The 57,671-nt window shown below is 39.5% G+C and carries 51 protein-coding genes, 1 other RNA gene and 4 pseudogenes (1 of these 56 running past the window's edge); 6 read left to right on the top strand and 50 right to left on the bottom strand.

Translation table 11 applies throughout. The features are described 5' to 3' along the window. From ACSU6B_RS22290 to ACSU6B_RS22225, 14 genes are all read right to left on the bottom strand, one after another. A protein-coding gene (locus ACSU6B_RS22290; RefSeq protein WP_410888479.1) for a sodium:solute symporter family transporter crosses the window boundary here: on the bottom strand, nt 1–819 show its 5' portion. Its footprint begins 648 nt before the window's first position; only the first 819 of its 1,467 coding nucleotides appear in the window; the start codon lies at nt 817–819; its stop codon lies beyond the left edge, outside the window. A gap of 28 nt (nt 820–847) precedes the next feature. Next, the gene (locus ACSU6B_RS22285) at nt 848–1,249 is read right to left on the bottom strand and encodes a hypothetical protein (protein WP_410888478.1); all 402 of its coding nucleotides are present in this window, start codon (nt 1,247–1,249) and stop codon (nt 848–850) included. Next, complete coding sequence (locus ACSU6B_RS22280) at nt 1,239–2,846, bottom strand: ATP-dependent acyl-CoA ligase (RefSeq protein WP_410888477.1); 1,608 nt, start codon at nt 2,844–2,846, stop codon at nt 1,239–1,241. Before ACSU6B_RS22280 ends, ACSU6B_RS22285 begins: the two co-directional genes overlap by 11 nt. A gap of 46 nt (nt 2,847–2,892) precedes the next feature. Beyond that, a complete protein-coding gene (locus ACSU6B_RS22275) occupies nt 2,893–3,678 on the bottom strand; it encodes an enoyl-CoA hydratase/isomerase family protein (RefSeq protein ID WP_410888476.1) in 786 nt (261 codons plus the stop codon). Between the two features lie 93 nt (nt 3,679–3,771). Beyond that, complete coding sequence (locus tag ACSU6B_RS22270) at nt 3,772–5,442, bottom strand: AMP-binding protein (protein WP_410888475.1); 1,671 nt, start codon at nt 5,440–5,442, stop codon at nt 3,772–3,774. A 350-nt stretch (nt 5,443–5,792) separates the two neighbouring features. Then, complete coding sequence (locus tag ACSU6B_RS22265; RefSeq protein ID WP_410888474.1) at nt 5,793–6,344, bottom strand: enoyl-CoA hydratase/isomerase family protein; 552 nt, start codon at nt 6,342–6,344, stop codon at nt 5,793–5,795. Nucleotides 6,345–6,464: 120 nt separating this feature from the next. Further along, nucleotides 6,465–6,743, bottom strand: a complete 279-nt coding sequence (locus ACSU6B_RS22260; protein ID WP_410888473.1) for an AMP-binding protein — start codon at nt 6,741–6,743, stop codon at nt 6,465–6,467. 51 nt (nt 6,744–6,794) lie between these two features. Then, the gene (locus tag ACSU6B_RS22255) at nt 6,795–7,604 is read right to left on the bottom strand and encodes an SDR family oxidoreductase (protein WP_410888472.1); all 810 of its coding nucleotides are present in this window, start codon (nt 7,602–7,604) and stop codon (nt 6,795–6,797) included. 24 nt (nt 7,605–7,628) lie between these two features. Next, nucleotides 7,629–9,194 (bottom strand): acyl-CoA carboxylase subunit beta, encoded by a 1,566-nt coding sequence (locus ACSU6B_RS22250; protein WP_410888471.1) that lies wholly within the window; start codon nt 9,192–9,194, stop codon nt 7,629–7,631. A 13-nt stretch (nt 9,195–9,207) separates the two neighbouring features. Beyond that, a complete protein-coding gene (locus tag ACSU6B_RS22245; protein ID WP_410888470.1) occupies nt 9,208–10,572 on the bottom strand; it encodes an acyclic terpene utilization AtuA family protein in 1,365 nt (454 codons plus the stop codon). Nucleotides 10,573–10,626: 54 nt separating this feature from the next. Beyond that, a complete protein-coding gene (locus ACSU6B_RS22240; protein ID WP_410888469.1) occupies nt 10,627–11,409 on the bottom strand; it encodes an enoyl-CoA hydratase/isomerase family protein in 783 nt (260 codons plus the stop codon). A gap of 9 nt (nt 11,410–11,418) precedes the next feature. Continuing rightward, nucleotides 11,419–11,790, bottom strand: a complete 372-nt coding sequence (locus ACSU6B_RS22235) for an AtuA-related protein (protein ID WP_410888468.1) — start codon at nt 11,788–11,790, stop codon at nt 11,419–11,421. Nucleotides 11,791–11,811: 21 nt separating this feature from the next. After that, entirely contained in the window at nt 11,812–12,024 is a 213-nt protein-coding gene (locus ACSU6B_RS22230) for an acetyl-CoA carboxylase biotin carboxyl carrier protein subunit (protein ID WP_410888467.1), read from the bottom strand. A gap of 20 nt (nt 12,025–12,044) precedes the next feature. After that, nucleotides 12,045–13,397 carry an acetyl-CoA carboxylase biotin carboxylase subunit gene (locus ACSU6B_RS22225; RefSeq protein ID WP_410888466.1) on the bottom strand — a complete coding sequence of 451 codons (1,353 nt, stop codon included), beginning with the start codon at nt 13,395–13,397 and terminating at the stop codon, nt 12,045–12,047. Between the two features lie 329 nt (nt 13,398–13,726). Here ACSU6B_RS22225 and ACSU6B_RS22220 point away from each other — a divergent pair, with 329 nt between their 5' ends. Then, nucleotides 13,727–15,865, top strand: a complete 2,139-nt coding sequence (locus ACSU6B_RS22220; protein WP_410888465.1) for a sigma 54-interacting transcriptional regulator — start codon at nt 13,727–13,729, stop codon at nt 15,863–15,865. A gap of 40 nt (nt 15,866–15,905) precedes the next feature. On the opposite strand, the gene ACSU6B_RS22215 is transcribed toward ACSU6B_RS22220, so the two are convergent. The 3 genes from ACSU6B_RS22215 to ACSU6B_RS22205 form a co-directional block, all read right to left on the bottom strand. Beyond that, nucleotides 15,906–17,501, bottom strand: coding sequence for a long-chain-fatty-acid--CoA ligase (locus ACSU6B_RS22215; protein WP_410888464.1), 1,596 nt, complete (start codon nt 17,499–17,501; stop codon nt 15,906–15,908). 60 nt (nt 17,502–17,561) lie between these two features. Continuing rightward, nucleotides 17,562–18,707, bottom strand: coding sequence for an acyl-CoA dehydrogenase family protein (locus ACSU6B_RS22210; protein WP_410888463.1), 1,146 nt, complete (start codon nt 18,705–18,707; stop codon nt 17,562–17,564). A gap of 493 nt (nt 18,708–19,200) precedes the next feature. Next, nucleotides 19,201–19,416, bottom strand: coding sequence for a DNA-binding protein (locus ACSU6B_RS22205; RefSeq protein WP_410888462.1), 216 nt, complete (start codon nt 19,414–19,416; stop codon nt 19,201–19,203). 502 nt (nt 19,417–19,918) lie between these two features. Here ACSU6B_RS22205 and ACSU6B_RS22200 point away from each other — a divergent pair. Then, on the top strand, nt 19,919–20,290 hold the full coding sequence (locus ACSU6B_RS22200; protein ID WP_215007338.1) for a VOC family protein: 372 nt from the start codon (nt 19,919–19,921) through the stop codon (nt 20,288–20,290). 295 nt (nt 20,291–20,585) lie between these two features. Here ACSU6B_RS22200 and ACSU6B_RS22195 read toward each other — a convergent pair. The 3 genes and pseudogenes from ACSU6B_RS22195 to ACSU6B_RS22185 form a co-directional block, all read right to left on the bottom strand. Beyond that, nucleotides 20,586–20,699 (bottom strand): annotated as a pseudogene (locus ACSU6B_RS22195) (transcriptional regulator); the annotation flags it as partial. A gap of 155 nt (nt 20,700–20,854) precedes the next feature. Next, entirely contained in the window at nt 20,855–20,989 is a 135-nt protein-coding gene (locus ACSU6B_RS22190; RefSeq protein WP_410888461.1) for a BA3454 family stress response protein, read from the bottom strand. A 25-nt stretch (nt 20,990–21,014) separates the two neighbouring features. Next, a pseudogene (locus tag ACSU6B_RS22185) lies at nt 21,015–21,227 on the bottom strand (glutaredoxin domain-containing protein); the annotation flags it as partial. A 108-nt stretch (nt 21,228–21,335) separates the two neighbouring features. On the opposite strand from ACSU6B_RS22185, the gene rnpB reads away from it, so the two are divergent. Then, nucleotides 21,336–21,721, top strand: an RNA gene (gene rnpB / locus ACSU6B_RS22180) — RNase P RNA component class B. 349 nt (nt 21,722–22,070) lie between these two features. Here rnpB and ACSU6B_RS22175 read toward each other — a convergent pair. From ACSU6B_RS22175 to ACSU6B_RS22115, 13 genes are all read right to left on the bottom strand, one after another. Then, entirely contained in the window at nt 22,071–22,817 is a 747-nt protein-coding gene (locus ACSU6B_RS22175; protein WP_410888460.1) for a 2-keto-4-pentenoate hydratase, read from the bottom strand. A 41-nt stretch (nt 22,818–22,858) separates the two neighbouring features. After that, nucleotides 22,859–23,704 carry an FAD synthetase family protein gene (locus tag ACSU6B_RS22170; RefSeq protein WP_410888459.1) on the bottom strand — a complete coding sequence of 282 codons (846 nt, stop codon included), beginning with the start codon at nt 23,702–23,704 and terminating at the stop codon, nt 22,859–22,861. Between the two features lie 35 nt (nt 23,705–23,739). After that, nucleotides 23,740–24,204 (bottom strand): flavin reductase family protein, encoded by a 465-nt coding sequence (locus ACSU6B_RS22165; RefSeq protein WP_410888458.1) that lies wholly within the window; start codon nt 24,202–24,204, stop codon nt 23,740–23,742. 108 nt (nt 24,205–24,312) lie between these two features. Then, the gene (locus ACSU6B_RS22160) at nt 24,313–25,131 is read right to left on the bottom strand and encodes an alpha/beta fold hydrolase (RefSeq protein WP_410888457.1); all 819 of its coding nucleotides are present in this window, start codon (nt 25,129–25,131) and stop codon (nt 24,313–24,315) included. A gap of 126 nt (nt 25,132–25,257) precedes the next feature. After that, complete coding sequence (locus ACSU6B_RS22155; protein ID WP_410888456.1) at nt 25,258–26,235, bottom strand: catechol 2,3-dioxygenase; 978 nt, start codon at nt 26,233–26,235, stop codon at nt 25,258–25,260. Between the two features lie 24 nt (nt 26,236–26,259). Beyond that, a complete protein-coding gene (locus ACSU6B_RS22150) occupies nt 26,260–27,462 on the bottom strand; it encodes an acyl-CoA dehydrogenase family protein (RefSeq protein WP_410888455.1) in 1,203 nt (400 codons plus the stop codon). A 321-nt stretch (nt 27,463–27,783) separates the two neighbouring features. Then, nucleotides 27,784–29,616, bottom strand: a complete 1,833-nt coding sequence (locus ACSU6B_RS22145; protein WP_410888454.1) for a helix-turn-helix domain-containing protein — start codon at nt 29,614–29,616, stop codon at nt 27,784–27,786. A 574-nt stretch (nt 29,617–30,190) separates the two neighbouring features. After that, on the bottom strand, nt 30,191–31,741 hold the full coding sequence (gene argH, locus ACSU6B_RS22140; RefSeq protein WP_410888453.1) for an argininosuccinate lyase: 1,551 nt from the start codon (nt 31,739–31,741) through the stop codon (nt 30,191–30,193). 351 nt (nt 31,742–32,092) lie between these two features. Next, a complete protein-coding gene (locus ACSU6B_RS22135) occupies nt 32,093–32,284 on the bottom strand; it encodes a Fur-regulated basic protein FbpA (protein ID WP_308162046.1) in 192 nt (63 codons plus the stop codon). A 459-nt stretch (nt 32,285–32,743) separates the two neighbouring features. Then, nucleotides 32,744–33,721, bottom strand: coding sequence for an aldo/keto reductase (locus tag ACSU6B_RS22130; RefSeq protein WP_410888452.1), 978 nt, complete (start codon nt 33,719–33,721; stop codon nt 32,744–32,746). Nucleotides 33,722–33,820: 99 nt separating this feature from the next. After that, entirely contained in the window at nt 33,821–34,567 is a 747-nt protein-coding gene (locus ACSU6B_RS22125; RefSeq protein ID WP_410888451.1) for an SDR family oxidoreductase, read from the bottom strand. Nucleotides 34,568–34,839: 272 nt separating this feature from the next. Further along, on the bottom strand, nt 34,840–36,012 hold the full coding sequence (locus ACSU6B_RS22120; protein WP_410888450.1) for an MFS transporter: 1,173 nt from the start codon (nt 36,010–36,012) through the stop codon (nt 34,840–34,842). Between the two features lie 57 nt (nt 36,013–36,069). After that, a complete protein-coding gene (locus ACSU6B_RS22115) occupies nt 36,070–36,828 on the bottom strand; it encodes a carboxymuconolactone decarboxylase family protein (RefSeq protein WP_410888449.1) in 759 nt (252 codons plus the stop codon). Nucleotides 36,829–37,044: 216 nt separating this feature from the next. Between ACSU6B_RS22115 and ACSU6B_RS22110 the strand changes: the two genes are divergently transcribed. Then, nucleotides 37,045–37,593: a TetR/AcrR family transcriptional regulator gene (locus ACSU6B_RS22110; protein WP_410888448.1), complete on the top strand. Its 549-nt coding sequence runs from the start codon at nt 37,045–37,047 to the stop codon at nt 37,591–37,593. Between the two features lie 281 nt (nt 37,594–37,874). On the opposite strand, the gene ACSU6B_RS22105 is transcribed toward ACSU6B_RS22110, so the two are convergent. From ACSU6B_RS22105 to ACSU6B_RS22050, 12 genes and pseudogenes are all read right to left on the bottom strand, one after another. Next, on the bottom strand, nt 37,875–38,447 hold the full coding sequence (locus ACSU6B_RS22105; RefSeq protein WP_410888447.1) for a sugar O-acetyltransferase: 573 nt from the start codon (nt 38,445–38,447) through the stop codon (nt 37,875–37,877). A gap of 322 nt (nt 38,448–38,769) precedes the next feature. Next, nucleotides 38,770–38,949, bottom strand: coding sequence for a hypothetical protein (locus ACSU6B_RS22100; RefSeq protein ID WP_410888446.1), 180 nt, complete (start codon nt 38,947–38,949; stop codon nt 38,770–38,772). Between the two features lie 68 nt (nt 38,950–39,017). Then, nucleotides 39,018–40,079, bottom strand: a complete 1,062-nt coding sequence (locus ACSU6B_RS22095) for an NAD(P)-dependent alcohol dehydrogenase (RefSeq protein WP_410888445.1) — start codon at nt 40,077–40,079, stop codon at nt 39,018–39,020. A 256-nt stretch (nt 40,080–40,335) separates the two neighbouring features. Next, complete coding sequence (locus ACSU6B_RS22090; protein ID WP_410888444.1) at nt 40,336–41,043, bottom strand: SDR family oxidoreductase; 708 nt, start codon at nt 41,041–41,043, stop codon at nt 40,336–40,338. Between the two features lie 63 nt (nt 41,044–41,106). Then, nucleotides 41,107–42,276 (bottom strand): annotated as a pseudogene (locus ACSU6B_RS22085) (MFS transporter). Between the two features lie 24 nt (nt 42,277–42,300). After that, on the bottom strand, nt 42,301–42,876 hold the full coding sequence (locus ACSU6B_RS22080) for a cyclophilin-like fold protein (RefSeq protein ID WP_410888443.1): 576 nt from the start codon (nt 42,874–42,876) through the stop codon (nt 42,301–42,303). Between the two features lie 131 nt (nt 42,877–43,007). Then, nucleotides 43,008–43,709 (bottom strand): DUF4405 domain-containing protein, encoded by a 702-nt coding sequence (locus ACSU6B_RS22075; protein ID WP_410888442.1) that lies wholly within the window; start codon nt 43,707–43,709, stop codon nt 43,008–43,010. An 85-nt stretch (nt 43,710–43,794) separates the two neighbouring features. Next, a complete protein-coding gene (locus tag ACSU6B_RS22070) occupies nt 43,795–44,535 on the bottom strand; it encodes a cytochrome P460 family protein (protein WP_410888441.1) in 741 nt (246 codons plus the stop codon). Between the two features lie 222 nt (nt 44,536–44,757). Continuing rightward, nucleotides 44,758–45,342 (bottom strand): annotated as a pseudogene (locus ACSU6B_RS22065) (SDR family NAD(P)-dependent oxidoreductase); the annotation flags it as partial. A 627-nt stretch (nt 45,343–45,969) separates the two neighbouring features. Beyond that, the gene (locus ACSU6B_RS22060; protein WP_410888440.1) at nt 45,970–47,139 is read right to left on the bottom strand and encodes an MFS transporter; all 1,170 of its coding nucleotides are present in this window, start codon (nt 47,137–47,139) and stop codon (nt 45,970–45,972) included. Nucleotides 47,140–47,297: 158 nt separating this feature from the next. Continuing rightward, a complete protein-coding gene (locus ACSU6B_RS22055) occupies nt 47,298–48,044 on the bottom strand; it encodes an SDR family oxidoreductase (protein ID WP_410888439.1) in 747 nt (248 codons plus the stop codon). A gap of 182 nt (nt 48,045–48,226) precedes the next feature. Beyond that, entirely contained in the window at nt 48,227–49,312 is a 1,086-nt protein-coding gene (locus ACSU6B_RS22050; protein WP_410888438.1) for an alpha/beta hydrolase, read from the bottom strand. A 193-nt stretch (nt 49,313–49,505) separates the two neighbouring features. Between ACSU6B_RS22050 and ACSU6B_RS22045 the strand changes: the two genes are divergently transcribed. Further along, a complete protein-coding gene (locus tag ACSU6B_RS22045; RefSeq protein ID WP_410888437.1) occupies nt 49,506–50,408 on the top strand; it encodes a LysR family transcriptional regulator in 903 nt (300 codons plus the stop codon). A gap of 155 nt (nt 50,409–50,563) precedes the next feature. Here the strand turns inward: ACSU6B_RS22045 and ACSU6B_RS22040 are convergent, their stop codons facing one another. Next, the gene (locus tag ACSU6B_RS22040; RefSeq protein ID WP_410888436.1) at nt 50,564–51,604 is read right to left on the bottom strand and encodes an NAD(P)-dependent alcohol dehydrogenase; all 1,041 of its coding nucleotides are present in this window, start codon (nt 51,602–51,604) and stop codon (nt 50,564–50,566) included. A 382-nt stretch (nt 51,605–51,986) separates the two neighbouring features. Here ACSU6B_RS22040 and ACSU6B_RS22035 point away from each other — a divergent pair, with 382 nt between their 5' ends. Beyond that, complete coding sequence (locus ACSU6B_RS22035; protein ID WP_410888489.1) at nt 51,987–52,403, top strand: MerR family transcriptional regulator; 417 nt, start codon at nt 51,987–51,989, stop codon at nt 52,401–52,403. A gap of 395 nt (nt 52,404–52,798) precedes the next feature. Here the strand turns inward: ACSU6B_RS22035 and ACSU6B_RS22030 are convergent, their stop codons facing one another. The 4 genes from ACSU6B_RS22030 to ACSU6B_RS22015 form a co-directional block, all read right to left on the bottom strand. Next, nucleotides 52,799–53,593, bottom strand: a complete 795-nt coding sequence (locus tag ACSU6B_RS22030) for an XdhC family protein (RefSeq protein ID WP_410888435.1) — start codon at nt 53,591–53,593, stop codon at nt 52,799–52,801. 217 nt (nt 53,594–53,810) lie between these two features. Then, nucleotides 53,811–54,683: an FAD binding domain-containing protein gene (locus ACSU6B_RS22025; RefSeq protein WP_410888434.1), complete on the bottom strand. Its 873-nt coding sequence runs from the start codon at nt 54,681–54,683 to the stop codon at nt 53,811–53,813. Next, nucleotides 54,677–55,153 (bottom strand): (2Fe-2S)-binding protein, encoded by a 477-nt coding sequence (locus ACSU6B_RS22020; protein WP_308162634.1) that lies wholly within the window; start codon nt 55,151–55,153, stop codon nt 54,677–54,679. The genes ACSU6B_RS22025 and ACSU6B_RS22020 overlap by 7 nt, the downstream gene beginning before the upstream one ends. Then, nucleotides 55,137–57,302: a xanthine dehydrogenase family protein molybdopterin-binding subunit gene (locus ACSU6B_RS22015; protein ID WP_410888433.1), complete on the bottom strand. Its 2,166-nt coding sequence runs from the start codon at nt 57,300–57,302 to the stop codon at nt 55,137–55,139. The genes ACSU6B_RS22020 and ACSU6B_RS22015 overlap by 17 nt, the downstream gene beginning before the upstream one ends. Nucleotides 57,303–57,671 lie beyond the last annotated feature (369 nt).

Raw genomic sequence — 57,671 nt, 5'->3', positions numbered from 1 at the left:
AATACTGGCTGTAAAGGCACCCCACTTCAAATCCTTGCTATCCTTAAGAAGTAAAAACTTCGTTAGAAAGTGTGGTTGTGCTGCAGCACCCAAGCTAATCATAAAGAACCAGCAAAATACGGTTAATACCGGGAATGCGCCAAATGGTGAAGCCAAGGCAGGATTGGAGTCCATTAAGGTTTGAGTCATTTCAGTAACACCACCGCCTACATCGATGGCAATGAAAAAAACGATGATGGAAACAACAATCATGATGACCCCTTGAAAAAGATCGGTATAGACTGCTGCAAGGATCCCTCCACCCACACAATAAAAAGCCATGATGGCCAAACCGATGATAGCACCTGTCATGGTAGATACTCCAAAAATCGAATGCAAGATAATACCCATCGCTTGAACTTGTGTGCCAAGATAGCCCATGATTCCTAAAAGCATGGCAACGGAAATCCAGCCCCGTGCTGCCTTACTTTGGTATCTAATTTCAATAATATCCCCAATCGAATACACTTCACCAAGTCTGCTCAATTTAAACAATCTTTTTCCGATTAAAAACCACGCCAAGGCAAATCCTAATGGAGCTGAGACCATTAGTCCGGATGCAAAGCCCAACCCACCACTAAACGTCAGACCAGTTCCACCCACCATCCCAAAGCCGCTTTGGATGGATGAAAAGGCTGCGATTGCCATGACAAACATCCCCATATCCCTGCCCGCCACAAAAAAGTCGCTGCTTGTCTTCGTTTTCTTTGTTGCCCAATAGCCAATCAATACACAGACAAACAAATAAATAACGGCAATAACAATAATAATTGGATTCATGTCCATTTCCTCCTTCGCGTTTTTTAGGTTACATATCTAAGGTATTGGTCTCACTGACAGAGTGCTTTTCCTCAGGTTTATCAAATGTCCAGGCGAAAATGAGAGAAAACAGAGCGCATAAAACCCAGATTCCTAGATAATAGATGGCGTTGCTGATGGAAAATCCAAAAAGTAATCTCTCTCCTCCCGCAGGTGATTGTAGTGTTGCATGGTCTAACCATATTTGAAAAACTAAAAATAGGACGGTTACAACCGCGGGAATCCATATCAGCTTTTTATTTACTTTAATCTTTTTTGCGATACCACTAAATAATAGTAATCCAATCATGAACATGTAGGGATAGATGATGTAACGAAATGAGCCGGCCAGCATTCCTATAATCATCAACACTAGTAAAATAGTAAAAGCGTAAACAGACCTATTTGACATTTTCCTCTACCTCCACGAGTATTCTCTTTAGGTAAACATAGGCTCTTTTTGTTCTGTCGTACGTTTTTTCTTGGAAAAAATTTTTAAGAACAGATTTTTGAACTTTTTGACTGGCAGTCTTAGGAAATTTTGAGACAAACTCTATATACCGTGGTACTTTAAAATAAGCCAACCGTTCCGAACACCAATTCACTATTTCTTCCTCGCTAACCGTTTCGTTGGGGTTTAAAATAATACAAACCCTTACCTCTTGTTCGCGGAGGGGATCAGGAAAAGGTACAGCAGCAGCATCGACTACTTGGGGATGCGCTCGTACACAATCCTCAATTTCCATTGAAGATATATTTTCTCCGCTTCTTCTGATAATGTCCTTTTTTCGATCGACAAAATAGAAGAATCCCTCCTCATCCTGTCTGGCAATATCTCCGGTGTGAAACCATCCGTTTCGCCAAGCTTCTTTCGTAGCCGCTTCATTTTTGTAGTAATATTTCATCATGGAGGATCCTTCTGGGCGGAGTTCTTCCTTTAATACTAGCTCTCCAGCTGTTCCAATCGGAACTTCCTGGTCAAACTCATCCACTATTTTAGCTTGGATCCCAGGTAAAACTTTCCCCATACTTCCTGTGCCCAGCTTTCGTTCTCCCCTAATCGGTGTAGCCATATTCAAACCGGTTTCTGTCATCCCAAATACCTCTATGGTTTGGAGACCAAATCTATTTTCAAATGCTTCATGAAATTTATAGGAAATGCCCGCCCCTAGACATAGGCGAGCTTTGTGTCCATTTTCCAACGGGCTGTGTGGAAGGGAACTCAATATGGCTGGCATTACTCCTAAATAGTGGAATTGTGTTGCTTCGTAACGGACTACATCTTCCCACCAAGTACCAGGGTGAAAACGATCCAATAAAATGACACTTGCTCCTATTGTTAAAGCACCCATCGTTGTTAATATTTGCGGATTCATGTGGAAAAATGGTAATGGAGTTAAAAATCGATCTTCTGAAGTAAATTCCTGATGCTCTAACCAAAGCTTTGCGTTAAGGATATAATAACTATTCGGGACCACACATCCTTTTGGGTTACCGGTTGTACCTGACGTATATAAAATGGCGGCATCATCATCTGGTGATAGTTCAACCTGGTCTATATGTGAATCTTCCATTTGAATTAATTTGTAAAAGGAAAGGACATTAGTTGAAGGACCCTGGTCTATCACCATCACGTTTTCTACTAATTCACAATTTCCTCGAATGTTCAGAATCATTTCTAATGATTTTGAATCGGTTATGACCATTTTTGAATCTGAATTATTAATGACAAATGTTGTTTCTTTTTCTTTAAAAAAAGTATTAATGGGAACCATTACTGCTCCTAACTTACTTAGCCCAATCCATACAAAGAAAAACTCTGTACAATTTGGTAGAAATAAAGCCACTTTGTCCCCTTTTGAGATACCCAATTTCTTAAATGCATTGGCTGCCTTACCAGATATCTTATCTAATTCGGAAAATGAAACTTCTTCATTCATAAAATATAAAAATGTCTTATCGCCAAAAAACTGAGCAGCTCGCTCCACAACTTCCCTTATATTTTGCACTGCCTTCCAGCCTCCCGAATTTTCTATTTGGAATAGGTGGTTTCCCTTACTCTCCCTTGAATCGAGGAGCCCTTTTTTCGCCAAATGCCCTCAATCCCTCTTTTGCATCCCAGCTTCGCAATGCATCCTGGGCAAATTCCCATTCCACTTTAAATGCATCTTCCAGGGACAAATTTTGCAAATTGACCACAGCTTTTTTGGTTGATTGAACAGCGATTGGACCATTTTGGATGATTAGATCGGCATATCTGTCAACTTCAGTCATTAACTCCTCTGAAGGAACCACTTTATTGATTAAACCTGCCTTTTCCGCTTCTTCAGCAGTTAACTGTCGGCCAGTTAATAAGATTTCCATTGCCCGGCAGTAGGGTATTTGCCTGACCAGCCTTGCAAGTGAACCTCCAGCGGCCATAATCGACCATCTTGGTTCGGGCAGCCCGAACACGGCATGATTAGCCGCAATCCTTATGTCGGTTGCCTGCAGCAATTCTGTACCGCCAGCTAAACAATAACCATTGATGGCTGCAATAATTGGCTTTGCGATCGGATTAAATTTCATCATGGCATGATTAATACTGGACTCTAGCTGTTCATCCCTTCGCTCTCCAAGTAATCTTGGAATCGTCATTTTTAAATCAGCTCCGGAGCAAAAGGCTTTATCACCTGATCCAATAATAATCACAACAAATACCTCAGGGTCGTTTTCTGCCTCTTGGAATAAATCCCCTAATTGCTTCCACCCATCCGGGGTTAGGGCATTATGTGCCTCTGGGCGATTGATGGTGATAATCGCTTTTTTTCCTCTTTTTTCAAAAGTTAGCTCTTTACTCATGATTCCTCCTTGAGGGGTCTTAATCCCACTTAATTCCGAAGATTCCGACTAATTCAGGCAGTCCCTATTCGAAAAGAAACTGTCTGATATTCCTTACGTTCGATTAGTAATGTTCACACCGCTGTATTGCTCTCGCAGACGATATTTAAGAATTTTTCCGCCCACGGTTTCAGGCAAACGATGGGTGAAAATAATTTTTTTCGGTGTCTCGAATCCACCCAGCCTTTCACGGCAAAAATAAATCAATTCCTCTTCCTGTGCACTTACTCCGCTCTTTAGGACGACTACTCCTGTTACCATTTCCCCCCATTTCTCATGAGGTATGGCTATAACCGCGGTCTTTTCAACAGAAGGATGAAGCTTTAATACGGCTTCCACTCTGATACTTGAGACGTTTTCACCTCCAGATTTGATGATATCTTTATATCGGTCCACCATGATCGATAAGCCATTTTCATCATACATGCAGCTGTCTCCTGAATGGAACCATCCATCTTTAAAGGCATTACGTGTCGCTTCTTCATCCTTGTAATATCCCGACATCATAGCAGGTGAGCGGTAAACAGCTTCTCCAGGTATGCCGGGCTCATTAATCACATTCCCACTTTCATTCATAATGATAGAGGCCAAAAGAGGATTAGGAACACCAACATAATTGACGGCTGGAGCCGTCTTTTCGTGTATCTCCGGCCATTTATCAGGCCAAAAGCGAAAACAGGAGATAGCCTCGGTTTGACCGAAGATCTCAAATGTCACCAAATCACGACCGCAAAGTTCCTTTAGCTTTTCCGTATAATCAGGGCTTAAAGCGGACCATCCGTAGACGATGACTTTTAAACTTCCAGGAGCATATTGGTCTTTTTCCTTCATAAATATGTCGGTAAGCGCTGTCAAAAATGCCGGGGATCCTGCCCAAAGAGCCGTTACCTTTTCATTTGTAATGGTTTCAGCCAAAGAAGGAAGATTAAGCGTCCTTCCGATTATTAATGTTCCCCCAGAAAGAAAGGGAGAAAAAGCGAACACCTGGTCTGCCACATGGAATACAAGAGGCAGAAAGCTGCAGAGCCGTAAGTCATTTTCAAACTGATGCCCCCTCGTCAGGGACAAAGCGAAACTATAGGCAGCCATATAGGTATTTGTATGGGAAACCATGACGCATTTTGGCATGGTGGTGGTACCTGAAGTGAACAGCATTTCCCAAATATCATCACCATGAATTTCCACATCAGGTTCATCTGTCGGCTGCCCTGCGATAAATTCCTCAAAGGATTGGCTGCCGGGGATTACGTCTCCGCCTATTGGGATAGTAATATCAAGATGAATGTTATGACTTCTGAAAACCGGACCTATTTTTTGCCAATGTTCCGCGTCAGCGATAAACAGTTTGGGTTCAACGAGATTAATTAAGTAGGAAATGACATCGGAAGCAATCATCGTATTCATTGGTACGGCTACCAGCCCCGCCTTTGCCACGGCAATTTTGGTCAAGAATGCTTCTACCGAGTTATCACAAAATAATAACACTTTATCTCCCTTGTTTAAGCCCTTTTGCAAAAGAGCATTGGCAAATTGATTCGCCTTGTTGTCTGCTTGCAGATACGTAAGTCTGGCGTTGTCTGGATGTGAGTATGCACCCTCACACCCGACCAAAGCCTCTTTATCCGGAAAACTATACCTTAACCGTTCCAGCATATCTCCTACGCTAACTCGTTCCCATCTGTTTACTCTTCGTCTGTTATAAAGCGAAGTAACATCAAGCTTCATCCTCTTCACTCCCTCAAAAGTGGGTATTGCTTAAAAAGTCAGTCATTTTTTATATGATGATTAAAATGACTTCGAACTAAATTCAATGTTCCTTAGACCTTACTGGTACTCTATTTATATAGGAAGAGTTATCTTTAAAAAAAACTTCCAATCGACTCTCTGAATTCATGGCTTTTGAACCTTTCCGTTTGAAGGATGGTCTCCTGATTCAATATTTGATCTAACGAGGAGTTACTATTTTTAATAAGATGCTTAATATGTTTTAAGACAGGCTGAGCAATATTTTTATATTGACTTGCATATTCAATCGTTTGCAGTTTAAGGTCGTCACTATCAACAACTTGATGGATTTAACCTATCCTTAAAGCCTCTTCGCTAAGAATAGGCCTCCCTGTGTATAGCAGTTCTAAACTTCTGGCTTCCCCTATCAGTTTAGGTAATAGATAATGGGCACCCATATCTGGAATTAAACCAATTCGGGAAAAATTAAATTGGATTTGGGTATTTTTAGCAGCTATTCTTATGTCACAGGCCAGTGCAATGGAAGCTCCTCCTCCTGCAACAGCTTCATGTAGACAGGCGATCGTTGGAATTGGCAATTCATTCAAAATTTTTGATAGGCGAAGAAATTTAGAGATATAGGTTTCAATAATACTATTTTCTTTTTCATAGATCCCTAAAAATTCCTTTAAGTCCCCTCCACTGCAAAAAGCACGTCCTGCTCCGGAAATAATTATGGCATTATACTTATCGGATAAGTTTCCTCTTAGTTCACTTGTTAAATTAAATAGTTCATTTAACATTAACGTATTTAAAGCATTTAGTTGTTTTGGCCGGGATAGAGTAACCTCTAATAATCTATTTTTAGGCTCAGTAATTATAAGGGTCTCATAATTTTTCAAACTTTCACCTTCTCTCAAAAGATACTCATTTCATAAATTATTTGAAAGTAACTAATAGATAGAAAACTGCCACAAAATTCAATTTTCTATTTAATTAGGGTTTGTTTATTTGAGTATCTTTCATGGGGATAACCGACTGTTTAACGGGACAACTATAGCGCCTGTTTCATAGATTCCAAAATTTATTTCCCAGAATTCCAAACAGTTTTTAGTCAGGACTACAACTCTATCCCCTTTACGAACCCCCATTTCATATAGACCATTTGCAAATTTCATGGATCGTTCTTTCAATTCTTTGTTGGTTAAACTTTCACCTTCGAAAACAATTGCCTTCTTATCAAGATCTAAGCCTTCTCTTTTAATTAAGTAAGAAACATTTAAATGGTCAGTGAACCCCATGTCATTACCCCCAACCAATTTTTTACTTTCAATGGAGACCACTATGATTTATCAGTATGGAAAAAACGTAATCCCATGCCCCAATGAATTTCCGCCGTCAATAATGATATTTTCACCCGTAATATATCCACTTGCTTTACTAGATAAGTAGGTTGCCATCCAGCCAAGCTCTTCAAGATTTCCAACACGTCTTAACGGAACTGCCTTAATCGTATTTTCGATAAAATGAGGGTCAGCCGCCGCCATTTCTTCCTGCATGCCAGCCGTAATGAATAATCCTGCGCCAATCGAATTGATCCGGATGTTGTACCGCGCCCACTCCAATGCCAGGTTTTTCATTAAACCATAAACTCCATTCCGAGCGGCAACCGAATGAGCAATGCCCGGGGCGCCCCGGTGGAGGAAGGAAATGAGAATATTTGTGATCGCTCCCCCTGTCCCCTGTTTGATCATTTGTTTCCCCACCGCCTGAGTGATATAAAAGGTACCATTCAAATTGGTTCGAATGACGGCATCCCAGCCGTTTTTCGTGAGTTCTTCAGCCCTTTTCGGGAATTGGCCGCCAGCATTGTTAATTAAGATATCGACTTTTCCAAAGCGAGCGACTGTTTCCGCCACCAGGTTTTCGACTTGATCCACTTCTCGAATATCGGTAGGAACGGATAACACTTCAAATCCCTTGGAAACAAATTCTTCTTCCGTTTGCTTTAATACATGTTCCCTGCGTCCGGCAAGAACCAGCTTTGCTCCCGCCTTCCCTAACTGGTGAGCAATTTCTTTCCCGATACCGGTTCCTCCTCCGGAAACAATGGCTACTTTGTCCTTCAGCAGGGTTTTCGAAAAAATCTCTAAATCTTCCATTTCCTCACCTCCACTATTTTCCAATCAAACCGGATGGACGGGACACTTTTTCTCTCCAAAGGTAATGTCTTTTGATTCATAATAATCAAAATGGACGATTGCCTCGTCACGAAGCGCATGATATGGAATGACCTCATCTATAATGAGTTCCGAGCCAAGCGCGTAAATATTAATATCCTCTGAGTACTCTTCTCTTAATCTCTGAATAAAGGCAGGACGTTCTTCCTCTGGCAGCGACTGAATTTTATTGTAATAGACGGCATTGATAGCAGCTTCCGGCCCCATGATGGCAATGGATGCTGACGGCAGAGCGATTACTTTTTCCGGATCATAAGCCGGTCCGCACATGGCATATAAGCCTGCCCCGTAACACTTTCTTACAATCACAGTTAGCTTAGGTACGGTAGCTTCCGAAACGGCAGTAATAAACTTGGCGCCATGGCGGATAATTCCCTTTCTTTCCACCGAGGTGCCGACCATATACCCTGGAACATCCGCCAAAAATAGAAGCGGGATATTAAAGGCATTACATAGAGTCACAAATCTGGCCCCTTTGTCTGCAGTATCCACAAATAAGGTTCCGCCTTTGACCTTTGGCTGATTGGCCACAATCCCAACAACCCTGCCCCCAATGCGGGAAAAGCCGACAATAAGCTCTGGAGCAAACAGCTTTTTGATCTCAAACCAGCTGCCTTCATCAATGACACGATCGATTAATTCATACATATCATAGGGACGGTTCATATCTTCCGGAATGATATCTTTAATCGCCCTGCCAACCTTAGGAGAAACGGCTTCCACCATCTCCGGGTTTTGTTTATAATTTTGGGGCATATAAGAAAGATATCGTTTGATGATGTCAATGGCATCTTCGTCATCTTTTGCCAAGACATCCCCGAGGCCGCTTGTGGAGCAATGCATTCTGGCCCCACCCATTTCTTCCATTGTTGTTTTTTCCCCAATCACCATTTCGACCATTCGGGTAGAGCCTAAATAGGCACTTGCCTGTTTATCGACCATGATCACTAAATCAGAGAATGCCGGGATATAAGCAGAACCGGCTGGGGAAGGACCGAAATTAATACATATCTGCGGAACCATCCCTGACATTTTCACCTGATTATAGAAAATTTTGCCGCTTTGGCGGCGCCCTGGGAAAATATCAATTTGATCCGTAATTCGGCCCCCAGCAGAATCAAGCATATAGATCATTGGGATTTTTAATTTCATGGCCAATTCTTGGATCCGAATCATTTTTTCTACTGATTTTGCCCCCCACGACCCGGCTTTTACGGTTGGATCGGCCGCTAAAAAGGCCACTTTGCACCCGTTGATTTTTCCGATTCCCGTCACCATTGCGTCTGCAGCCAAATCTGGCTTTAGTGCTTCTGCTAATAAGCCTTCTTCACGAAAGGAACCTAGATCTAAAAGAAGAGCCAACCGTTCACGCACCAATAACTTGTTTTGTTCCTTGACCCGGTTCCGATATTTTTCAGGACCACCGTGTTTGATTCGCTCTTTTTCCGCTTCGATCTTGTCTTCTTTTTCCTGGTTGGTCAGCCTAAACGTCTCAATATAGGTCTTTTGCATTTGAATTCCTCCTTTATACCGTGACAATCTCTACGGTTACATCTTTTTCAATCACATCCCGGTCAATCAGGCAGGAGTACATTCCTAATAACTGCCGTGGTTTTCCTCCCTTACCAAGACCACCACCCCCAAATGGCGGTCCGTTGACTGCCAGGGGTGACAACAATTTTCCAAACTTTAACACATCTGTTTTTTCTTTTGTCCGAATCGCAAAGTATAAATAAATTTCATTCAATAAATCAGAATCCACCTCATGGGCAAGTGGCCCGTGCAGCGAATTATAGCCCATGTAACTTGAATGAATTTCCTCCGTTTTAATTCCAAGCCGCTTCATTTGCTTACGTAGGATTTCCTCCGCTTTTTTTGCTTTTTCCAATGCATGCGGCCATGAATACCCCATCATCCCGTCACCTGCCCAGCCATTTTCGTAACCCATTAACACTTTTAAGGTTGGAGGTGCCGGTTTTCCTTTCACGTTGGAAACTCGAACTTGATCGGGTCCTACATCCTCCATAACGGCGGTTGTAAAATCCACTATCACGTCAGGAGTAATATAATGGTGAGGATCATGGATTTCATATAGGAATTGTTCCTTTACCGTATCTACACAAACTTTTCCGCCTGTTCCTTCTGTTTTTGTCAGAATAAAGGATCCATCCTCATCCACTTCTGCGACTGGATAGCCAATATTATCCAAATCCTCAATCTCCCACCAAGTTCCTGTATGGTTGCCGCCGGTCACTTGGCCCGAGCATTCCATTAGATGTCCTAATAAAACAGCAGATGCGACGCGATCCCAGTCATCATAAGACCAGTTAAATTCATAGATTAGCGGAGCGGCAAATTGGGCAGAATCTGTGGTCCTTCCAGTAATAACCACATCAGCCCCCTGCTTTAATGCTTCTACGATCGGCTGTGCCCCCAGATACACGGAGGAAAATAATAGACGCTCCTGATATTGCTCCCATGATTCTTCTTCGTTTTTATTTACAAAAAAGGGACTGACCTCATGTAAACGGTCAAAGATGTTATCGCCTTTAACCAGACCGATTTTTAGATCCGTGTACCCCAGTTCCCCGGCTATTCTTTTTACTTCTGCAACCGCACCATCAGGGTTGATCCCTCCGGCATTGGTGATTAATTTAATGCCTTTTGGATAGCATTCAGGCAATAATAAATTCATCGTCTGGGTAATATCTTTTGTATAGCCCTTTGTGGGATCCTTCTTTCGATCCTTTTCTAAAATGGCCATTGTTAACTCGGCAAGATCATCGAAGCAAATGTATTGTACATTTCCGTTTCTGGCGATATCCAAAGCAGGCAGTACAGAATCACCATAATAACCCATCCCAGCACCGATTCTAACTTTTTTAGGCATTCATTTCCCTCCAACTTATTCCATTTAGTAACAAGATTAATAGACTAAAAAAGGTTATCTGCCTTTCCAATTAGGCAGTCTTTTTTCCAGAAAGGCCTGTGCCCCCTCCTTAAGGTCATCGCTCAGGAAGGAAATCACACGTAATGTATTGGCATAATCCAGCTTCTTGTTCCATTCCATATCCCGCGTTTTCACAAAGCAGTCCATGCCGATTCTTAGCGCTAATGGACTAGCGGAAGCCAGCTTCCTTGCAAACTCCATCGCCGATTCCATAACCTGCTCAGTCGGGACCACTTTATTTACTAATCCATATTCTATTGCTTTTTCAGCTTTAAATATTTCCCCAGTAAAACTAATTTCAAGTGCCTTCTTACTTCCCATCGCCTCAATCAAAACAGGAAGAATGACGAGTGGGAATAAGCCCAATTTAATTTCAGTCGTTCCGAGCTTAGCATTGGTGGAGGCAATGGAATAATGACATGCAGCTACTAACCCTAAGCCGCCACCTAATGCATGACCATTGACGGCGCCAATGACTGGTTTTCGCAGGCTTGAAAGCGTTTGAAACAGCTGCGTTGTAGCTTCTCCTTCTTTATGAATTTCACTGGCCAGCTTTTCTTGATACCCTGCAAACTCCTTAATATTTCCTCCGGCACAAAATGAATTACCTGCTCCAGTCAAAACCATCACATGCACCGACTCATTTACTTCAGCCGCTTTCAGGGTATCAATCAGGGTTAAACACAATTCTTTGGACAGGGGGTTTCTGCTCTCAGGGTCATTTAATTCGACTATGCCAACATGATCTTCGATATGAAAACGTACTAGTTCACCCATGTTATCCTCCTAAAAAATTGAATAGAGTTGCGGTTCTTTTATTTCGATCCCTTCCAATATGTGATCAGGAACTTCCACTTCCATTCGGAGCAAAGCAGCACTCAGAGATTTCCCTAAATTATCCATCCGAAGAGAGGAAGCCGATCCGCCGCCAAGCGCGTCATGTAAAACAAATTTTAAAGCGAGAACATTTGGCACCTCATAGCGTTCTACAATACCTGTGCATAATCCGGCAAAATGTTCCTTTACCCTCTCTGGAGTTACCTCCTTTTTTAATAGCTCATAGACTTCGATATTTGTGGCAAACAAAGAAATATCAGAGATATTTCCTTTGTCCCCAGACCTGGACAACGCAATTTGGTCAAGCTTGATCCTACTCATCTTTGTACCTCCTTCCCATTTCTATCCTTGCAGTCTTACTACAACTTCATCTTCTTGAACAAAGTCGCCTTCATTTTTTAAAATGGCTTCGACAACCCCGGTTACTTCTGAAACAATAGGAATTTCCATTTTCATTGATTCCAAAATGGCTACTTCCTGTCCTGCGTCTACCTGATCACCTACATTCACCAAAACCTTCCATAAACTGCCGCTCATATTTGACCGTATATTCATTTCATTCCACTCCTACTCTATTAGTTTTTGTTAACGCTATTTTCGCGCATTCTTTTTACAAGATTGGTTGAATAAAACCCATTTATAAATTCTTCATTCTCTAATACTTCCAGCAAAAAGGGAATATTTGTTTTAATCCCTTCGATTTGTGTTGTCTGCAAAGAAGTCCTCATCCTTAAAATCGCCTCTTCCCTGTTGATACCTTTTGCAACGATTTTTGCAATCATCGGATCATAGAATGGTGTAATGGTTGTTTCGCTGGCAATCCCAGTATCGATTCTAATCTTTTCAGGCCAAACCAGCAGGCTGATTGTTCCTGGTGATGGAAAAAATCTGATAGGATCTTCTGCATAAATCCTGCACTCTATTGCGTGCATGTCTCTTTTAATTGCTTCCTGCTTGAGAGGTAATGGTTTTTGATTGGCGATTTCAATTTGCCATTCGACCAAATCCAAACCGGTCGTTTCTTCCGTCACTGGATGTTCCACCTGAAGCCTCGTATTCATTTCTAAAAAGTAGAAATTCCCTTGTTCATCAAAAATAAATTCCATTGTTCCGAGATTGCGGTAGCCGATTCCTTTGGCCCCCTTTAAGGCCGCCTGGATTAATTTCTCTAATTGTGAAGGATGAATGGAAGGAGACGGACTTTCCTCGATTACCTTCTGATGCCTGCGTTGAACAGAGCATTCTCTTTCAAATAGATGAACCGCATTCCCAAAGTGGTCAATCGCAATTTGCATCTCAATATGTCTTGGATTTTCGATGTATTTTTCGATAAAAATTAAGGAATCCCCAAAGAACTTTTCGGAACGGCTTTTCGTCGAGAAAAACGCTTTATTGAGCTCTTCTTCCGAATAAACCAATTCCATGCCAATTCCACCTCCGCCTGCACTTGCCTTTAACATGACTGGGTATCCAATAGAACCGGCTATTTGCAAAGCCTCTTCCACTGATTCAATGGCATTGCTGCTACCTGGAACAATGGGGACACCGAGTACCTTCATTTTCTTTCTTGCTTCAATCTTACTGCCCATCATTTTCATCACCTCTCTGGATGGACCAATAAAGGTGATTCCTTCTTTTTCGCAACGATCAACGAAATCACTATTTTCTGAAAGAAATCCATACCCGGGATGTATGGCATCTGCTCCTGTCTGTAAGGCAACTTTTATGATCTCATTCATCCTTAAATAGCTTTGAAATGCCGGCGGTGGGCCAATTAAATAGGCCTCATCCGCTTCCGCAACATATGGCATTTGTTCATCAGCTTCTGAATAAATCGCGATCGTTTTAATCCCAAGCCTCCGGCAGGTTTTGATAATTCTGCTGGCAATCTCTCCGCGGTTTGCTATCAGTAGTTTTTTTATCGTCATACTTATCCTCCAATCAGCCGTAATTTCATATATGAGCTAAGCTGCTTGTTTTGGTATTACATTCTTATTTCTTTGCAATAATCGTGCCAAAGTTCTAAGGAGAACTTAGAACTAATAATAAGTTCCTGTGACCCTTTCGTGTGTAACCTTTTTGGGCATTTGGGTAAAGGAGATGAACAACTGTTAAATTATTTGACAATCTAGTAAATTCAGATCACCATTCCATTTCCATTTGATTTTTTGTAATATTGTACAATTTCTGAATTTTGTTATAATATTATACAACCTGTTAAATTTTTTAACATTAGGGGGGATCTGCCATTAAAGTTATGAAGGAGTTAAATATCAAGGATTATTGCTCTCCCCCATTAAAACTGGGAGAGCACCATCAAATTTCTGATATTATTAGGGGATTTTTAAATCAAAAAATTGATGTGGCATGCATCGTCGATGACTTGGATTTTCCGATTGGAATCGTAAGCAAATACTCTGTTTACCGATCCATTTTGGAGGGGATAGACATTTATTCACCACTTAAGAAAATACTTCAAAGAGAAATACTGACAGTCAGTGAACAGGATACATTTATGAAAGTGAAGAATGTATTACTGAAGCATAATGTCGCTCATGGGATTGTTCTTAATGAAGCGAATAAAGTAGCGGGAGTTATCAGTAAGTCGGATATCATCCGTGGTTTTTTACATGAAACAGAAATTCTTGTGAATCAATTAACCGGTTTAATTGAAAATCTCGAGGATATCGTCATCTCGATTGATCATAATAGGAATATTGTCGCTTTTAATGGTGCGGCTGAAAAAGTTTCTTTTCGTAAGGAAGAGGTCATTGGAAAAAGAATTGAGAAATACTTTCCGGAGATTTCAAATTACCTCGTTACTGCAATAGATGATCTACTGACGATTAAACAAAAAAAGGTAACCTTCGGCCCCATAAGTGGAATCGGCACCTTTATTCCCATTACATATAAGGAAAATACAAGTGGAGCGATAGCGATTATTCAAAATATGACCACATTAGAAGAATTCGCTCAAGAACTGGAAACCACCAAAAAGCTTCAACAAACTCTTCAACAGGCCATAGCCATATCTTACGATGCTATCATTATTACTGATATGGATGGTAGGATTACCCTGACAAATCAAGCATTTTTGGATCTATTTGAACAAACAGAGAAGAATATCATCCATCAGCCGATTCATTCAGCCCTTCCACAGCTTGGAAAATTTTCAACCGACCCAAACCTAAAAAAAGAAATTATTACAATCCATAATAAAACAGGGATATTAACGAAGGAGTACATCGTTCATGCCGGTAAACATGTGGGAATGATCATTAAAATCATCTCCAATCAGCTGGACCAATGGAAAGAATTGTTTTATCAAATTGATAAACTAGAAAGTGAATTAAGTTATTACCGCAGTGAATACGAAAAATTAACACTAAATTCCTCTTTTGACACCATTAAATCGAATGATAGAAATATGGCCAATCTAAAGCATCAAGCCCTCTTAGCCGCTAAAAATAATTCGACTGTCCTTATCACTGGGGAAAGTGGGACTGGTAAGGAACTATTTGCGGAGGCCATCCATAAGGAATCAGGCAGAAAAGGCCATTTTATTAGAGTAAACTGTGCTGCTATTCCTGCAGAATTACTGGAGTCCGAATTCTTCGGATATGCTGATGGTGCTTTTACTGGGGCGAAACGGGGAGGAAAAATAGGAAAATTTGAAGTAGCTGACCGCGGGACTCTTTTTTTAGATGAAATTGGTGATATGCCTTTACAGCTTCAATCCAAATTGCTGCGGGTTCTGCAGGAAAGAAATTTTGAAAGAATTGGTGACAATCTAACACGTACGGTTGATGTTCGAATTATTGCCGCAACGAACAAGGATTTATATAAAATGGTTTTAGAAGGGCAGTTTAGAGAGGATTTTTACTATCGGATTAACGTAGTAACAATTCCCATTCCTTCTTTAAGAGAAAGGGAGGATGACATTCCGTTACTCTGTAATCACCTTATCCACAAATTAAATCAAAAATTAAATAAAGAAGTCATTGGGATCAGTCCTGAAGCATTGTTGATTCTGAAACAATATTCCTGGCCTGGTAACATTCGTCAATTGGAAAATATATTAGAAAGAGCCATGAACTTTGATGTAAAAAACTGGATTGATGTCATCCATTTACCTCCGCACTTATTAGAAAAAAAAGTTCCGGAAAGAAATAAAGCAAACGAGCAATTCACTCCTTTTTTCACAGTCAGCCAGGATTCTGCATATGAAATTGTTTCCTTAAAAGACTCAGAAAAGTCCATCATCATGGAAACATTAGAGTCCGTCCAAGGAAATCGGTCAAAGGCTGCCGACCTGCTTGGTATAAGCCGGACAACCCTATACAATAAATTGAAAAAGTATAACATTGAAACAAACATTTCCTTTCAAGTAAAATAACGAAAAAGGAGACTGAAAGTTCAGCCTCCTTTCTTCAATTCTATTGATTTATTTTTTCATTTTCATACAGGTTGATGAAATTATTTCGTAACACATGTTTTTGAATTTTTCCAGACGAAGTCATTGGAAATTCTTTTAGGGTAATTACCCTTTTCGGAATCTTAAATCCGCCTAACTGACTCTTGCATAATTGAATAATTTCTTCTTCTTTAATGTCTTGATCATCTTTAGCAATCACAAAAGCAGTAAGAGCTTCTGTCCAGTGTTCATGGGGCAATCCCACCACAGCCACATTTTGAACATTTGGATACTTAAAAATCGTTTTTTCCACTTCAATAGAAGAGACATTGACTCCGCCTGTTTTTATCATATCTTTTTTCCGGTCTGCAAACCAGAGAATGGAATCTTCATCGAAATAGCCATAATCACCGCTATGGAACCAGCCATGTGCAAAAGCTTCTTGCGTTTTCTCGGTATCGTTTAAATACCCCTCCATTGTTTGCGGGCTCCGATAGACAATTTCGCCTACCTCTCCCTCTGGAAGGGATTCCCCGTGGTCGTTCATAATCGCTACTTCAACATTTACTGCCGGTGTTCCAACCGCTCCTGGTTTTATAAGCTGATGTTCAGGACGGAAAACAGTAGCAACTGGTGCCATTTCCGTTTGACCAAAAAGAAGAGCAAAATTACATTGAAACACTTCATGAGCTCTCTTAAGTTCTGTATCCGGCATCGGCGCCATTGCATATACACAAAGCCTTAGTGATGTTAAGTTATAATCCGTCCGGTTTGGATGATCAAGCAAAGCGCGATACATCATGGGCAAACCAAAAATTTGTGTTGCCTTTTCCTGTTCAATCAGGGTCATTAGCTGCTCAGGTTCAAATCTTTTCAAAATCACTGTTGTGCCGCCGGCAAGAAATACAGGGGTTGTGATGGCATTTAATTGGGCAACATGAAATAACGGAAGCATGGCAATCGAAACATCCTGCTCTGTAAACTTCAAATCATAGGCGGTTCCCAACGTATTAAAATAAACCGCAACGTGACTGCTCATGACCCCTTTTGGATTCGAGGTGGTACCGCTTGTATATAAACATTGCATCAAATCCCTGTCGGTTACCTCACAATAGACCTCAGATTCATCCTGCGCCCTCCATAAGGATTCCCAATCGTGAATATCCTGTGTTTCTGTTGTTATAGATGAGGAATTTGACTTTCCATGAATGATAATAATTTCCTTAAGTGATTCTATTCCATGACTCATCCTTACTAAATCAAGAAATTGCGTTTCAACCACCACGGCCTTCGAGTTGGAATCTTTAAGGATATATTCCACTTCATTCGCTACTAAACTAGTATTAATCGGAACGATCGTGATGCCTGTCTTGGCACATGCAAAATAAACCAACAGGAATTCAATGGAATTACTGGATAGTAACGAAAGACGATCTCCTTTATTTAAGCCAATAAATTTGAACCCATGAGCCACCTTGTTCACCATTTTATTTAGCTCGAGATAACTGATTCTACGGTCCCCTTCTACAACCGCTGTTTTGTTTGGGTATCTTTTCGCGCTTCTCTTTAAAAGATCTCCCATATTAACACGGTGAACCAGGTTATAATTTAACGACATGTGCATCCCCCTGCTTTTGAAAATTTTTCTTCATATGGAAAACAGACTTAAGATTTAATATTAAAATGTTTTCACTCCAAGAAGTTCTCTTGCAATTATTAACCGGCGTACTTCTGATGTCCCTGCGCCAATTTCATAGAGCTTGGCATCTCGAAGATAACGATTTACTGGATAATCCAGCATATATCCATAGCCACCATGAATCTGAACGGCCTCTAATGCTACTTTTGTGGCTGTTTCTGCTGTAAAAAGAATGGCGGAAGCTGCCTTTAAGGTTACCTTCTTCCCTTTTGCGGATTCTGATGCAGCATCATAGGTTAGTAATCTTGCAGCTTGTAATGTGGTATACATATCTGCGATTTTGGCCTGAATTAATTGAAAGTTAGCAATCTCTTTTCCAAATTGACTTCGTTCCTTTGAATATTTCACAGCCTCCCTAAACGCACCTTCGCCAATGCCTAAGGACAGGGCAGAAACCATCACCCTTTCAATGTCCAAACCAGACATCATTACTTTTATTCCTTTATTTTCTTCACCTAGGATATTCTCTGCCGGTACACGGCAATCGTCGAATATCAACTCTCCCGTCGCCGACCCCCGATTCCCCATTTTCTTAAGCCGTTTGGACACTGAAAATCCTCGAAATCCTTTTTCAACCAGAAATGCCGTGATTCCATGAGCTCCCTTTGCCTTGTCTGTTTTGGCATAGACAATAAGGACATCCGCAATAGGACCATTGGTGATAAACGTCTTACTTCCATTAAGGATATAATAGTCACCTTCACGCTTTGCCGTTGTCCTCATCCCAACAGCATCAGAGCCTGACCCAGGTTCCGTTAACCCCAGTGCACCGATTAAATTCCCACTACACAGTCCAGGAAGATATTTTTCACGCAGATATTCGTTGGCATTATGATATAGGTTGTGGGCACATAGATTAGAATGGGCAACATAGGATACAGCTACTGCTGCACTGTATTTAGCAATTTCTTCTGTAACAATGGCCTGTTCTACAGGTCCAAGACCTGAACCTCCATATTTTTCGGGAATGGTTACACCTAGGATTCCAAGATCGCCAAGCTTTTTCCAAATCCAGTTTGGAAACTCATCGGTTTTATCCATTTCCTCTGCTATTGGAGCAATTTCTTTTTGCACAAAGCTTGAAACTGTTTTTCGTAAAATTTCTAACTCTTCTGAATATTCCACTTATAATTCCTCCCTTTTTATCTTTTCAAGTCATTTAAGATTGTATTTTTTACATACACGGGTCACTTTTATACTTGCAAAAATCGTGCCAAAAAAAATTATAGATTTCCTTTACGAATTCAAGGGTAGGATATTAATAGTGTCAAATTATTTAACAAAGTTGTCAATATATTGGACAATAGTTCAAATACAACCAGAATTAGAACCACAACTAAAAAGCCGGGTAAACTTCCAATGCTATTACCTGCTTATTGGTCATTCAACACCTTTTATGAACTAGAAAGTATTTGGCATGATATCATTCTAATTGTCTTCTTCATTAATTCTACAAAAAAACCAATTACCCTTTACTTTTTTCTGTCATAATAAAAGTAGGGCCATGGTGACGGTTCCAGTGGACTTAAAATAAACATCCTTTGAGCCATGAATGACCAAAATTGATTCTAATATAAACAAGCACTGGACTCTTTAGGAAACAGAGTTCAGAGCTTGTTTATTTTCCAGCAAAAGATAATTGTTTTCCTTTAAGTGCTTCATTCAGTATTCTCACCGCTTTCGGTCCAACACCATGTAACTTCAATATTTCTGACTCTGTCACCTTTGTCAATTGATCAAGTTTATAGTAGCCAGCATTGATAAGAGCTCTTGTAGCAGGTCTACCAATATTGGGGAAATCATTTTCTAGTGTTACATTATTGAAATTGTCCATATTTTCTCCTTTCATAATTGAAGAACTAAATCTTTATTTTTTTACTTCGTTTCTCAGAATATAAAAACTAAACCTATAAATAAAGAACTAAGGTATCGATTTTCACACATCCAATACAATTCCTTAAATAATCGTATTAATGATGTTCCAGGAATTTAATGGCTGACCGAATAGACCGAATAAGACTTGGTCCGATTAATTTAGCTATATCCAAAAAGATATCAAGGAATTCCCACCATATGGATTCCTTTCCTTCTTCTTTTCTCTTGTCTCTTCGGGATTTTTTTCTCTCTTTATATGTATTCACCATACTCTCTCCCATCTCGTATCTATATTTTTACCATTTTTAAAAGTTATTTTTGCACATTTTATTTTTGTTTGGCACGTGAAATAAACCACTTCTACTTTAATAATATGGTAAATGTTGTGAATTTCAATGCACTCATTTATAGTAAAACTAAATAAAGCTAATTTACAAATTAATAGATGGAGGAGTGTATATATGAAACTAGGAGCTTTTTCTGTAAGTTTAAACGTAAAGGACATTCATCAATCCAAGTTATTCTACGAAAAACTGGGTTTTCAGGCTTTTGGTGGTGAAATTAGTCAAAATTGGCTTATTATGAAGAATGAAAATTGCATCATTGGGTTATTCCAAGGAATGTTTGAAAAAAACATTCTGACCTTTAATCCAGGATGGAATGAAAATGCCGAAAATCTTGAATCGTTTACTGACATTCGAGACATTCAAAAACAACTTAAGGCTGAAGGAATAAAAATGCTGACTGAAGCAGCTGAAACAAATGAAGGACCAGCACATTTTATCATTGAAGATCCAGACGGGAATCAAATTCTTGTCGATCAGCATCGATGAAAAAAGAGGAAATAACGGCTGAAGAGTTTTAGTACCTTAAACTTCTATTATTTCTAAAACAGTATAATTCTTGAAATGTAAAAAAGGTGCATTAAATCCGTTTCTGGAATTATGCACCTTTTTGTTGAACGATGTGGACTAACCCTTTCAAATAAACATTGGATATTCCTTTTATCAAAATTCAAACCCAACGGAATTCAATGGGTAGTTTTTATGTACTCCATTAACTAGCTGCTTCGTCGCGTTTAACTCCGCAGAAAGCGCCAAAAACCATTTTACATTTTACTTAAAGAAATCTGCAGTTCTGCACGCCAGCACTTTCCGAAATGGCATCACTAGTTGACATGCCGTCCGGCTGTATAGCCAGAAAAGATAAACTATGAATGGCCAGGGTAAAATCACTATTCATGTGCTTGCCTCCTTAGCAATAAAACTTCTCACTTTTTTACTCTTACATGTATTGTCTGCAACTTTTTTAAAATTAATTACGTACAATACTACTAGGCATTACAGGTTGGCTAGTCAAAAATTTAGCTTTTCTAAGTCCCTGTATAGCCGTTTTATTTAAATATCCCATTGTTTTTTGACTTGTTCTTCTGCGATCCGTTTAATTTTTTCCCATGTCATATCTTTTTCCGCTATGACATTGGTATGGTAATTCCGATTTTTATAATTTACTGTCACGAAAACTTCAATCATCAGTTTTCCCTCCTTTTAAAAAACAAATATTTACGTTTAATTCTTGAAACGCCTTCGAATTAGTTGAAATAATCTCGCCCGTCCCTTCTTCTGTCATGCGAAGAATCGATTTAATCTCATCGACTGTAAAGGGCTGAGATAAGATGTTTCTTTCCATATACTTAATTTGATGCTATTCAAGCCAAGCTTTCGCTTTTCGGCAAGAACCACAACTCGGTGTCGTATACACAATCACCATACTTTTACACTCTCCTAAATATTCCATCACTGGAGCTAGTATCCTAATGACCATTTCATTTCTTTTATGATATATTTCTTATCGTAGTCGATGAGCAAACAAACATGAAATGGTGAGTAATCGCGGCTCATGTTTACATGAGTTGAGGAAAGTCCAGGCTCGCCCGGTGCTGAGATGCCCGGAGTGTTCGTGCCATCTGCAAAGGTGGGCAGCAGACTTCGTATCTGCTGACGGCGGAGAAATCATGCTAAGTCCTCAAGGATATGCTGAGAGTAACCTGAAAGTGCCACAGTGACGAATTCTTCTGGAAACAGAAGAAATGGAACGGGTAAACCCCACGAGCGAGCAACCCAAACTTTGGTAGGGGCACCATCCTGCGGGAATAATGAACCAAAGGGATGGATCGGTCTTCTAGACTGATAGTCATATGATTACACCTGTTGTGCGAGATTGGCATCGCTAGAGCACGCAGGAACAGAACCTGGCTTACAGCCATTTCATGCGCCGAATTCATCAACTGTTAGGGATAGTATTCCCTTCGATTGTTCCATTCCTTAAATCTCTCGGTGCAGACATACCCCTGATCAGTTTGCATCACAGTTCCCTGTAGTAAGTATTCCGCTGATAATAAAAAAACATTCCTTACAAAATGTAAGAAACGTTGATAAATAATCTTTTCTGAGCACAATCTGATACCAGTTGTCTGGGTCGAAGCGAAATTCCAGTGAAGAAGATTTTGATTCGTACGCTTCTGCCAATTCTGCCACACCGGCATTATATTAAGCAGGTATGTAAAAAATAACCATCCGTAACTTAACCAAACGATACCTCAACTTTTCCTAACTAGCTAAACTCAGCTGTAAAGACATCTCCCTTTTGAGCTACAACAGCCGCCGATAGGGCTCCAGATAAAATGACTTCCCCAGCTTTTAAAGTAACATCGTATTCTGTTAGTTTATTTGCCAGCCATGCAACACATGTTGCTGGGTGACCTAACACATCAGCCCCTGTCCCTTTATTAATGAACTCACCATTTTTATATAGACTCATTTCGATTTTCGCTAAATCCATTCCATTTGGATCGAATCTTTGACCGCCTAAGGTGAACAGTCCACAAGAAGCATTATCCGCAACCGTATCTTCTAATTTAATTTTCCAATCAGTAATACGGCTGTCAACAATCTCAATAGAATGAACAATATATTCTGTTGCTTCTAGGACGTCTTCCATTGTAACAGCTGGCCCTTTCAAATCTTTTTTCAACACAAAAGCAAGCTCGGCCTCTACCTTAGGATTAAAAAGCGTTTCGATTGGAATGCTGCCACCATTCGGAATATCCATACCATCCAATAAATGACCGTAATCGGGCTGATCCACTCCTAATAGCTCCTGCATCGCAAATGAAGTTAACCCAATCTTTTTCCCAACGATTTTTTGGCCGTCCTTCACCTTCTGATCAATACTTTTCATTTGAACTCGGTAAGCATCATGAATAGTGATATCAGGATATAAATCCGTAAGTGGGGCAACTGACTTTTTGTTTTTTTCAGCTTGAAGTAAATGCTTATAGGCTTCTACAATTTGAGCCACTTTTTACCCTTCTTTCTATTTATTATGGGTTTATTTTTCATCTATACAAATAAGGGACGACAAAAAGAATCATTCTTTTTCCCGGTTTGAACCTTTTCTGCCTTCATCCGCCGATTCCAGACTATGGTTAAGTTTCCTTCGAGCCATGATGGAATCTGATCTATATTAGTAAGCGTTACGTTTTTCTCGTTTACAATTACTTCGGTCTGCAAAGATTTGCTCTTATTCTTCAATGTCACATCATAGCTCCCAGGAGCAGGGAGTGTATAGTGCGAATATGGAGTTAAAACCGATCCAGCGCCTTCGCATTTTAATTCGTAAGAGTGCCCGATAAGATAGGGCAGCTCCTCTACATTCCCTTCTAACAGTTGTTGTCTGATACGAGTCGAACTGATTTTTTCCCCTTTGTACTCCACCTTGTCGACCGTAGTTACATCCATCCGACCTCCGGAATCTTGTTTCAATGTATCCATATTCCCTGCACCAAGGCTGCCATACGAAAAGTCATATCCTGCTACTGCATGAATAACACCCAGATTGATCAAATATTCCTTAACAAATGCTTGAGGTGACAACTTTGCAAAGTCTTTATCGAACTCCACAAGGTAAAAAGTATCAACACCTAGTTCACTAAGCTTCTTTTCTTTTTCGGACTGTGGCATTAAATAGTGAAAACACCCCTTCCCCCCGATGACCGTTTTCGGGTGAGGAAAGAAACTCATTATTGAAAGAGAGACTTTTCTTTCCTCTGCTTCCTGCCATGCAGTTTGAATCACTTTTACATGCCCATGATGGAGACCGTCAAAACATCCAAGTGCCATAACATTTGAGGTTGCCATTTCCTGATAAGCAGCCAAATTTTCTTTACTTAAACAGATCGTTTCCATCCAGTCTCCTTTCATGTTCCAATAATGAAGTCAGCTTATACTTCTGCCAATGCACGATATTTACCGTTAAAGAACACAAGCGGTTCCTTCTCTTCAAGATGAATATCGGTTACTTTTCCAATAAACAAAGTGTGATCTCCTTCAACATGCTCCGCGGATACTTCGCAAGCCACCTGTGCGATCGCGCCTGCTAACACTGGTTTGCCATCTAGACGATCAAAAATAACTTCACGAGGTTCCTTGATTTGCCCCGCAAAAATCATCGATAGCTCCTGTTGATCAGCAGCCAAAAGATTCACAGTAAAGATCTTGCTTTCTTTTATTTTATTTAAAATTTTTGCCCTTTCTCCAATTGAAATGACAACAAGCTTTGGATCAAGGGATACAGACATGATGGCATTTGCCGTCATACCATGTACATCTCCATCCAGTTCTGTGGTAATCACGGTTACCCCTGTAGCGAATTTTCCCATTGCCGTTCGAAATTGACGATCATCCATCTCTATGAACCTCCCAAGATTATTTTTATATTAGTAGGAATATTGAAATTACCCACTTTACTTTTCGAAATCCTCCAATACGCGTAGGGCTCATCTTTAAGAGATTCATCATTTAATAAATCTTAAAATATTCTCCACGAACGGCTCGGTTTTTTCGATTTGTGTCCAATGCCCGCACTCATTAAATACATGTAGTTCTGCATGCGGAAGCAATTCAATAAGACGATAGCTTGTGTCTGCAATGGGGATAACCTTGTCATTCAAGCCATGGAATAATAGGGTTTGTACTTTAATACTTTGAATTTGCTCATCGGTTAACGCCAATTCGTCCAGTTTTTGTTGGCGAGGCTCTGGGAACATGGCCGAAAATGCATCTTTCACCTCGGGTTGAATGCTGGCTTCATAGCGAAGACGAACTAATTCTTCATTTTTCGCTGCTTTTTCATCGTATGAGAATAATTCAATTAATTCTCGCATGGACTCCAAACTTGGCTCATACCCCCAAACACGTTCTAACCCTTCAGAAATTTGGTGCTTGATGCCAACACTACCCATTAAAATTAATTTTTTCACAAGGTCCGGTCTTTGATAGGCAACATGAAGCGCTAATGCACCTCCCATTGAGTTTCCGACAAGGTACACTGGCTCATCCGACACGGATTCAATAAAGCTAATTAAATGTTGTACCCACAATTCAACGGTATAATGATGATTGGGGAGTTTATCCGTTTTACCAAAACCAATAATATCTGGTGCAAATACATGATAGGATTCACTTAAGCTTGGGATAATTAAGCGCCAGTTTGCGAAGGCAGATACACCTGGCCCTGACCCATGAATTAATATAATTTTTTCTGCTCCTCTCCCTTCCTCATGATAGTGTGTGTTAATCCCATTCACATCCATATATTCTGAGGTAATCGTCATAACGCATTGCTCCTTCCATCTATTAATAAAGATAGAGGAAACTATAGAAAGCTCCCTCTCGCTTTTACATTCCATACATGGTGAGCTTGTACATTTGAGAAGCTCACCATTAATTATTCACAACATTTATTTTAGTGGTGCAACTGCCTTTTGCTTCACTGGCGTTCCATATTCAAAGAACTCTTGTGGTAAATTAGAGCCGTACCAAATAATTGCATGCTCTAAATCTTTCCCTTTCCATTCAACCGTTTTCCAGGCTGGGTCAAAAATTTGATAACCCGTGTCACCGAATAATTCAACACGATTTCCCCCAGGTTCGATCACATATAGGAAGTAAGCCTGAGAGACACCGTGCTTGCCAGGACCTGCTTCAATTTTAAACCCATGCTCCACCAATAATTCACTTACATCCATTAAATGTTGTGGATAGCCGTACCAGTAGCAAATATGATGTAATCTTCCTTTTTCAGCTAATGCGTCTCCCATGATGGCAACTTCGTGCACTAATGAGTTCGAACTTAACCATGCTGCTACATCTGTATTATCATCATTTAGAATACGTTCGCGCACTTTAAATCCAAGTGCATTTTCTAAGAACTCAACATTTTTATTTGTTTCGCTCGCCAGGACATTCACATGGTCTAATCGACGTACTGGCACACCGCGACGTGGACGCCTTTGTGGACGGCTTAAGAGTGGTGTAGCTTGTTCTTCATTCGCTTTAAAATATTCAACCTCCCAAAGAATTTCCATTTTATGTCCATCTGGTGTGGTAAATTGATAGGCTGGTCCATGACCGACATCACCATTAATCCAACCCAAACCATAACCTGTCGCTTCAATTTCTCGTACCCGACGCTCTAGTGCTTGTGGAGATGTGGCACGCCATGCCACATGCCCAAGTCCCGCTTCATCATTTTTCGTAATAATCAATGTATGATGATAAAAATCCTCGTAAGCACGCATATAAACAGAATCACCTTGACGGTGCGATTCTTCCATCCCTAAAATTTCTTTAAAAAACCAAACAGACTCTTCTACTTTAGGACTATAAATTTCAATATGTGCCAGATGTGCCACATCAAAAATAGGTTCTTTCATCATTTCACATTCCCTCCAAAGTTTTATTTACCAAATTGGGTTTCCTTTAAAGCCAAAGATTGACTTGCCATATGAGCCAAGCGCATCTTCGTAATGGTGCGTCGGATGAGAAGCTGCTGTCATAATGTCACGCACAAACAATTCGGTCGGTTGCCCTTTAAATACGGAGTTTCCACCTAAAGTTAGTAAAATACGAAGCGCCATCTCAGAAGTCGTTTTTGATATATGCCCACGAATCCCGAACAATCTTTCACGCTCTTCTTCATCCAATGTTCGAATGCGATTTTGTTGATAATACGTTATCCTTTCAACGTAATCATTTGCTAAGCCTTTTAAAGAACTTAATTGTAGTTTTAATTCCGCCAGTACGCGTTGACTACTAGCTGCTTCTTTTTCATTTGCATTATTGTTAAAAATACGAATCCGATTTTGTGTTTTTTCTTGGAAAATATCAATCAATCGTTCAATGCCACCAATCTGAATAAATTGGAAGCCCATTAAGAACCATGGGATATATGGTACATTGAAAATTTGATAGTCAGGCTCAAAATTGCCATCTACTGGGCCTTCACCGTTAATGACACGTGTTGCATGGAAAATTCGATTTGGCGGTATGTAAACGTTGTCAACTTTCACCGCGTTACTTCCTGAGCCACGCAAGCCCATTGCATCCCAGTTATGGACGATTTCCGCTTCCTCTTTATTCAAAATAAATAAACAATATTCCGGCTCTGTCCCATCCTTTAGCTTGGTGATTGCGCCTAGTCCAATCCAATCACTCCAAAGCACTCCACTACAGAAGTTCCATTGCCCTGAAAGGCGATAGCCTTCGCCATCTTCTGTTACTTTCCCGACAGGGGCAAATACATCTGCCATTAAGCCACCATGTCCATACAGTTCATCCCGGCTTTCTTTTGGTAAAAACGCAACCCAGGTTTCATGTATAACAAAGAAATAACTTAACCATGCAGCTGCGATACTATGATTCGCGATCGTACGGATTATTTCACCAAAAGTAAAGTAATCTAAATCTTGGCCGCCATATTCTTTTGGTCGTAAAAGTTTATGAAATCCAGCTTCTTTTATTTTTTCAATTACTTCATCTGGAAGCTTTGAATCTTGATCTGCCTTTAAAGCGTATTTTTCAGCTAATAAACCAACCTCCTTTGCCCTCATAAGAAGTTCTTCTTTGTTGGGAGTCTTTTTCACTTCTAAAAGATTAACTACCATATACCTTCCTCCTCTTAAGTAAACGTTTTCAAATTCTATTAAGCATCTGCTACTGATTTGAATTATAATATTTAGAATATTTTAAATATACCTACGGTAGATACTGAATTTAGATTGTTTTTAACACGTTTCCTATTAAATATTTTCTTTATATATTTAATTGGATTGCGTAAACCATGATAAGTTTATATTTCTAACCGTTATAAAAGAAACGGAGTTAGCTAGATAGTTATTGTAAAATGATGAATCAAACAAACTTTTTTCATTATTTAACTACGAAAAAGCCTTGTCCATCAACAAGTTAATGGGCAAGGCTTATAGTTACATCTCAATTTTTCCTTTTGCTTTTAAAATATTGATTGCTAAATAAAGTGTGAAGGCATATTGTGTATCATTAAGATCATGGTTTAAAATCTCACTAATTTTGGCCAGTCGATAGCGTAATCCGCTAATCGACATGGATAATTCCTTCGCAGTATCGTTAATACTGCTTCCATTATCTATATATGCAAATAACGTTTTTATTAACTCAAATTCATTACTATCTACTTCTAACAACCTACCAATATGTTGATTCACAAAGCGCTCAATCAACACATCATCCTGTATTTGGAATAAAACACTTTCAATGCCTAGCTCTTCGAAGTAATATACATTTTTTCGATTGTTTGTTGCACGTAATGCCGCCAATGTTTCATTGTATAGCGTGACAGTTTGTGAAAACTCCTGGATGACAGTGCTAACACCGACAGAAATCCTATATTTGGGGAAGCGCAGTGAACAATGCTTTAACAATTGATCAATAAACGTAGACTGTGATATATGCAAACTTTCAAAAGTTGGGTACTCAATTAGTATAATAATTTTGTTGAGTTTTTGTGAAACAATTGAATTGATCGTGCGCTCTTTCAAAAATAGATGAATATGACGAATCAATTCTTCATTAAACGCTATTTCATGTTCAATTTTTGGTTCCTTAACAAATCGTTCAAACGTTAACATCCAATAGGTCGAGGAAGGATTGAAATCTAAATAATAGGCGATTTTATACATTTCTTCCTTTGCTAATCGACCTTCCAAGATATCATTTAAAAAGCTCCTTTTAATCGTTTGCTCCGTAGTAACTTTTATACTTTCATTCAATAATATAAGCGAAGACGTTATTGCTGCCTTTTCAATAATCATATAATCAAGCTCATTCGGCTGATTCTCTCCAGTAAAAACAAAAGAACAATAGCCTTTAATTTGCTCTCCATAAAAAATTGGGGCGCGTAACAATGAAAGCTTTTCTGAATAACGTACGAATGTAGTGTTCGAATCTCTAAATGTATTTAAAGTAAGCGGATTCGGAAGGTTTCCTGATTTTACAATGATTTGATTATATTCATCTTCAATAAAGACTGTTAAACCAGTCGTTTCAAATAAAATATCAACAACTTTTTGTATCCCTTGGTTCGACAGTAGTTCCTCAATTAATTGCCGGTGGATATCGCTCGCTTTACTTAAATGGTCCCGCTCCATTTTTAATTTCGCTGTTATTTCATCGAGTTCCTTGATCATGCTATTCGCTTGATAGTAACTCAGGTCACTCGTAATTTCTTCTCCCCATTTTTCAATAGGCATACAAATACATTTGCATTGCTCGTGGCCCATCGCGCGACATTCTACTTCCTTAACAAGGATAGGCTGTTGCAACACTTTTGACAGGTAACCGCTTGCATATCCACACAAGGTGTGACAAACAGGCCCTTTACTGAGGCCTTTGTCTTTTAAATATTGAGACGCTTCAAACGTATTAATCCAAAGGACTTCAATAAAATTGCATTTCTTTTGCTCATCAAAGCTCATTTCCAAAATTTCCACTTTATCTAAGTAACCATGCAACCTGTGAAATTTAGGACCTGCATATACCAAATCCATCTCATCGTCCCATTGCAGCGACATGGCTTTTTCCGCATCACTCACACCACAATGCCAGCCGTATCGAATAAACACGCCCCTTGTTCGTTCATCGCCAATGACGGTAATGAGCTCATTTTTCAAATTTGTTCTTGCCTCAATTGGGATTGAAATAATTCGTTCATAAAATTCATTCAAAACGGTTTCTTTAGGTAATTCAAAAGCATCTTTTATGTGCATTTGGTTAAAACTCATATTTACTCGACCCCTTAGTCTGTGCTCCTGAAAAATTGCCTGTCCCACTCGAAATTTGTAGCATTCGACAAGTGACAGGCACCTTTTAATTTTTAGCGTTTAAATACGAATCTATAGAATCCTCTACTTCCTTTGCGACTAACTGAACGTTTATTATGTAATTATTCAAACAACTAAGAAGAACTATTTATTTTAGTAGTATTATAACATAATATTCAGAATTTTATTTACTTTGTTTAAATAGTAGGAACGATGATTTTATAGCTCTGAAATAGTATGAGGGCTTGATTTAATAGATTTAATTGCCCCGAAATGAAATCGAACCATTCCTCTAACAAGGATTTCATTTATTGAAAAAATAAGAAACCCTCAATTCAAGATAATCTCACCTTGAATTGAGAGCCTCTAGTTAACCAGTCGGCATATAAATTATTGAGCAAATATTTACTAACAACTTATACCCGACAATTCCTACCAGTCAAGTATAAATTAAATGTTTTTTACTATATTTTACTAAGTCATTCCCCTATTTAAGAACAGTAGGGTCCTGATCATCACCTATTGTCTTCTGGAATTAACTACCGCCTTCATCAATGTCCATATTAATATCGTTTTCATCCGTTTTACCCCAATGGCTTGTCAGTCGGTCAAGTCTTTCCATACAAACTTTAATTCGATTAACCTCAGTATGGAGTAAAGAAATATGGTGGTGTAGACTAGCTTCTCTTTCCACAATGGCCCGCTTCATTTCCTCCGGTGCTGGTCCGCCAGGCAGCGACCGAGTTTTAACAAAGTGTTCTGGGTCCATTGCTGTGCGAATGATCTCCTCCGGTAAATTCAACGGAATTCCGACAACTGCTTTTGCCGCTTCATCCACGAGTACAGATGTGACATGAGTAGCATTCAGTCCTCTGGCCAAGGCAATTTTCACCACCTGGCTGGCAATGGAATGAGAGGTTCGAAACGGGATTTTTGCTTCCCTAAACAGGGTGTCGGCTAATTCCGTTATCGTCGCAAAACTTTCTTGGGCCCTTCTTTTTAACAGTGCTTCATTTACTTCAAGTGTTCCAACCACCACGTTTGTTAACCGAAAAACTTGATCAATAAGGTGCAGGCCCTTCCATAAATACGGCTGAAGGTCATCCTCGGTATCGTTTATATCTCCGTATGGTGTGTTATGTAACATTTGAAGTACGGTTTGAGCATTCCCAATTCCGCTAGAGCTTAATGCACGAATATGCTCTAGTGAAACAGGATTTCTTTTTTGCGGCATAATGGAACTCGTTTGAACATAGGGGTCAGCCACACGAATCGCTGAAAATTCCTGGCTGCACCATAAGAGTAGGTCTTGTGAAAACCGGCCGAGATTGATAAAGGTTAATTGTATCGCTGTTGCAATTTCCCCTAAATAATCGGCACCGCCAATCGCATCATAGGCACTCTTGATGATTTTCGGAAATCCTAATAACTCTGCGACTGTATTTCGGTCAATCGGAAATCCGGTCGTAGTGAGGGCCGCCGCGCCGAGAGGACTAGCATTGCATGTATCATAGGCTGCTTTCAATCTTTTTAAGTCACGGTCAACGACATCGTACATACCCAGAAGATAATGGGAGAACGTCATCGGCTGGGCTTGCTGCGTATGGGTATGCCCAAGGACAATGGTCTCCTTATAGGTGTCGATCACCCTCAAAAGTGTTTCTTGAAAGGAAAGCAGCGCCTCGATGGCGAGTAGAATCTTGTCCCGAAGAACCATCCTGTACATAGCAACACCCATATCGTTCCTGCTCCGAGCAAGGTGCAAACTCCCACCCATTTCGCCGGCAACTTTCATAATTTGACTTTCTACAAGGAAAAAGAGATCCTCATACTGTCCATCATAGGTGGATTGGAGAATTCTCTCCTTATCAAGTGCGCAAATAGCTGCAAGGATTTGGGAACCCGCACTCTCCTGTAACAACCCTTGTTCCACCAGCATAATCAGGTGGGCTTTATGGATTGCTATCATCGGCTCTAGTAAAGATTGCTTGGCGTGCTCATAAGCAGGTGCCAATACTACCTCTGAATAGGTCGCTCCAGGAAACCTCCGACCTTCTTTTTTCAAAATGCTCTCCTTAATATTCATCACAATACCCCCAATATTCCCCTATCATGGTTCATTCGGTAAAAAAGGCTTCAAGAATGAATAAACCTTAAATGACTAGTAAACTTTTGAAAATAAAACAGGAGAAAAAAGTTCGCAATCTTTTGTTTATTTTATGTCTCCAGCCTATTTATGTTAATAAAAAAAGCATGAACATTGTATGTTCATGCCATCGGTTGTCCGGAAGACAGTAAATAATACTTTATATAGACTAAAAATTCAACTTTTCTTCTTCATATCTGCCCCAACATTGAATTTTTTAATTTACTTGCCAAAAAAAGACCGCAGGTGTGGAAATACCTTATAGTCTAATGTAACGTAACCATATTTATTTTATATCCACTGAATAGATCCAAACTCACCATGCGGATGGTTTTGTAATTTAAATCTTCTATACTCATATTCTAATTTCGATAGTGGCAACTCATAAAGCTTTTGATCGTCTTTGTTATAGACGTTTAAAAAAATTAATTTATTGATAAGTTTTTGTCGCTTTTTTTCATCATTATTCCTCAACAGAAACACTCCCTTAGTTTTACAAAAACTTTCCCTTGAATACAACCACTTTTAATTTCATTTATTAGATTAATTTTATTATAAACCAACAATTCCTATCAGTAAAGTATGAATTAAAATTAAATAAAGAAGACACTATCATCATGACAGTGCCTTCGCGATTTTCAATGACAAGCGGTATGGACCCAATCGGTTAAATATTTATAACTTTTCGATTAATAATTTGTGCCAATCGGAAACAAATTGTTCGTCATATCCCCCGGTTTTACATATTCCATTAGATGTTTCTCACATTCTATTAACTTTTATATGTTTCAACATATTACATTTGATGCCAAAAGGACGGCTCCTTTTTGGTTTTCATTCGTTTCACAAAATAAGTGAACATCAATATTTAAATCGTTAAAAAAGAAGAGTGTACACATAATACATCCTTCTTAACCATTTTAATAAAGACCTATTTCGTCCTTACTTCCATTTACCAGTTAATACCTCTGTTCGATCCGTTGCAGGTGAAGGTGTCCTTGATAAATTGGTAATTTCAGCGTACATTTCATTTGTCATATTAAAATCAGCCGCTGCTAATGAATCATCTAATTGGTCTAATTTACGTGCACCAATGATAGGAGCAGTAACAGCAGGATTAGCCATTACCCAAGCAACTGCTAAAGTTGCAGGTTTCACATCATGTTCTTGTGCATATTTGGTGAACTGTTCAGCCGTAACAAAATCATCATCGGCACCGTAACGGTCACCATAGCGGGCATTCTGTACAAGGCGGCCCTGCTCAGGACGTTTATTCACTCCATATTTTCCTGAAAGAAGTCCAGCACCAAGTGGGCTGTAAGTAATGACTCCAATTTGTTCGGAAGCAGCCATTGGTAGGATTTCAACCTCTGCTTGGCGTTTAACAAGGTTATACATAGGTTGGATCAATTCAAAACGAGCCAGTTGTTCTTTTGCAGAAATTCCTAATGCTTTAGTGATTTGCCATGCTGCCCAATTGCTTACTGCTGGGTAAAGAATCTTTCCTTGACGCTGAAAGTCATCGAGTGTCCGTAGCGTTTCCTCGATTGGAGTTTGTTCATCAAAATCATGGACGAAATAAAAATCAATATAATCCGTCTTTAAACGACGCAGGCTATTTTCAATTCCTTGCATCATATGTTTTCGGGACAAGCCACTAGCATTCACATCAGCACCCGTGTTCCAGAACACTTTTGTTGTCAGGACAATTGAATCACGTTCATGTGCGATGCATTCACCTAAAATTTCCTCAGAACGCCCATACACATCGGCAGTATCGAAGAAGTTGATACCGGCTTCCCGACAACGTTGATACATCGCTTTAGATGTTTCTTCATCAGCGTCTCCGCCAAAAGACATTGCACCAAAACATAAATTTGAAACCTGAATTCCTGTTTTTCCTACTGTGCGATATTCCATATTGTACCTCCAAAATCTATTCGTTCTTTTGTTAAATGAATGTTAATCACGTTATGTTACATCCATGTAGTCCAAATGTGGCAGCTAAAGAGATAAAATTTAACCTACTTGAACTGTTGGTCGGATAATCATTTCATTAATACCAACATCTGCTGGCTGCTCAATGGCAAAGGAGATCGCACGAGCAATGCTGTCCGCATCCATTGCAATTTTGTAAAATTCATCTAATCCTGCTTTCATCGTTTGGTCCGTTGTAGTTTCTAAAAGTTCACTGGTAACTGCACCTGGAGAAATATTTGTAACACGGATATTTGTACCACTCATTGCTTCTTCTTGACGTAAGCCTTCAGAAATTGCTTTAACTGCAAATTTTGTTCCGCAGTAAACCGTTCCGCCAGGGTAGATGTTATGTCCAGCTACCGAAGAAAGATTTATTACATGACCGGATTTGCGTTCTCTCATAGATGGAACAATGGCAGCAATGGCATACAACACACCTTTGATGTTTACATCAATCATCTTATCCCACTCGTCAACTTTATTTTCAGCAAGAAAAGCTTGCGGCATGATTCCAGCATTGTTCACTAATACGTCGATTTTTCCAAACTCATTAAGAGCATATTCGGCTAGTTCCTCCATTTGTTTACGAGAAGTCACATCTGTCACTTTATAAATTGCTTGTCCGCCATTATTTTGAATCTCTTCTTGCAATTTCTTTAAGCGGTCTTCCCGACGAGCCGTTAGAACTAACTTCGCGCCTTTTGATGCAAGTTCTTTTGCTGTTGCCTCTCCAATCCCAGAAGAAGCACCCGTAATAATGACAACCTTATCTTGAATATTAGACATATTAAATAACACCCTTTCTTCATTTTCAGTAATAACCTTTTTTATTTTGCTCTTTCAACACGTTACATAAAAATCCTACTTAAATTTAATTCAACTCTATATTTCGAAGTTGCTAAATTAAATCCTAGTAAAAAATCAATACTATTTGATTAATCAACATCTGTTTATAATTATACAAAGGACATAATTATTTCAATCGTTAATTTAACGCAATTTGTTGATTATTGAACAAATCATTCTAAATTGTTTATTCTACTCATATTACCCATCCATTAAATGGCTCTTTCGTAATTGCTGAGTTTACTACTAAGACTAAACGAGACCGCTGAGATAATTGCGGCAATGGCGACTGATACAGCTCCGATCCAACTAACTGCATGAACGGATGTACTTCTTACTGCTATACCCCCAATCCCTGCTGCCGCAGCTATCCCCAACTGTATGAAGGAGCCATACAGACTAAGCATAATTCCTGACGCTTCTGGAGCAAGCCAAACCAGGTTATACTGCATACCTGGGCCAGATGACCATGCCGAGAAGGACCATAGCATAAGCAACGGAATGGCGACAAGGGTTGAACTAGCGATAGTAGATAGCAACACTAAAGCTATAACGTGGACAACTAAACCTGTGACAAGAGTTCTAGGGTTACCAATCCGATCCGTCATGATTCCACCAAACTTGGAACCTATTAAGGTAGCGATACCGAAGGCAAACAAGGCACCACTCAATTCTCGTCCGCTTATGGATGTAACGGTTAATAGGAATGGAGCAATATACGAATACATCACCCCATATCCTAGCTGCCAAAAGAACGTTGCACCTAGGCCCATTAAGATTTTCGGGTTTTTTAAATAAGAGAGTTGCTTGCCCAGAGGGACGGCCACCCCGTTATTTGTGGCAGGAATTGCACGCATGATAACGAAGATTGCTAGTAAACTAAGAACACCGATTCCGACGAAGATTAGCTTCCAATCGTATGCGGTGGCAACAACACGGCCAATTGGTACGCCGATGATGATAGCAGCACTAAATCCAAGTATAACTGTGCCAATAGCCCCTGCTTGTTTTTCAGGTGGGGCTAATTTTGCTGCGGCCGTCTTGGCAGCAATGGCAAAAACTCCACTTCCTAGAGCAAGTATAATGCGAGAGACAATAAGAAAACCGAAGCCAGGAAGGGTGATTGTCATCACGCTGCCGAGCACCATTAAAGCAAGAGAAAGCATCATTAACTTTCGCTGATTCATTTTTGTCGTCGCCATTACGACAAGTGGGGATCCGAACGCATTAGCAAGAGCAAATACGGTGATCAGCTGTCCAGCTACTGATACCGAAACATTATTCGAGGCAGCGACTTTATCCAAAATACCTGCAATAACGTACTCCGATGTACTCACCATAAAGGTAATCAAGGCCAACAGGTAAATTTTCAAAGTGTTTTTCATATTGATTCCTTTTCACCCCTCAAAGATTCCTGATACAACTTCCTATCGTTAAATTTTTCATTCATTTTCGGGAATAACTTCATTTACACAACTTAATGCGTTTAGTGTTCTCGGAAAGCCCATATATGGGAGGCAGTGGGTGATGGCAGTGATCAATGTTTCCTTGTCATTGCCGACATTTTTATTACCCAGCACATGTGACTTAACTTGGCTTTCACAACCACCCAGCGTACTGATAATACAGAGTGTCAACAACTCCCGTGTTTTCAAATCAAGTCCGCCACGAGTGTAGAAATCTCCGAAGCAAAAAGCGGAAAGATATTCCTGCATGTGCTTTTGATTTGCTGGAGCAGCCTCACGCATTTTTGCAATGACTTCACCAAAAATCTCTACTTGAGTAGCAAGTCCTTTCTCGAAACGATTATCTTCATCTACAGTCTTTTGGCTTTCAATTGGTAAAGCGATATTCTTTGCTTTGAAAACCTCATTGACTTCATTGATGGCGTTTAATGTTTTGGGAAATCCAATGTATGGAGCACACTGATAAACGGCCTCTTTGATTTCTACAGGTGTAAACCCAACATTCAATGCCGCGATGACATGTGCCTTCAGTTGAGGTAACGTTTGGTTGGTTGCAAGCACTACAAGAGTGATTAGCTCACGTTGCTTGTCATCTAGGTTACCTTGATAAAAAACTTCTCCAAAAATAAAGCGGCTAAGAATGTCCTGAAAATCAGGATCGGTAGCGTACGTGGCTGGTACTCCATTACCAAATAGTTGTTTGTATTTTTCCTTGCTCTTTTCAACTCGGTCCATAAATAATCCTCCTGTATGAAGTTAATTTTCTTTTATTATTCCAAACGGTAGCTAAACATAATGCTTTAAAAATTAATATTGATTGATTAATCAACATCTGTTTATAATTATAAAAAGATTCTTATTACGTTCAATGGTTAAAATAACGCAATTCGTTGATTACTCAACAAATCAATTATAATTGTTGATTATCTTTAGAAAGATTGGTGAATGAAAATGGCTAGAATAGATAGAAGAATAGCTAAAAGCCAAATAGCTATAAAAAATGCTGTTATTGAACTGATGTCTGAAAAAAGTTTTGACGACATTACCATTCAGGATATTGCTGACAGAGCAGATGTTAATCGAGGAACAATCTATCTTCATTACACGGATAAATATGATCTACTGGATAAAATGATAGAAGAACATATAAACAATCTCCGAGAACTTTGCCAATCAGCAGCTGAAATGACGTTTCAAGAAGGAAATTATGTCTGGTTCGACTACTTTGAGCATAATTACTTATTCTTTTCTACCATGTTAGCGAGTAAAGGTGCTCCTTATTTTCGTAGTCGGTTTCTTGATTTAGTCATTGAAGAATATAAGGGTGAAGTGGATATAAAAGAAGGAAAAAATCACGGGTTAAATGAAGAGGTTATTCTTCAATTTTTTGGCTCAGCGATCGTTGGGGCAGTTGAATGGTGGTTCAAGAATGGAATGCCTTTGCCAGCTCGTGTCATGGCCGAACAAACGGGGGCTTTGTTAGATAGGAATTTTGAATAATTACTCAAGGTTCCAAAAGAATCAAAAAGCCTGAGTCCCTAACTATACAGGACTCAGGTTGCATAATTGGCTTTTTTAAAATTGGTGATTATCTTTATGCTTTTAATAATTACTTAACTTTGGATTAAACACGTTCTCTACATAAGCCTTTGCACCCGCTTCTATCTCTTCATTGGAAGCCACCATTGCCGCCATCGTAATCCTGCCACCAAAAATACAACCCCTTTAAACAATAAAATACTGCCCCAAAGGTGTTAAATGGGACAGTTGATCACTTTAAATTAATTATTAATTTCTTTTACGACTTTTGCCGGTACTCCTGCAACAACGGTATTTTTCGGGACATCCTTAGTGACAACTGCTCCTGCCGCAACAACTGAATTTTCACCAATCGTTACACCTGGTAGTATTGTTGCGTTTGACCCAATCCATACGTTCTTGCCAATTATCACTGGAGAGGAGTATGTTATGTTTCTTGTTTCTATGGATAACCCATGATTAAGTGTAGCAATCGTGACATTCATACCGATCATTGAACCGTCTCCTATACTAATACCACCTCTATCTTGAAATGAACAACCTATGTTAAAAAACACGTTTTTTCCAATAGTGATATTTTTACCGAAATCTGTATAAAATGGCGGAAAACACATAAAAGAAGAATCAACTTTGGTACCTGTCAGTTCACTAAATATCTCTACTATTTCTTCTCTTGAATGATAGGTAGTATTCAATACCATAGTTATCCTTTGGGCTTCATAACTACATTGTTTTAATAGCCCATGTAATTCTTTATCCTCACCTGAAATTGGATTGCCCTTCTTACAAAAATCTATAAAATCCCTCATGTCCATTTTTTAAAACACCTATCCTTATTTGCTACTACTCTAATTATATTGGTTGTTTTGTTGGGCGAATAATCATATCACAAACAGATACTCTGTCAGGTGTATCAATTACGTAAGCAACTGCTTGCGCAAAATCTTCTGCTACGGGGTTTTCCTTCTTACTTGTGCAAGTGCTTCACCTAATAATTCTTCATTTTGTTACATAATTCATCCATAAACCCAGCATCGTCCAGTTTTTCTATGTCCTTTAAGAAGAAATTTACTGAAGCCAATAATAGTGACGTAAGAAAACCGCCTCTACAGAAGCGGTTTATTTTCCAAAGAGTCATTATTGTTGTGCATCATTTTTAACATTGTTGTTAGCTATGAATTGAGCATCATTTTCAGTAGCAAACTCACTATTCACGTTGCTTAAAATTTGTTCATTGTTATTATGTTTGTCGGTGTGATTTTGGACAAATTTTGCGAAATTTACATTGTTAGGAGAAAAGTTTTTCTCTTGGCTCATGTGAGGCCTCCTTAGTATTAGAATGATGGACATAACGAGTTGATTAAGCACATAAAAATAGAGAAACTTTACATGGTTGATATGTCTATGACGAAACGATAGCGTACATTACTACGTAGAATACGCTCATATGCTTCATTTATTTGTTCAGCACGGATGATTTCGATCATAGGAGCAATACCGTGTTTAGCAGCAAAATCTAGCATCTCCTGTGTTTCACGAATTCCACCTACAAGTGATCCAGCAATGCTACGACGACCCATGATTAAAGAAAAAACATGATACTTATCAGCCTCAGCTGGAGCACCGACATTTACAAGAGTTCCATCTACCCGAAGCATAGATAAATACGCATCAACATCTAGATTTGCGGAAACTGTGTTTAATATTAGGTCAAATCGACCAGCCAACTCTTTGAATGTAGCAGGATCGCTGGTTGCATAATAATGATCCGCACCCAGCTTTATTGCCTCATCTTTCTTTTTCATACTTTGGCTCAATGCAGTTACTTCGGCACCCAAGGCATGTGCAAACTGAACCGCTACGTGTCCAAGGCCTCCTACACCCACAATGGCAACTTTTTTACCTGAACCTGTGTTCCAGTGTTTCAAGGGTGAGTATGTAGTGATACCTGCACACAATAACGGAGCTGCTACATCCAAACCTAATGCATCTGGAATACGGACAACAAAATCTTCCTTCACAACGATTTTTTGGCTATATCCACCGTAAGTTGGATTACCATCATAATCTAATGAATTATATGTGCCGATAACACCTTTCGTACAAAATTGCTCTTCACCGCTCTGGCAGTATTCGCATTCTCCGCACGAATCAACAAAACAACCAACACCAACATGGTCCCCAACAGCAAATTTTATAACTTTTGGTCCCACTGCTGCCACAACTCCTGCAATTTCATGACCAGGAACCATTGGAAATATTCCACCGCCCCATTCATCATAGGCACTGTGAATATCTGAATGACAAATACCACTAAATTTAATATCAATTAAGATGTCGTCAGGTCTTAATTCTCTCCGCTCTATGGTAGTGCGTTCGAAAGGTGCTTTTGCTTTTGGAGCACTAAGAACACCCGTCGTAATTGTGTTTTTTTGATTATTAGACATAAAAGACAACACAATCCTTTCTTGCTATCACCGAATAATTCGATTAACAATAATAGATTTACCCTTTTCCTGTTCCCTATACACAATTATAACTACATACTTTTATAGGATTTTTTCATTTTTAGACTAAATAAATCCAATTATCCATTATCTTTACTAATTTTGTTTCTCCAACAATGTTAAAAGTAGAGTTAATATCAATTGCAAATTATGGTTTCGCCGAACCACACTTCACAAAATCATTTGCTCAGTATTGTTACCAATCGATTCGTTTTCCATCTCTGAAGAATCCCCCGTTTGGTCCTTCTGGTCCAATTGTCGCTAACCACAGGATAGACTCAGCTGCTTGCTTAGGAGCTCTTGGAGCAGATGGTCCACCCATATCTGAGCTCACCCATCCCGGATCGACTGCATTTATTTTGATATCACCATTGATTTCTGCTGCTACCAATCGTGTCAATCCATTTAGGGCAAATTTAGACAACTTATAAGCGCCTACTCCTTGATAAGACATCTCGCTCATCGCCCCATATTCTGAAGAAACATTAATGATTCTCCCATAGCCTTGTTTTTCCATGAGGGGAATAAAGGAACGGACACAATAGTAAGCACCGAAGAAATTGGTTGTCATTGTTCTCTCCAGAACGGAAGGGTCCATTGCCACTAACTTTTTATTTTCCTCCAGATACACGCCAGCATTATTAATCAATACGTCTAATCTTCCATACCGCTCATTTACTGTAATTGCAGCTTGATGGATGCTTTCTTGATTATCTACATCCATCACCACAAACGAAACGTCCAGATTTGATTCCTTAAGTCTTTGCGCAGCTTCATGACCCATTTCTGGGTCACGACTTGCCAAAATGACCTTAAAACCATACAACGCCAATTGTTTAACCAGCTCATATCCAATACCTCGATTCCCGCCGGTGACCAGTGCAACTTGTTTATCGTGTGACATTTAATTCCTCCCGTTCTCGTTATCCGATAGAGTGGCATCTAAAAATCCTAATAGGGATACTCCTTATTTTGAAAGTTGTTGTGTAGGAGTAAACATGTAGTTTCTAAGTAAAATAGTTACCAAACTTAGTATCAATGATAGGAATCCCACGAATACGACGTATTGTGTACCCATATCCGATATAATTAACCCGCCTACAGCTGCACCAAATGTTGTTCCTAAATTAACGGATGTTAAAAATAAGCCATTTGCGAAATCAGGAGCTTCGGGAGCTGAAGACGTAATCCAATATTGGTTAATATTGCCCCCTATTCCAGCTAAAATTCCCCAAATTAAAGTAATGATAGCCATTGGTACGGTAAATTGTCCAAAAAAGAATAATAGGATGTAAACAACTCCCAATGCAAAAGGAAATGTCACTACAGATTTGATCGCATTTTTAGTAAGTAACTTCCCTGCGACAATGCTTCCAATAATATTGGCTCCGCCGTATACGAATAATATTAGACTAATAGTATTGGAAGACATATTCGTAACAGTTTTCAGATAATCTGCAAGATAACTATAAACTCCAAATACGGCTGAGTTTAATAAAATGACAGACACAATCGAAAGCCAAGTAATAGATTTTTTTAATACCGAAATTTGTGCTCAGAAAGAAAGTCTTTCCTTAACAGGCATAGAGGGTACAAATAGTAAGGTAGCAACGAATGCCAACATATTTACAATAGCAAAGAACACCATCGCCATTTGTAAAAAAGTTGCACTAGCAATAAAACTTGCGATTGGTACACCGACTACCATACCGGCAGATACTCCTATAAATACTTTGGAAACAGCTTTTGGAGCATCTTCTTTACTTACTGAGGCAGCCGCTACTGTAAATGCCAACGAACAATAAATGGGATGAAAAAAGGCTGGAATAATCCGAGCCATTAATAGAATGGTAAAGTTAGATGTAACTATGGATACAATATTTCCCAAAACGAAAACACCTAGTACCAGTAACATGACCTTCTTCCGATTGATCCCTGAAAACAATAAAGGCATCGTTGGACCAGATACTGCAACAACAAGGGCAAAAAAACTCACAAGCCATCCTGCTTTTGCTATACTGACATGAAAGTGATCAGAAATGGAAGGCAATATCCCAATAACCCCCATTTCTGTATTTAAGATGCCGAAGACTCCGATGGTTAATATAAATGTGAGTAAATTATTTTGTTTTTGCAAGAAAATTCCTCCAACTCTCTTCCTTTAATCGACTTTTTCAATATGAACTGTGAAATCACCATTAATTTTTTCAAAGTTTTCTTTTCCAGATTCAATCTTACCTAGTATAATAAGATCATTTGTGGCATCAGCTAAACCATTATAAAAAATAGCTAAATTTCCCCAAGGAGAATAATAAGCAAAGTCTCCTTTTTTTGGTTGGTTTCCGGATTGCACATGATCTGCCAATAATCTTTTTTGTAACACACTAATTTTCTCTTTACCTACATAATCTTCTAATGTTATCGTTAACGGCAATTGAGCTAAAAAATCTCTACTTGCTGAATTATCATACATATTCACCATTACTTCCTCATTGTTAAATGTCAATTTGACTTTAACATCTTCCATAATAACTAAACCTCCATTATCAATTGTTGAATCCTTATTATTCTGTTTGTTCTGCACATCGATTTTAACTATTTGTTCACCACTTGAATTTTTATTTGGAGTAACATTATCATTGTTTTCACTCCCATTATTACTACTTCCGCAAGCTGTAAGAAACGTTGAAATCCCCAATATAGACAAAAGTGTGAATTTAAACCCTTTTCCCACCATTTCTCCTCCTCATTAATCCGTACCAATGCTTTGAATATAACATGAAGAATAATCAAAAATCTTGAAGTCATTATAAATGCTCCTACCTGAACCTATGCCTAAAAAACCGGTCCAAAAATATTTGATATCCTTCACTTTAAGGCTATTTTAGATTTTCTGTTCTGTGTTTCCTGCTTTTGAATAAATTTCAAAGCATAATGTGTCCCACAAACATAGATTCCCATAATAGATAAGTAGTCAATTAAAAAAGTGATAATAGAATTATCATTCGACCAACTACCAAATGGATTATAAATCATTAGCTTTGAACCCATTTCTCTTTCGAAGGAAGCATGCACCCCATAGGCAACAATTAACACCGCCAAAATACGCAACCCAATGGTGCGAATACGGCTAGTACAGGTAATTCCCTTCATCCTCCGCACTGAATTGATAATCATCCCCCAGGAAAATCCTACATGTACTGCCATGATGATAAATCCCCAATAGGCAGTCTGAACATGTAATTGCCGTAGGGTCATGTCGTTTTTTATAGGAATATAGGGAAATAAATCACTTGAAATTAGCACAGCACTAATCATCATCATCGCCATAGTTACTAGAAAAAGTAGATTGATTGCTATTTGTAAAATGCGCCTTAAATTATGCGTTCCCTTTAAAATCAGCTTATACCAACGTCCATTTAAAAAATTATGGACGATAAATAATATAAGTACCACAACACCAACGAATTCATGAATTGTATTTCCAGTAATATAGTAAGCCATTGCTATCAACATGAGAACTGTCATAACAACGTCATTTACTAGCTTGAATAACATCTTGCGATTCAAAGCATTCACCTCTTCTATTTCCTATTTATCACTAGATTATGTCCCATTGTGTGAATCTAAAAATCTTTTAACAGCAACACAACCATTAGCTATCATATTGCTGTAAATACATCTTCAACAGAACATCCTGAATTTTTTTCGCATTTTCCTCTTCATCTATTAAATTACTATCTTCGTTATTTACATCCTTAGAATTCTTCATATGAGCAGTTACCTTCCAGTGATCTGTAGGGATTTCTGCGATTAGGGATTCTAAATTGCTGTTCTTCGAGCTTGTAACTTCCCCTAAATCAAACTCTTTCATTTGATCTAACGAATTTATATATTGATCCCTTTCCTGATTTGCGTGGCAGGAAAAGCAACGTCCAATATTATCTTCAGCCACTTCTCTGTTTGGGGTAAAATGCTGGTATTCCCATTCCCCATTTCGTTCTTCCGGCGAATATTGGGAACCCCAGCCGGTACGCTTTTCCATCACTAAATAGTGTTCTATCTTTCCATCCTTATATCCAACGAGAGTGATAATGGTGCCGCTCGGAAGCTCCTTTCCGTTCTGCACTGCTTCAATTGCTTCCTTCCTATTTATATAGATGTCTTCATGAATATCTCCTCGATCGTAAGTGGCAAACACGATCCCCTTTTCAAGGTCTTTAGGGAATTTAACAAGATTAGCCCCAGAGCCAATCTCTGCGTATTCCCCAGACTTAGCCACAGAGGAATTTTCTTCTTCTTGAGAAATGACCTTTATTTCAGTATCATTGTCGTTGCAAGCAGTAAGGATGAGGGTTAGAAGCAATGCAAATGAATTAATTAATCGTTTTTTCATACCGTTTTCCTCCTCCAAGTTTCGTTTTAATGTCTTGTAAATTCATTGTGACTGGGACTCTATCTGACTACTAATCCAAGTTGAACATCTTTGTCTTAAGATGGTAGTTAACTTGTTTCGTTAGACGAATAATGATTTCACTTAACGCAATGTAAACTTGCACTATATTTTTGATTATTAAAGATACTTCCCAACGAACCCGGTTGACTTTCGTCTGAAAGCTTATGCATCCTCGTAAGAAAGGGATATAGAAAGGTCCCGATAGGCATTGATTTGACTAAGAAGCTCTGCAACTTTCTGCTCTGCACCAGCGATAGCATCTGCACCAGCGATCCAGCGAGAAGGTGGTTCTTCCTGACTTACGATGTTGATTAGAGCCTTTGCAAGCTTGACTGGATCGCCTTCCTGATTTCCATTTTTTTCTTTCCAGAAAGCCTGGTATTGTGCATTACGCTCGGAGTAGTCATCGATAGATGGCTCAGCAAGGAATGTTGATTCTGGCTCTAAAAGTTCGGTACGGAAAAAGCCTGGTTCTACAATGGTGGTTTTTATTCCGTATGGAGCTACATCCTGATGTAACGACTCCATAAAACCTTCAAGACCGAACTTCGAAGCACAGTAAGCGGCATTGTATTCAAATCCAGCTAACCCCGCTAGAGAAGAGATTGAAATGATATGTCCGGAACGAGCCTTACGCATCACAGGCAATACGGCGCGGGTGACGTTCATTGGACCATAGAGATTGGTATTAATTTGTCGTTCAATCTGCTGTGGGGTCAGCTCCTCGAAGAATCCGCCATAGAAGTTGCCTGCGTTCCTGAATTGTTTTTGATTTTATTTTTATAGAAAGACCTATTAATCCACTTGTTGTGTCGGACGGATGATGATTTCACTAACCGCAACCGACGCTACTCAAATTCCAATTGATGCACCCATAATTACAACAACTTTATCTTTTATAGTAGACACACTAAACACCATCTTTTCTACTATTGTTAATACTATTTATTCTAGCTACGGTCCTTTGATATAGCCAATACTTATATCTCATATCATGATATGCTTAATGAGTATTTCATGACGTATATACTAAAACATTATAAAGGAGAATTGTTAGATGGAATTTAGAGTTTTGCGCTATTTTCTAGTTGTGCAGAGAAGGAAGCGTTACGGGTGCCGCTGTTTTTTTCATGTTACACACCCAACCTTGTCAAGACAATTAAACCGTGTTTCCATCAAGTAAAGAGGCACACCAGTGTAGGCATGCCCCCTAATTTTTTATTACTAGGAATACTCGTTATTCATTCCCCATCGTGCTGATGTCGATCACAAATCGATACCGGACATCTGAAGCTAGTTCGCGCTCCCAGGCTTCATCAGGGATGATAAATCAATAATTACTAGAAAACTGTTATAGATTGTCGAATGAATACCTTATCTAGAAAGTTGTTTTGTAGGAGTATACATGTAGTTTCTTAACATAATAAATGCCAAACTTAATACCAACGATAATAAACCCACTATTACGACGTATTGTGTACCTAATTCTGAAATAAATAATCCACCTACAGCTGTACCAATTGTTGTTCCTAAGTTAACGGACGATAAAAATAATCCATTGGCGAAATCAGGAGCTTCTGGAGCTGCCGACGTAATCCAATATTGATTAATATTAGTTCCTATACCAGCCAATATTCCCCAAACTAAAGTAATGATTGCCATAGGTAAAGTAAATTGTCCTAATAAGAATAAAAGGATGTAAACGGCTCCCAATGCAAAAGGAAAGGATACTACAGATTTGATGGCATCTTTAGTAAGTAACTTCCCTGCCACGATGTTTCCAATAATATTTGCCCCCCCGAATATGACTAACATTAAACTAATTAATTTCCCAGAGGTATTTGTAACAGTTTTAAGATACTCAGCAAGATAACTATACACCCCAAATACTGCTGAATTTAGTGAAATGACAGCAACAATGGAAAGCCAAGTAATTGGTTTTTTTAATACGCTTACCTGTTCTCCGTAAGAAAGTCTTTCTTTAACAGGCATAGAAGGGAAAATTACTAATATAGCAATAAATACTATAGCGTTCACGATAGCAAAAAATGACATTGATATTTGAAACGAAACTGTACTAGCAAGAAAACTTGCGATTGGTACACCAAGTACCATACCCGCAGATACTCCAATAAAAACTTTTGAAACAGCTTTTGGAGATTCTTCCTTCCGAACTGAGTTAGCGGCCATAGTAAAAGCTGCTGAAAAATAAATGGGATGAAAAATGGCCGGAATTACACGCGCAATTATTGCAATGGCATAGTTAGATGTAAATATAGCGACAATGTTTCCTAGAACGAAAATACCAAGTACAAGTAACATTGCCTTCTTGCGATTTATCCCCGAAAATAATAACGGCATAGTTGGACCAGATATTGAAACAGTAAGTGCGAAGAGGCTCACCAGCCACCCGGCCTTAGATACACTGATATGAAAGTGATCGGCAATGTAGGGTAATATCCCTATAACCCCCATTTCTGTATTTATGATGCCGAAAGCCCCTATGGTTAATATAAATATGAGGAAATTATTTTGTTTTTGCACAGAGTTCCTCCAACCCTCTTCCTTTAATCGACTTTTTCAATATGAACTGTTAAATCACCATGAATATTTTCAAAGTTTTCTTTTCCTGATTCAATCTTACCTAATATAATAAGATCATTTGTGGCATCCCCGAATCATTTTGTTCATTGTTACATTTATTAGATAACTTGTTTCGTTGGACGAATCAGGATTTCGCTTACCGAAACAGTCTCAGGTGTGCTAATCGCATAAGCTACTGCGTCTGCGATATCGCTTGATTTCAAAGAAAGACCCTCTCCTGTACCCATAAGATTCTTTACCCATTCTCGATCTTCAGGAGTATTAATTGTTGTATAAAGTTCAGTACTTACAGCACCTGGTGAAACTATAGTTGAACGAATATTATTTTCTCTTTCTTCCTGGCGCAATCCCTCCATAATCGCTCTAACTGCAAACTTAGTCCCACAGTATACAGCAGACCCTGGATAAACAATATGTCCAGCTACGGAATCAGTTGCAATAATATGACCGGATTGTTGTTTTTTCATAAAAGGTAAAACCGCCGCAATCCCATTTAATACACCCATGATATTGATGTCTAACATTTGACGCCATTCATCAAAACGTTTTTCTGAAAGTGGAGCAGTTGGCATGACTCCAGCATTGTTGTAGAGTACATCTACACGACCATATTTTTCAACTGCCAAATATACAACAGCTTGTACTTCCTCTTTATTCGTTACATCTGCAACTGCATATGAAATTTCAGCATTTGGCAATGATTCAACAAGTGCTTTCAAGCGATCTTCACGACGAGCCGCAATGACTAATTTTGCTCCTTCTTGTGCAAGCTTCTTGGTAGTTGCTTCACCAATCCCACTTGATGCACCCATAATAATAACAACTTTATCTTGAATATTAGACATAATTAATAACTCCCTTTCTTATTAGTATTGAAAACAATTCTTGTTGTATAATGGCCAACATTGACTTCACTTAATTAAAGTTTGGAATTCTATTCAGACAAAAAGGTGTGAATCCCGACAAGATATGCAGGATTCACACATCGGTTTCACGCAAAGCTCTCTGCGATCTTCCAACACAAGCCTTATTTTTTCTTCAGATGTTCTGTGAAGAAGGACTCGAGCTTGTTAAAAGGGATTAAATTCACCCGGTCGTACAGATCCACATGACCTGCGCTAGGAACAATGTAGAGTTCCTTCGGTTCGGCCGCCAGTTTGTAGGCGTCTTCGCTGAATTCTCTGGAATGTGCGTTTTCACCCGTAATGAAAAGCATGGGACGAGGAGAAATCGTCTCTATGTCTGCGAACGGGTAAAAATTCATGAATTTGACGTTACTAGTAAGCGTCGGGTGTGTCGTGAGTTCAGGTGACGAGCCCATGGGAGTGAATTCACCTCTTGTAGTGCGGTAGAAGTCATAAAACTCACGCTGGATGGGGTCAGTGTTTTCATTTAGTTCATGTACTGTCCCACCGGTGTATTTGGTTTTACCGCCTGTGAACTCCACATAGCGTTGCTCCGCTGCCTCTTCGAGAATCTTCTTTCTCTGCTCGAGAGTCTGCGAGTGTTTAAGCCCGTTACGGTTGGCGGCACCCATGTCGTACATACTGACTGTCGCAATGGCTTTCATGCGCGGGTCGATCTTGGCTGCGCTGATGGCAAAGCTCCCGCTGCCACAAATCCCGAGAACACCAATCCGATCCCTGTCAACAAACGGCCGGGTGCCTAGGAAATCCACCCCAGCACTGAAATCCTCGGCGTAGATATCCGGCGAAACAGCGTTGCGAGGCTGACCCTCACTCTCTCCCCAGAAAGACAAATCAAAGGACAAAGTAACGAATCCCTGTTCAGCCATTTTCTGGGCATACAAATTCGCACTTTGTTCTTTTACTGCGCCCATAGGATGCCCGACAATGATCGCGGGATTTTTCGTGTTCTTCTTCAAACCTTTGGGAATAAAAAGATTCCCTACAACATTCATGTTGTATTGATTTTTAAACTCAACTTTCTTCATAGTTACCTTGTTGCTCTTGTAAAAGTTGTCTGCTCCATTGGACATGTCCGGCGTGTATGCAGCGTCAACGCCGGTCGTAGATGCAACGATGGTCGCGGATAAAAGCAAGCCCAGTACTACCACTGTGAGTACACGCGTGATAATAGATTTTTTTTTCATTTTAAAGTAACACCCTTTCACATCCGGATAATTAAAGGATTTTCTTCTGTGGTATAAGCCATCATAGTAACTCCTTTGTATTTATTCTAGCGTACCCCTTGTATATAGCAATTACTTATATCTTATATCAAGATATGCTTGATGGGCATATCTGAAACGTATATACTAAACCATTATAAAGGAGGAGTGTTATATGGAATTTAGAGTTTTGCGCTATTTTCTTACTGTTGCAAGAGAAGGAAGCATGACGGCTGCTGCTGAATTTTTGCATGTTACACAGCCAACCTTGTCAAGACAATTAAAAGACCTTGAACAAGAGTTAGGGAAAAAATTATTTATTCGCAGTAGTCACAGTATTTTTCTTACAGATGAAGGAATGCTTCTGCGAAAAAGAGCAGAAGAAATCATAGATATGGTCAATAAATTAGAGACAGAGTTTAGTTCCATGGAAGAAACAATAAGTGGTGATGTCTTCATAGGTGGTGGGGAAACAGATGCTATGCGACAGATTGCACGGGTAGTAAAAGATTTACAGTTAAGTTACCCCAATATCAGGTATCACCTTTACAGCGGAAACGAAGACGATGTGACCGAAAGGCTTGATAAGGGATTGCTTGACTTTGGTATTTTAATTCAACCAGCTGATTTATCAAAATACAATTATTTCAATATACCTGGTAAAGATGTTTGGGGCGTTGTTATGAGGAAAGACAGTCCTCTTGCCTACAAAGATTCCATTCAAGCAGTGGATTTATTAAATGTTCCGCTGATCTGTTCACGACAGGCAATGAAACAGACATTTTCCAAAAATGAATTTGCGGATTGGTTTGGTGAAGATTTTGATAAATTAAACGTCGTGACTACCTACAATCTTGCCTATAATGCTGCCATTATGGTTGATGAGGGCATTGGTTATGCAATAACTCTTGATAAAATAGTGAATACGTCTAGTAATAGTAACCTTTGCTTTAGACCGCTAGAGCCAAGACTTGAATCTGGCTTAAATATTGTTTGGAAAAAGCATCAAGTTTTTTCCGCTGCTGCTGATATGTTTTTAAAAGTAATTCAGTCGAAATTTTCAAATACCTTAAATTGACGAAAGCCTCCACTTCTGTTTGGTCCGTAAAATCCATTTTCAAAAAATAAGAGAGTAGTATGAATACACTTTGAAGCAACATATATAAAAGGATGTCCAAAAAGCTAGGCTTTTTGGACATCCCTCGAAACTAACATTAGAATTTATCATTTAACTCAAATTGTGCTGGTGTCAATCACAAATCGATACTTCACATCTGAAGCTAATACGCGTTCGTATGCTTCGTCAATTAGGTCGGCTGAAATTACTTCAATCTTAGGAACAATGTTATGTTCTGCGCAGAAATCTAACATCTCCTGAGTTTCACGGATGCCTCCAATCATTGATCCTGCAAATGATCGGCGATGGCCGATAAGTGAGAATACGTTAACTGACAACGGCTCCGCCGGTGCACCGACATTGACCAGTGTACCATCCAGCGTTAGCAGTGAGAAATAAGCATTAATGTCAATTTTTGCACTTACAGTGTTAATAATTAAGTCAAACGATCCGGCAAGTTTCTCGAATGTTTCTGGGTCGTTTGTGGCATAGTAGTTGTCAGCGCCGAATTCCAAGCCATCATCCTTTTTCTTTAATGATTGTGATAGAACGGTTACCTCGGCGCCCATGGCATGTGCAATTTTAACAGCCATATGCCCAAGACCTCCCATTCCAACAACCGCTACTTTCTTACCTGGTCCAGCTTCCCAATGATTTAGTGGAGAATATGTTGTAATACCTGCGCAAAGTAATGGTGCTGCCGCGTCAAGCTCAATGCTATCAGGTATTCTGACTACGAAATCCTCAGTTACGACAATGTGGGTAGAATAACCACCTTGAGTTGGCTCGCCGTATTTGTCAACACCAGCGTAGGTGGGTACATTTCCATTGAGACAGTATTGTTCTTCTCCTTTACGGCAATTTTCACATTCGCCACAGGAGTCAACCATACATCCGACCCCTACCCGGTCACCGAGCTTGTACTTTGTGACCTCTGCTCCTACAGCTGTGACAATACCCGCAATCTCGTGCCCAGGTACGAGTGGATAGTTCACGGGACCCCATTCGCCATGAGCAGTATGGATGTCAGAATGGCATATGCCTGCATATTTAATTTCAATCAGAACATCATGCAAATCAAGGTCTCGTCTTTTAATTTCAGCAGCTCGAAACGGTTTGTCTGGACCGTCTACAGCTCGCGCTTTAGCAGTTATCATAAAAAAACCTCCAATAATTTATATTTTTCAAGAGAATGGCTTGTAACTGATAGAAATAATGAACTAAGGTTAAAATTGCCCTTTATTCTCTTCTATCCTTACTTTTTTCTCTTGCAAAACCATATTAATCCTTATAGTTAACTCTAGGTCAAGAGATTAGTTTAGATTATTTTTGAAGATCCCCTGACCACAATGGTTTCAAACCAACTGTCAATAGGCCTATAACTTCTATATTCTTTTATTACTAAGTATTTCTCCATAAAACAAAGAAAAGTTATAATTTCCTGTAAGGTGACTTTGACATTATGAAAATACCATGATAAAATCTCCTCATTCATAGAGTTAACTCGAAGTCTATATCATTAAGAATAGGAGAAAAATGATGAAGACATATTCAATAAGCGAAGTTGCAAAAGAATTAAATCTAACAGTTTATACCTTACGTTACTACGACAAGGAGGGTCTAATTCCTTTTGTAGAACGGACACCCAGCGGAATACGAGTGTTTAAAGAATCCGATATCGAAGCTTTAAAAGTAATTGAATGTCTGAAAGCAACCGGGATGCCTATTAAGGAAATTAAAACTTTCATTGATTGGTGTTCTGATGGGAATTCTACGTTGCAACAAAGATATGACATGTTTTTAGACCGAAAAGCTCATGTTGAAGCACAGATGGATGAACTAAAAAAAACAATGGAAGTTATCGAGCATAAATGCTTATATTACAAGACTGCATTAGATGCCGGAACGGAAGATATTCATAAAAATGCTAAAATAGGAATCTCCATTTCAAATTAACAGAAAGTCACCTGTATATATATAGAAAAATTTATAATGCCATGATTTAATTAAAGAATGGAGAACTTTTTAATTTGAGTCTTTTGTTTGACTTGAACTTAACTTTAACTCTTATTGTGAAGGGCCTTTTCCTAAAGGCCCTTCTTTCACACGTAACTTAGAATTATTAATAGCAACAGAATGCATGCAATCGTTAAATTTGCAATTTGTTGATTATTGAACAAATCAATCCATATTGTTTAATATCTTAAGAAAAGTATAGAGACCTACCATTTACCAAATGGATAAAAATAACAAATAAGGCCAACGCTTTGAATTACACAAAGCATTGACCTATAAGGCTTTTTACCTTTAAAAATGATGCATTAAATCCGTTCCGCTGTTACTTCTTTTACTTATCTATTTAACTGTTTCACTTTTACAGGCTTGTTTTCCTTGCTTACTTTGATGATTTCACCGATAATACTAATGGCAATTTCTGCTGTTGTTTCCGAGCCCATTTCCAAACCGATTGGGGAATGGACCTGATCTAACTGTTCTTGCGTGACCCCTTCAATTTTTAACTTTTCAAATATGTGTATGACCTTGCGTTTGCTGGCAACCATCCCAACATAGGCAATCGGAAATTGTAGTGCTGTCTTTAAGACCATATCATCAGCATCTTTTGTAACTATCACCACATATGACTTTTCATTTAGGTTGGCTGCCAGTAAGGCCTCTCCAATATCTTCGTTCACAAAAAGGTTCGTCGCATTCGGAAAGCGTTCCTTCGTACAATAGCCCACGCGATCATCGACAATGCAATAAGGATATTCAAGGGAATCAGCAAGCTTTGATAACGCATAGGCTAAATGACCGGCTCCAGCCAGAACGAGTTCAGGCCTGCTGGTATAGACCTCAATAAACACCCTCAACGTTCCCCCACAACTCATTTGAATTCCATCTTTTGCATGTCTATTTAATTTGTATTCAACGATTTTCGATTTACCCATTTGGAGCGCCTTTACACTCTCTTCGATGATATAGTGTTCAGCTAAGCCCCCTCCGACAGTGCCTTCAATCGTACCATCACGGTAAACAATCATTTTTCCAACATGCCTGGGAGTCGAGCCCTTTGATTCAATGATCATGGCTAGTGCAAAGGTATCGTTTTGACGGTTCAGCATGGCCACTTTTTCCATCAGAAGCATGAATAGCTCTCCCCTTTCTTAAACATTGGCTGTGTTAGTAATTATTGTTGATTTTCTAACCCTGTTGATTGGAGCGGAAGGCACGAGACTCCTGCGGGACTAGCAGGTCAGGGTGAGACCCCACAGGCGCGAATGCGCCGAGGAGGATCAGCGACCGCCCGCGGAAAGCGAAGTGCCTGGAGCGGAAATCAACAGGATAGTTTAACATGCCTAAACATTAATTCGCTTGATATTGCTTCATGCTAAGGAAATAACGTAAAAGGTTTAACGCAACGGTTTTTCTGTAAGTCGCCGTGGAGCGCTGATCGTCGATTGGTCGAATGATTTTATCAAAGGCTGCTACAACCTGAGCGATGTCTGCATTCGCTAATGGTATGGTTTTTCCAACCAGCTTCCTTTCAATATCAATGGAACGAACCATTGTAGGTCCGACTGCCCCGAAGGCAAAGCGCACATCTTCGATTCGAGCATCATTGATCCGGATATATCCTGCAAACCCTACTTTGGCAATGGCATCTGCGTTGCGGTTGCCGACTTTCTCAAAAACGACATGTGCACCATCTGCTAATACGGACGGCAATATAATTTCAGCCAATATCTCATTTTGATAACGCTGCACCCTTCGTGGACCTTGAATAAAATCGCTAATCGCAACCATTCGATCACCATTTACGGAGCGCAACAAAAGCTTTGCATTGTAAACATATAATAAAGGAAGTGTGTCACCGGCTGGAGAGGCGTTGCAAATATTCCCACCTAATGTCCCTCTGTTTCTTATTGCCGGGGCCGCAATGGTTTTAATGGCGTTCTTTAATGGTACCGGGATTAACGGATGTTTAAGTAATTCACTATAGGTACAGCAAGCCCCGATGTGGAGATCCTTCTGATTTTGATACACCCTCTTTAATTCGGAAAGATGATCAATAAAAACAAGCGGTTTTGGGAGTTTCAGAGGTACTCCCCTTCCACTATTGTGAAGAACCATGACATCGGTGCCGCCAGCCATGATTGTACACTCTTCTCTATTCAATTGGCTCAACGTTTGGTCTAGGCGATCGAAGCGATACGTAGTTGTTATTTTCTCTACCATATGCCATCACCTTTTTTAGCTGCCTCATTGATCGCATCAACTATCATATTGTAGCCCGTACATCGGCACAGATTTCCAGAAATACCTTCACGGATTTCAGCCTCTGACGGATGAGGATTTTTCGATAACAAAGCTGCGCTTGCCATAATCATCCCCGGAATACAATAACCGCATTGCACTCCCCCTGCTAAGCTATAGCTCTCATCTAAAATCTTAAATTGTTCCGTTTCAAGTATACCTTCTATCGTTTGAATATCGGCACCAGTAATCGAGCCAATGGGAATAAGGCAGCTGTTTTGCAGGAGGTTATTCACAAAAACACTGCATGCTCCGCACTCGCCTTCACCACAGCCTTCCTTTGTTCCGATTAACTCAAACTCATCTCTTAATAAATCTAGTAATCTTGCTGTAGCAGGGGCGTCTGTTTCTACGGGTCTTCCATTTAGTGTGAATTTAATCAACCTCTTCACCTTCTTTCATCCACAGACTTTCAATAATGACTTCCGGTGTTATCGGAATTTGCTGAAAAGAAGTTTGCAGTGCATCCTCGATCGCAGCCTGGACTGCTGGAGCGCCGCCGATTAACGTCAATTCACCTGCGCCCTTTGCCCCGTATGGACCGTCAGCATAAGGGTTATCAAAGACTTTACTTTCGATTGGAACAACGTCCAATGAAGTCGGCGGTCCATAATCCGAAATGCTTTTTTGTTGGATCTTGCCTTGCTTTGACGTCATCTTTTCTAAATATCCGTACGCTAATCCTTGAGCCAAACCACCGTCAATTTGGCCTTTCATAATCCGTTCATCGATGACCTTCCCTACTTCATAATTGCCGTATACTTTTTCTAACTTTACATTTCCTGTTAAGATATCCACTTCCAACTCAACGAAATTCACACCCCAGGAATAAGCCGGGTAAGCATCTCCCGTGAAGGTCAACTCGTTCCAAGGGATCATTTCACGGTGAACATAATGCTCCACTACTTCCTGTTCCACCCCTGATTGCCACTTATCCTTAAGGTTTTTTGCGGCCCGTTCCAGCAATTTTCCGACAATCATCGTCGTCCTGGAGGCGACGGTCGGACCAGAGTCTGGAACCTCTTTTGTATCAGGATAAGGGTACAAAACATCTTCATACGGGAGGTTTAGTTCTTTGGCGACAATTTTACACATCGTTGTTAAAATGCCTTGTCCCATATCAGAATTTGAGATTTTTAGCGATACTTGGTCGTTCTTTGATTTAACCAGCTTCACCGTTGCTTTAATATGGTCCCTTTCGCCACTGCCTGTAAATCCACAGCCGTGGAGGAACAGCGAAGTTCCGATGCCTTTTTTATAACGCTGATTTTGTTGATTGAAACGCTGAAACTCCTCTTTCTTCTTTTTGTATTCCGACGTGTTGAGCAGGTCCTCAATCATCTCTTGCATTAATATGGGGTCGCGGAATATACCTTTGGTGATGGTGGGGTCTCCTTGTTTAACGAGGTATTTTCGCTTATATTCAAGCGGGTCGAAGTTTGCTAGTTTACTAAGATGGCCCATATGACTTTCGATTCCGGCAAAGCTTTGTGGAGCACCAAAGCCTCTGAAGGCGCCATTCGGAACGGTATTGGTTTTTAAGACATAGCCTTTTGCATGAAAATGCGGAATTTTATAAACGCCGGCACTGTTTATTAAGGCGCGCTGCAGCACGACAGAACTCAAACCCACATTCGCTCCGCCATCGAGATAGATTTCAACACACAGGCTCAAAATATTTCCTTCCTTATCAAGGGCCGTTCGATAGTTGAGTTTGGCCGGATGCCTTTTTGTGGTAACCACCATATCCTCCGAACGGTCGAACACAAGCATCACCGACTTTTTGACTGCTTTTGCTGCAACAGCTACGTGACACGCCATCATCGAGGGAAAGTCTTCTTTGCCGCCAAAACCTCCGCCAGTAGGGCTTTGAACCACTCTTACATCATCGTCAGCACAGGCTAATGCGCTTAGCAAGGCATTTTTTATATAATAAAGACATTGCATTGATCCCTGGACTTCAATTTCATCCTTCTTATAAATTGCGAGCATTCCTTGTGGCTCAAGGTAGACATGCTCCTGATAACCCGTATCATATTCTTCTTCGATGATTTGATGGGCTTTCTGCTCGATCGCCGAAATGATCTCTAAGCTTTCTCCAAATTCATAGCTAGCCATATTGACCCCGGCTACAGATTTTTGTTTGATCGCTTCGTCCAATGTATAGATAGGCGGATGTTCTTCAAATTCAATCTCTACTTCATTTAACAAACGGTACAAGATATTCAGGTCTTCTCCTATGAGCATCAGAATTGGCTCACCAATATAATTGACCCACTCATTGGCAAAAATGGGCTGATCTTCTTTGATAATTTTGACATAATTCGGACCAGGGATATCCTCTGCTCCAACCGCTTCATATCCTTCCGGAAGGTTTGGTAATTGGATGGAGATGATTTTTCCATATGCAATCTGAGACCGAACCAAAACACCATAAACCATATTTTCCACTTTTACGTCACTAATATAGGGCAGCTGGCCCGATACTTTTCCTGTATGATCCTTTTTGGGCACTGAGGTACTTATGTCTTTGAGACTCATTGCACAACACCCTTCGACTCATTTTTTATAGCGGACACATTATAAATAGAGAAACCTCTTCTTTCGATTTTATAAATGTGAAAGATATTTTATGATTAATTTCTTTCAAGAATATCGTTGTTTTTAATTATATTTTTATTTCGGGCAGCTTTACCTATTTATGTTAGAATTTTTGACAAAGTATTTTCATTTAACTTGCTTGTTCTTTTCCGTTTCAATTAGTCAAGGTAGATTTAAACCACTAATTAAAAAAAGCCAAAATATACAAGTTGTGTATGATAACTTGTATATTTTAGGCTTTTTAATCTTGTTCCTTATTATGTTAAAGCTACCCATTACTGAACAACAGAAAAAAAGGCTCTACTCCTT

It is taken from the genome of Neobacillus sp. C211 (assembly GCF_051842875.1).
GTDB lineage: Bacteria > Bacillota > Bacilli > Bacillales > Cytobacillaceae > Neobacillus.
The sequence above is the reverse complement of the archived record's forward strand: the minus strand, read 5'-3'. Positions and strand labels throughout refer to the sequence as shown.

Bases quoted from the DNA above. Each gene is read 5' to 3' on its own strand.
- ACSU6B_RS22285 (WP_410888478.1), bottom strand. From the start codon at position 1,249: ATGTCAAATAGGTCTGTTTACGCTTTTACTATTTTACTAGTGTTGATG.
- ACSU6B_RS22275 (WP_410888476.1), bottom strand. From the start codon at position 3,678: ATGAGTAAAGAGCTAACTTTTGAAAAAAGAGGAAAAAAAGCGATTATC.
- ACSU6B_RS22270 (WP_410888475.1), bottom strand. From the start codon at position 5,442: ATGAAGCTTGATGTTACTTCGCTTTATAACAGACGAAGAGTAAACAGA.
- ACSU6B_RS22260 (WP_410888473.1), bottom strand. From the start codon at position 6,743: ATGGGGTTCACTGACCATTTAAATGTTTCTTACTTAATTAAAAGAGAA.
- ACSU6B_RS22255 (WP_410888472.1), bottom strand. From the start codon at position 7,604: ATGGAAGATTTAGAGATTTTTTCGAAAACCCTGCTGAAGGACAAAGTA.
- ACSU6B_RS22250 (WP_410888471.1), bottom strand. From the start codon at position 9,194: ATGCAAAAGACCTATATTGAGACGTTTAGGCTGACCAACCAGGAAAAA.
- ACSU6B_RS22245 (WP_410888470.1), bottom strand. From the start codon at position 10,572: ATGCCTAAAAAAGTTAGAATCGGTGCTGGGATGGGTTATTATGGTGAT.
- ACSU6B_RS22240 (WP_410888469.1), bottom strand. From the start codon at position 11,409: ATGGGTGAACTAGTACGTTTTCATATCGAAGATCATGTTGGCATAGTC.
- ACSU6B_RS22235 (WP_410888468.1), bottom strand. From the start codon at position 11,790: ATGAGTAGGATCAAGCTTGACCAAATTGCGTTGTCCAGGTCTGGGGAC.
- ACSU6B_RS22230 (WP_410888467.1), bottom strand. From the start codon at position 12,024: ATGAATATACGGTCAAATATGAGCGGCAGTTTATGGAAGGTTTTGGTG.
- ACSU6B_RS22225 (WP_410888466.1), bottom strand. From the start codon at position 13,397: ATGACGATAAAAAAACTACTGATAGCAAACCGCGGAGAGATTGCCAGC.
- ACSU6B_RS22220 (WP_410888465.1), top strand. From the start codon at position 13,727: ATGAAGGAGTTAAATATCAAGGATTATTGCTCTCCCCCATTAAAACTG.
- ACSU6B_RS22215 (WP_410888464.1), bottom strand. From the start codon at position 17,501: ATGTCGTTAAATTATAACCTGGTTCACCGTGTTAATATGGGAGATCTT.
- ACSU6B_RS22205 (WP_410888462.1), bottom strand. From the start codon at position 19,416: ATGGACAATTTCAATAATGTAACACTAGAAAATGATTTCCCCAATATT.
- ACSU6B_RS22200 (WP_215007338.1), top strand. From the start codon at position 19,919: ATGAAACTAGGAGCTTTTTCTGTAAGTTTAAACGTAAAGGACATTCAT.
- ACSU6B_RS22190 (WP_410888461.1), bottom strand. From the start codon at position 20,989: ATGATTGAAGTTTTCGTGACAGTAAATTATAAAAATCGGAATTACCAT.
- ACSU6B_RS22170 (WP_410888459.1), bottom strand. From the start codon at position 23,704: ATGGAAACGATCTGTTTAAGTAAAGAAAATTTGGCTGCTTATCAGGAA.
- ACSU6B_RS22165 (WP_410888458.1), bottom strand. From the start codon at position 24,204: ATGGATGATCGTCAATTTCGAACGGCAATGGGAAAATTCGCTACAGGG.
- ACSU6B_RS22160 (WP_410888457.1), bottom strand. From the start codon at position 25,131: ATGACGATTACCTCAGAATATATGGATGTGAATGGGATTAACACACAC.
- ACSU6B_RS22155 (WP_410888456.1), bottom strand. From the start codon at position 26,235: ATGATGAAAGAACCTATTTTTGATGTGGCACATCTGGCACATATTGAA.
- ACSU6B_RS22150 (WP_410888455.1), bottom strand. From the start codon at position 27,462: ATGGTAGTTAATCTTTTAGAAGTGAAAAAGACTCCCAACAAAGAAGAA.
- ACSU6B_RS22145 (WP_410888454.1), bottom strand. From the start codon at position 29,616: ATGAGTTTTAACCAAATGCACATAAAAGATGCTTTTGAATTACCTAAA.
- argH (WP_410888453.1), bottom strand. From the start codon at position 31,741: ATGAATATTAAGGAGAGCATTTTGAAAAAAGAAGGTCGGAGGTTTCCT.
- ACSU6B_RS22130 (WP_410888452.1), bottom strand. From the start codon at position 33,721: ATGGAATATCGCACAGTAGGAAAAACAGGAATTCAGGTTTCAAATTTA.
- ACSU6B_RS22125 (WP_410888451.1), bottom strand. From the start codon at position 34,567: ATGTCTAATATTCAAGATAAGGTTGTCATTATTACGGGTGCTTCTTCT.
- ACSU6B_RS22120 (WP_410888450.1), bottom strand. From the start codon at position 36,012: ATGAAAAACACTTTGAAAATTTACCTGTTGGCCTTGATTACCTTTATG.
- ACSU6B_RS22115 (WP_410888449.1), bottom strand. From the start codon at position 36,828: ATGGACCGAGTTGAAAAGAGCAAGGAAAAATACAAACAACTATTTGGT.
- ACSU6B_RS22110 (WP_410888448.1), top strand. From the start codon at position 37,045: ATGGCTAGAATAGATAGAAGAATAGCTAAAAGCCAAATAGCTATAAAA.
- ACSU6B_RS22105 (WP_410888447.1), bottom strand. From the start codon at position 38,447: ATGGACATGAGGGATTTTATAGATTTTTGTAAGAAGGGCAATCCAATT.
- ACSU6B_RS22100 (WP_410888446.1), bottom strand. From the start codon at position 38,949: ATGAGCCAAGAGAAAAACTTTTCTCCTAACAATGTAAATTTCGCAAAA.
- ACSU6B_RS22095 (WP_410888445.1), bottom strand. From the start codon at position 40,079: ATGTCTAATAATCAAAAAAACACAATTACGACGGGTGTTCTTAGTGCT.
- ACSU6B_RS22090 (WP_410888444.1), bottom strand. From the start codon at position 41,043: ATGTCACACGATAAACAAGTTGCACTGGTCACCGGCGGGAATCGAGGT.
- ACSU6B_RS22080 (WP_410888443.1), bottom strand. From the start codon at position 42,876: ATGGTGGGAAAAGGGTTTAAATTCACACTTTTGTCTATATTGGGGATT.
- ACSU6B_RS22070 (WP_410888441.1), bottom strand. From the start codon at position 44,535: ATGAAAAAACGATTAATTAATTCATTTGCATTGCTTCTAACCCTCATC.
- ACSU6B_RS22055 (WP_410888439.1), bottom strand. From the start codon at position 48,044: ATGTCTAATATTCAAGATAAAGTTGTTATTATTATGGGTGCATCAAGT.
- ACSU6B_RS22050 (WP_410888438.1), bottom strand. From the start codon at position 49,312: ATGAAAAAAAAATCTATTATCACGCGTGTACTCACAGTGGTAGTACTG.
- ACSU6B_RS22045 (WP_410888437.1), top strand. From the start codon at position 49,506: ATGGAATTTAGAGTTTTGCGCTATTTTCTTACTGTTGCAAGAGAAGGA.
- ACSU6B_RS22040 (WP_410888436.1), bottom strand. From the start codon at position 51,604: ATGATAACTGCTAAAGCGCGAGCTGTAGACGGTCCAGACAAACCGTTT.
- ACSU6B_RS22035 (WP_410888489.1), top strand. From the start codon at position 51,987: ATGAAGACATATTCAATAAGCGAAGTTGCAAAAGAATTAAATCTAACA.
- ACSU6B_RS22030 (WP_410888435.1), bottom strand. From the start codon at position 53,593: ATGCTTCTGATGGAAAAAGTGGCCATGCTGAACCGTCAAAACGATACC.
- ACSU6B_RS22025 (WP_410888434.1), bottom strand. From the start codon at position 54,683: ATGGTAGAGAAAATAACAACTACGTATCGCTTCGATCGCCTAGACCAA.
- ACSU6B_RS22015 (WP_410888433.1), bottom strand. From the start codon at position 57,302: ATGAGTCTCAAAGACATAAGTACCTCAGTGCCCAAAAAGGATCATACA.